We start from the raw sequence: 51,145 nt of genomic DNA on the forward strand, positions 1-51,145 counted from the left end.
GAATTCGAGCGTGCCGTCGCACAGTGCGAACAAGGTGTCGTCCTTGCCGCGGCCGACGTTCTCGCCCGGATGAAAATGCGTGCCGCGCTGACGAACGATGATGTTGCCCGTCTTGACAGTCTGACCAGCGAACATCTTCACGCCCAGTCGCTGCGCACGGGAGTCGCGGCCGTTACGGGTAGACCCGAGACCTTTCTTGTGAGCCATGGTGTTCCCTCCTTGCGCTTACTCGGCGTCGTCCGACGCAGGCTTCTCGGCGGCCTTCTTGGCAGCCGGCTTCTTCTCAGCGGTCTTCTTAGCAGAGCCAACCGACTCGATCTCGACGCGCGTGAGCTGCTGGCGATGACCGCGCAGCTTCTTGTAGTTCTTGCGCTTCTTGAACTTGAAGACCAGCTGCTTCTCGCCCTTGAACTGCTCGAGAACGATAGCGGTGACCTTCGTAGCGGCTGCCTTCGCAGGATCAGCTTCTACCTTCTTGCCATCGACGACGCAGATGGCCTCGAGTTCGACCTTTGCGCCGACCTCGGCGTCAAGCTTTTCGATGTTCAGCTTGTCGCCAGGGGCAACCTTGTACTGCTTGCCGCCCGTTTTTACGATTGCGTACATGAGTGTCTCCTTGATATAAATAAACGCAAGGCGATATCTTAACAGCGTGACCGTAGCAAGTCAATGTGATCTTATGCACAATCTCCGCGTATCATCGCACTCTTCCTACGCTGTGCCTCCACAGAGCACAACGTTTATATGATAGCAGATGTTTGGTAGATACGCACGGCAGCGTGGCGTGTTTTTTCAAATATCACACTTCCCTCAAAAGAAGGGCCGAACCCGAACCGCACGCCGAAAGCGATCGCACCCGAGCAGCCCCTTAATGGGACTCGGCCCAGCTGTCTCCGAAGGACACGTCGGCCACCAGGGGGACGCGCAGTTCGGCCACGCCCTCCATGACCTCCTTGACCATGGCGGACAAACGCTCGATCTCGTCCTGAGGCACGCTGAAATCCAATTCGTCATGCACCTGCAAAAGCAGCCGCGCGCGAAACCCTTCTTCCATGAGACGGCGCTGGACCTCGGTCATCGCAAGCTTGATGATGTCGGCCGCGCTTCCCTGCATAGGGTGGTTCATAGCCGTGCGCTCCCCGAAGCCGCGCTGGTTGGCGTTACCGGCCTTGAGCTCGGGGATATGGCGCTTGCGCCCGAACATGGTTTCCGCGTAGCCCTTCTCCTTGGCCGCGGTGATCGTCTCGTCCAGGTACGTCCGCACTCCAGGGTACGCCTCGAAGTAGCGCTCGATCATTCCCTTCGCCTCGCCGAAGGGAATCCCCAGGCTCTGCGAAAGCCCGAACGCCTGCTGACCGTAGACGATGCCGAAGTTCACCGCCTTGGCGCGGCTGCGCAGCTCCGGTGTGATCTCCTCCACCGGCAAGCCGAACACGCGGCTGGCCGTAGCGGCATGGAAGTCCGCCCCCGAGCAAAACGCCGCCACCAGATGCTCGTCAGCCGAAAGGTGCGCCAGCAAGCGCAGCTCGATCTGGGAATAGTCGGCCGAAAGGAACTTGCTGCCCGGTTCGAGCGGCACGAAGCACTCGCGGATCTTGCGCCCGAACTCGGTGCGAACGGGTATGTTCTGAAGGTTCGGATCGGACGAGGACAGACGTCCGGTAGTGGTGACCGTTTCATTGAAGCTGGTGTGCACGCGCCCGTCTTCCGCGCGCATGCGGGGCAGCGCGTCGATATAGGTCGACTTCACCTTGGCAAGCTCTCGATAACGCAGGACGAGCTCCGGCAACTCGTGCTCCTTCGCCAATTCCTTGAGCACGCCCGCGTCGGTCGAGTACCCGCGCTGGTTCTTCTTGAGGGGCTTGAGCCCCAGAACCTCGAACAGGATGTGCGAAAGCTGCTTGGGGGAATCGAGGTTGAACTCCTCCCCCGCCATCTCCACGATGCGGCCCCGCAGGTCATCGAGCTCCACCTGCGTACGCGCGCCTAGCTCGAACAGGCGATCGTAATCCACCGCCGCGCCCGTGCGCTCCATGATGGCCAGAACCGCAACCAAGGGCAGGTCGATGTCGAAATAGGCGCCGCGGCTTCCATCGCGCTCCAACGCGCTGGACAGCGGCTCGACCAGCGCGCGCGCCGCAGCGGCCTGAGCGGCCGCCAACGACGCTTCGTCCTTCGCATCGGGCAGCACGCCGCCGCAGTACGCGTCCAGCAAAGCGTCGTAGGAGTACTCCGCAACCGAGGAATTCAGCACGTAACCGGCAAGCCCCAGATCGAACGCGCGCATGCTCGAAAGATCGCCGTCGGAAACGAGCGCGCGCTTGGCCGTGTCCGGCGGGTACACCCGATGCACGTCCAGCTTGACGTCGAGCGAAGCGAACGATCCTTCGCGAACGACGCGCGCGAAAGCCTCCAAACCCGCTTCGTCTTCGTACAGCGCGGTTCCCTCGCTTGTGCTGACGGCGCAGTGAAGCCCCGCGCTGAACAGAGACGCCTGCTTGGGTTCCACGAACGACACGCCCAGCGTCTCCCCGCGGCCGAGAGCGGCCGACACCAGCGCATCGGCTTCGTCGCCCGTCACAACGGGGTCCACGCTCAAAGGAGCGGCTTTCTTTTCAGGCTCCTTGCCCACCAGTTTGAGCACGCGGCTCAAATGGGCGTTGAACCGAACCCCTTCGAACGCCTCGGTCACGGCCTGCGGATCGAAATCCGGAAAACGACACGCTTCCAGGTCGAGCGGGAAGTCGAGATCGCGCACGATGGTAGCCACCTCGCGACTGGCGAAGGCGGCGTCCTTGTTCTCGACGATGCGCTCCTTCTGCTTGCCCTTGAGCTCGTCGACATGCTCGTAGAGCCCTTCCAGGCTGCCGTACGCCTGCAAAAGCTTCGCGGCGGTCTTCTCGCCGATACCGGGAACGCCGGGGATGTTGTCGGAAGAATCGCCCTTCAGGCCAAGGTAGTCGGGCACCTGCTCGGGGCTGATGCCGTAGCGCTCCAGCACTTCCGCCGGCCCGTATATGGCCACGTCGGTGATGCCCTTCTTCGTGGTGACGATGCGCGTCTTGTCGGTAGCCAGCTGATAGGCGTCCTTATCGCCGGTCACCAGCAGCGTTTCGTAACCCAGCGCCTCGTCGCGCGCGGCGATGGTCCCCAGCACGTCGTCGCCTTCCCAGCCCTTGATGCGCACCACCGGTACGCCCATGGCCTCCAAAAGCTCCTCGATGATGGGAAACTGAACCTTCAGATCGTCGTCCATAGGAGGGCGCTGCGCCTTGTACTGCTCGAGGGCCTCCATGCGAAACGCCGGGCGACCCGCATCGAACGCGCAGATGAGAGCGTCGGGGGCCGCTATGTCGATAAACTTCAGCAGCATGGACAGGAAGCCGAACACCGCGTTGGTGGGACGCCCGTCAGGCGCGTTCATGGTGGGGGGAACCGCATGGTACGCGCGATGCATGAGCGAGTTGCCGTCGATGACGGCTATCTTCTTCGACATGAATACCTCCGTCGGCGAATGTTTTGAGGGCTTAGTATAGCGCAAGCGCTCGCGCCGCGCAGTCCGCCGGGAAACGACCACGCGCCGTCTACAAGCCGGAGCGCGCGGGTTGCGCGCGAAGCGCGACGATCACGCGCTCCAAAGATAACCGACTCCGCGAACCGTCTCCAAATGCTGCGCAAGGTCGGGCCCCAGCTTCGCGCGAACGCGGCGAACGTGGACGTCCACCGTACGGCTTCCCCCGTAGTAGTCGAAGCCCCACACGCGGCGCAGCAGGGCGTCGCGCGAATACGTGCGCCCGGGATGCGTGACCAAAAACGCAAGGAGCGCGTATTCCAGATACGTCAGATCAAGCGGGTCGCCGCCTATCGTCACCTGGTACGTGGCAAGGTTGATGGTCATGTTGTCAACCGCAAGAACATCGGAGGTGGTTCCCTCGTTTCCCGGCCACAACAGCTGACGAATGCGCGCGGCGCACTCGTCCGGCCCGGCGCCGTGCACCACGAAGTCGCTCTTCACCTGCACGGGAAGGCGAAAATCGGCCAGCTGATCCTCGTTTACGATGACCAGCAGCGAAGCCGTTCCCTCCTCCAGCATAAGCGATTCAACCTGAGACACGTTCGACAAAGAGCCGCTGCGCGCCTCGTAGATAACCAGGTCGCACGAAGCGTGCTGCGAGAGCAGCTTTTTGAACTGCACGGACGAACCGGCCACAACCGCCACGTCCAAGCTTGAAAGGACCTGCTGGAACTTGTGGGCGTTGTCCAGGCTGTCGGCTATGAATATGACGGTCTTTCTCATAGGAAACCCCTCCGATTCCCCGCAGGCCGCACGGCGCCCATGCTACAGCACCGCCAGATACCGATCGCGCTCCCAAGGGGAAACATGGGCCAGGTAGTCGTTCCATTCGGCGCGCTTCGACGCCACCAGGTAGCCGTGAATGTGATCGCCGAGCGTCGCGCGCATAAGATCGGATGCGGCGAACAGCTCGATGGCCTCCCCCAAGCTTTCCGGAAGCGTTCGAACGCCGCGCTGCCGCAGGTCTTGACGCGAAAGCGCAAGAAGGCTCTGATCTTCAGCGGGATCGGGCAGTTCGAGCCCTTCCTCGATGCCCGCCAAGCCGGCGGCCAGCATGACCGCGAACGCCAGGTACGGATTCGCGCCGGGATCGGGGCTGCGCAGCTCCAAGCGGCACGCCATCTCGCGATTCGGACGGTACCCCGGCACGCGGACCAGCGTCGAGCGATTCGCGCGCGCCCAGGAGAGGTAGATGGGAGCTTCCCCGCCCGCCACCAGGCGCTTGTAGGAATTCACATGCTGGTTGGTGATCGCACAGAATTCGGGCGCGTACTTCAAGAGCCCGGCAAGGTAGTGCTTGGCAACCCTCGACAGCCCGTAGCCCTGCGAATCGGAGGGATCGAAAAACGCGTTGTTGCCGTCGAGGTCGAACAGGCTCTGATGCACGTGCATGCCGCTGCCCGGCTGGTCGGCCATGGGCTTGGGCATGAACGACGCGTACACGCCGTGCTTCATGGCGATCTCCTTGACGACCAGCTTATAGGTCATGACGGCGTCGGCCATGGACAGGGCGTCGGTGAAGCGCAGGTCGATCTCGTGCTGGGACGGGCCGTTCTCGTGGTGCGAGTATTCCACGGGGATGCCCATCTTCTCAAGCGTGAGCACGGTGTCGCGGCGCAAATCGGACGCGTAGTCGAGGCTGGTCAGATCGAAGTAGCCCCCTCGATCGAGCACCTCGGTGCCTTCGGCGTCCTTGAAATAGTAGAACTCCAGCTCGGGTCCCACGTTGAACACGTACCCCATATCCTGGGCCTTCGCCACGGTGCGCGCAAGCACGTGACGAGGATCCCCTTCGAAAGGCGTGCCGTCGGGCGTGCGGATATCGCAGAACATGCGCCCCACCGCATTAGCCTCGGGGCGCCAGGGAAGCACCTGGAACGTCGAGGCGTCCGGATAGGCCAGCATGTCCGATTCCTGCGTGCGGCAGAAGCCCTCGATGCAACTGCCGTCGAAACCCATGCCGTCCGCGAACGCATCCTCCAGCTCGCTGGGAATGACGGCGAACGATTTCATGGTGCCCAAAACGTCGGTGAACCAGAACCGGACGAAGTGAACGTCGCGGCCCTTGATGGTCTTCAAGACGAAATCCTGCTGGGGGTTCGCGGTCATACGCACCTTCCTTGCTCGTCGTCCGCCGCTTGACGCGGCGGCTCCCTTTTTGCCGGCTACTTTATTATACTGCCGCTTGTTGCAAGCGCGTTACGCAGAAACGCCCGGATACCTCGCCGAATCTCCATCGAGGCGGCTGCCCTGCTCCGCTCTCGGCAACAGGCGAGCTGGCGCGGCGCCCGCGAACGCGAACGCGAACGCGAACGCGAAAAAGGAGGGTCTCGCGCACGGCGAAGGCAAAAACACGCGAGAGGCCTCGTTCCTGCTGAAGAATTTCGTTTACGAACGATTCCGAGCACCTTTTATATTATAAGTTATTTCATAATTGTACATAATCCCTGCTCACAAAGATGCGACCTTGATTATGTTCGAAAAAGATCATTCGCAAACGCGATTTTTCAGCAGAAACCGAGCCATCGGAGCGATTTTCGCATTCCAGACGGTAGCGCGGTAGCCGTCCCATGCGTTCGGCCTCGCTGACGATCCAAGCGGTCTCCCATCCCGCATCGACGGCATCCGCGCAGCGCGATCCCCCTGTGCGAACCAAGCTCCGGACCAAGTCGAGCGGTCGTTCGCCCAACGACCACCGAACGACACGCCTCGATGACGAATCGCCGGCGGACGGGCCTCCCCGCGCGAAACGTACAGCGTGCATGGTACACTCAAGCCATCGGACAAGCCACCAACCAGGAGGTGCCGCATGAAATTCACCAACATCCTCGTGCCGTTCGACACGTCGGAGCATGCCCTGCGCGCGCTCGAAATCGCAAAGGGCCTTGCCGAGGAAGATCCCGCCATCAAGCTGCATGTCATCGACGTCATGTACGTATCCGAGTTCCCGCCCGCAATGGGCCTTGACGCGAACCCGTACGAAAGCCTTCCCGAGCCCATCATCGACCCCAGCACATACGACAAGCTGGTTGAAAACGCCTGCGCGCGCGAGAAGGCCAACATGGACAAGGCCATCGGCTCTATACTGGACGGCCTGCCCAACGACGTGACCGTTATCGCCGTGAACGAACCGTCCGTGGTCGACGGCATCAACGGCTACGCACGCGACCACGGCTGCGACCTCATCGTGATGGGATCGCGCGGGCTCGGCGTACTGCGCGGCATGCTGGGCAGCGTGAGCTACGGCGTGCTGCGCTCGGCCGAGATCCCCGTGCTGGTGGCAAAAGACGCTGAATAGCTGACCGAATCGCATAGCTGCGCGGTGCCGCTTTCGCATGCGCTATACTTTCAAGCATCGAAAGGAGGGCGCATGGCGAAGCGGCCCGCAAGCATTTGCGTCGTGGTGACGGCGCACAACGTAGAAGAGTGCCTCGGGGAATGCCTGGCTTCTCTTGCCGTGCAGACGTTCCCCGATTTCGAGGCCATCGTGGTGGAGGACGGGTCAAGCGACGAAACCGCGCGCATCGCCGACGAATTCGCCCTGCAAGACGATCGCTTCCGCGTGGTTCATACGTCCAATCTAGGAGCCGCCGGCGCTCGCAACCACGGCCTCGGCCTTGTGGAATCTCCCCATTTCATGCTGCTCGACGGCGACGACGTGTTTCTGCCAACCATGCTGGAAGCCCTGCATGGCCAAGCGATACGTTGCAAGGCCGACGTTGTCGTATGCGACATCGTGCAGTTCGATCACAAGTCGAGGGAACGCACCGCCGCCCCTTGGGCGCTCAAGGAAAGCCAACTTCCCAACCTTGCCGAAACCCCCTCGTTCTCATGGCGAGACGTGCCCGGAAACGTGTTCGCGGCGTTCATGGGCTGGCCGTGGGACAAGCTCTACCGCACGGCTTTCGCGCGCTCCGCAGGTTTGAGCTTTCCCGACGATCTATCCAATAGCGAGGACATGCTGTTCACCTACCAGGCCATAATCCTGGCGCAGCGCATCGCCGTAGTCAACGAAGTGCTCATCGAGCACCGCATAGGGCGCGGCGGGTCGGTATCCAACTCGCGCACGCGAGACCCTTTCGCTTTCTACGAGGGGCTATGCCGCATGAAGCGCTTTTTGCAGGAACTGCCCGATGGCGCATGGCAAAGCCTTCGCCAACCTTACCTCAACTGGGCGCTCGACTGGACGCTTTGGAACATCGAAACCATGACGGATCAAGCCGTTCGCACCAAGCTGGCGCAGCGGCTCGGCGCGAACGGCTTTCCCGAACTGGAGCTGGCCGAGCACAAGCCCGCCTATTTCACCGGCTACCCGCGGAACATGGCGCGCTACGCCTCCGTCCTGAGCGACTGGTCGGACGACAGCCCCGATCAAGGACCGTTTGGCCCTTTGGCCAGCCTTCCCTACGGAAAATTCAAGCCCTGGTGCCAAGCGAGCCCCCTTGAGAAACTCGCCATAAAAAGACGGTTGCGCAGGGCGCGCCCCACGGAATGGTAGAACGAAGCGCTCGCTATCCCTGCTCGCTCTTTTTCGCCTGGGGCAAGATCACACGACTTTTCACCCAGCTGGGAAACGCGAGGAACAGTCGTCCCAGTCGATACGTGCGCGACCCTTCGAGTTCGTCGTACACCCCTTTAAGGGCCTTGTGCAGCTCGAAGATATGCAAATCGAAATCGACGCGGTCCTGCAGGTTCAGCCCCTCACGATAAGCATTCATGTCCGCTTCGGAAATCTCGAACAGGTAGCGGGCGGCAACTTCACACGTGTGGAAAACGCGCGCGGCGTACGCATCGCAGAAATCCGAGGAGCACTCGTTCGCATGATCCAAGATCCATGCGCGCAAGGTCTGCTGCGTACGGAACAACCCGTCGACGTTGCGCATGCTGAAGGCGGAAGTCATGGTAGATCCCTCGCGCATCCTGCGTCGATACAAAGGCTCGTTCAGAAACGCCGCGCGACGAGGCAGCGGCATGAGCTGCATGAGAAAGAGCAGATCCTCGTGAATGATTCCCTCGCGAAAACGCAAACCGGCGCCTTCGACAACCGATCGCCTGACGGCATACAGGCACGACGACGGCCGAAACGCTTCCGTCTTTTCGAATGCCACGTACAAATCGACTCCCGACATGACCCCATGGATGGACGTGCGGCTCTCCTGATCCTCGTAGCGCGTACGCCTGAGCGTACGGTTCTCGTAAAAGGTCTGCGCCGCGAAGTAAAGCTGGTCCAAATCGTCGGCGTCAACTCTATCGGCAACGACTTGCAGCGCATCGTCGCGATAATAGTCGTCGGAATCAAGGAACAGAACGTACTCCCCCGACGCATGAAGCAGGCCCACGTTGCGTGCGGCGGACTGCCCGGCGTTTTCGGGCTGCTTAAAAAACACGAAGCGCGCATCGTCTCCCGCGCAGCGCTTTGCAACCTGCAGCGTTGCATCCGTGGAAGCGTCGTCCACCACGATGGCCTCGAAATCGCAATACGTCTGACGTTTCAGCGACTCGATGCAATCGGCAACGTAAGGTTCCACGTTGTAGGCGGCGACGATGACGGAAAACTTCATAGGAGCAAGCCCTTTCCCTGGGAGCGACTCGACCATTATAGCGAACGCGAAGCCCTGCGATTATAATGGTCGGACACCTCCATCTCAAGCGAACAGGACCCTTCGTGAAGAACACCCGCGTACCCGCCCTGGCCTTCGGCTTCGGCGCCGCTCTCGTGCTGACCACGTTTGCGTTTCTCTATCTAAACCTGGAAAGTATCGAAGCCGATGCGGGGGCGAGCGAGTTCTTCCTCTCCTGCGCGGAAAGACTCGCCCTCGGGCGCAACCTGGCCCTCGTCGGCATAGGCCTAGCCGCAGGAACGGCCGCGGCATCGACGGTCTTCCTGCATAGGAAGCGCTGCCTCGAGCTCCTATACGCGTTTCGCTGGCCTATTGCGATCGGAGCGATTGCAATCGGGACCTGCCTGGGAATATCGGGCTCGTCGCTTGGCATGTGGTACGACGGGGGTGGATGGGACGGGACCCTGTTCGGAACCGCGCGCTCATGCCGTTCGGACGAATTCCTGGTCAACACGCCCATGGCATTCGCACAAGGCTTCAACGACTCGGGAGCATGGCCTTATTTCGGGGAGACGTTTCGAGGCGCAACGAGCGACATGTTCATCGTATACGGGCAGCCCGTTGCCGACCCAGCCGTGATCTTTCGACCCTTCCATTGGGGCTACCTGCTGCTCGGAGCAGAACGAGGTCTTGCCTTTTTCTGGTGCGCACGCGTAGTCATGCTGCTCATGTGCACGTTCGAAGTGGGAATGCTCGTTGCTCGGCAACGCCGAGGCTTAGCGTGCGGGCTCGCACTGCTGGTGACGTTCGCGCCGGTTATCAGCTGGTGGCTGGATGTCAACGGCTACGTAGAGATGATCGTGTCGTGCGAGATCATGCTGCTTATCATCGCCGGATACCTGAAAACGACCTCTTACCGGGTGCGCATCGCATTGGGCCTGCCGTTCGTCATATGCGGAGGATGCTTCGTCCTCACGTTCTACCCGGCTCTTCAGGTGCCTATGGCGTATCTTTTCTTCACGATGGCAGCCGTCTACATCGCCCTGCATTGGCGGGAGGCCCGCCTGAGCCGCAAGGACGCGCTTATCGTTGGAGGGTTCTTCCTTCTGTTCTGCGTCGGCATGGCCTACGTGTTCGGAAAGTCATGGGACACCGTGCAGGCGGTCCTGAACACCGCCTACCCAGGCCATCGAGCCGACTGCGGCGGCGGGGCCCTGCCCTTGCTAGCTCAATACCCCCTAGACGCGCTCACTCCCTTGCGGTCCTTCGCCGACAGTCTGCGCATCGACGCCTTCGCGTCGGTCTACGACTTCTTCCCCCTGGGCATCCTCGTCTCGCTCTGGGTGGTGCTCAAGGAGGGGAGACGCGATGCGTATCTCATCGCGCTGCTGGCGCTGAACGCGTTTCTAGGATGGTATTGTTTCGCGGGCTTTCCCGAACCCCTCGCGAAGCTCACGCTCATGAGCTTGAGCACAGGCGGGCTGTACTCCAAAGCGTTCATCGTGTTCGGCCTGATCAACCTTCTCTTGCTCATACGGGGCCTCGCCTTTTTGAAAGCCCGGCCCACCCGCGCGGCGGCAACGGCCGTAGCAATCGTTGCCGGCGGCGCGATCATGGCGGGATCGGCCGCAGCGTTTCCCTGGTTCTACAACACCGCGGCCTTCGCCGCATGCGCGCTCGTGCTGATCGGAGGAATGTACCTGCTGCTGCGCCGCGCAGATGGAGCGGACGGGGCCCTTGCAGCCTACCTGGCGACGCTCGCGTTGTTCATGGGCGTGATGGTGAACCCTGTGCAAATAGGAGCTGGACCCATTTTGGAGAACGAAACGCGCGAAGCCGTAGCAGCGATCAACCAGGAGCGCCCCGATTCCGTCTGGGCCGTAACCGGCGACGACAGCTCCGCTTATGCCGACCTGGCGGCCACGAGCGGAGCTGCAGTCATCAACACGTGCAACGTCTATCCCAACTTGAGCCTATGGCGATCCTTCGATCCAGCGGGGTCCTACGACGACGTCTACAATCGCTACGCGCATATCTCCATAGAAGTCGTGCATGGCGAAACTCACTTCGGAGATGCCGCATTCGACAGCTTCACGCTGTACGTCAACCCTTCGGATATCCCGCTGCTGGGAGCGGACTACCTGGTATCCACGCAGGAGCTCGGCGCGTTCTCGACCAACGAAGTGTCTTTTGCGTCCTTGGGCGAGGCCGTAAACGGGCGCACCATCTACGAAGTGCATCTGCAGGATCGAAGAAGCACGGGATAGCCCCGACGATTCTCGGCGCTCCTTTGCTATACTTGCGCCCATGGATACCACACAAAAACAAGCGCGCATGCGCAATCGCAAGCGCATCGCCGTCGTCACCATGGGCGTGAAGCTGGGCGACGAGACGCGCGGCTACACGCGATTCCGCTTCCTTTCGGATCTGCTCGTTCGCGAGGGGTTCGAAGTCGACCTCATCACGTCGTCGTTCCAGCATTGGGAGAAAGCGCATCGAGACTGCTCGAAGACGTGCTACCAGGATCTTCCGTACCGCATCGTGTTCATCGACGAGCCCGGGTACACGAAGAACCTGGACTTGGCGCGCATTCGCAGCCACCGCGTCGCCGCAAAGAACCTGCGCGCGCATTTTGATCGCACGGCAGGCGAATACGACCTGATCTACGCCGAAATTCCCCCGAACGACGTCGCGCGCGCATGCGCCGAATGCGCCGACAAGATGGGGATCCCCTTCGTTGCCGACATCAACGACCTTTGGCCCGAGGCCATGCGCATGGTGGTGAACGTTCCGGTGGTGAGCGACATCGCGTTCTACCCGTTCGCGCGCGATGCGCGGATCGTCTACCGCCTGCTGTCGGGAGCTGTGGGCACCTCCGACGAGTATGCCGCCCGCCCCGCCGCAGATCGAGAGCGACCCTACCCCAAAGCCACCGTATACGTGGGAAACGACCTGGCCGCTTTCGACGAAGGCGCACGCGCTCATGCGCACGAGATCGTCAAGCCCGACGGCGAAGTGTGGGCAACCTACGCGGGAACCCTGGGCGCCAGCTACGATTTGGCCACCTTGATCGAGGCATCGGCGCTTCTTGAGAAGGATCGTCTGGAGCACGCCGCCCGACATGCATCCGAGCGCACCACGTACGGCCCGGCTCAAGAGCGGCCCCACCCGCCGGTGCGCGTGAAGATCCTAGGCGACGGGCCGGATCGCGCCAAGCTGGAGGCCCTTGCCAGCCAGCTGGAAGCGCCCGTCGACTTCCTGGGCTACCAGGACTACGCAAGCATGGCTGCATACCTGTGCGCATCCGACATCACGGTGAACTCGTTGGTGAAGTCGGCGGTCCAGAGCATCGTCACCAAGATCGGCGACTACCTGGCAAGCGGAAATCCCCTGATCAACACCGGATCGAGTCCGGAATTCCGCGCAAAGGTAAGCTCCGACGGAATCGGCCTCAACGTCGAAGCGGAAAACGCAGCCGCCCTTGCGCACGCCATAGGAGAATTGGCCGGCAACGCGTCGCTGCGCAAGATCATGGGCGCGCGCGGACGGGCCGTAGCCGAACGCGAATTCGACCAGCCGCAATCCTATCGGGAAATCGTAACCCTGCTGCACAATTTGCTGTGATGTTTAGTTGAGCGCTCTCGCCAAATAGGCAAGGTCGCGTCACAATAGGGTTTCTCGCGCCCAATCGCACCAGCGCGCGAGGGATCGCACGGAACACGAGGAGCACGCTCTTGACCGAAAAGAAGCATATCCCGTTCTCTCCCCCCGACATCACGGATGCGGAGATAGCCGAGGTAACGGACGCCTTGAAAAGCGGCTGGATCACAACGGGACCCAAAACCAAGCAACTCGAACAAGATCTGGCATCGTACGTGGGCGCCCCCCGCACGGCCTGCTTGGCATCGGCCACGGCTGCGCTCGAGTGCGCGCTGCGCGCGCTGGGCATCGGACCGGGCGACGAAGTCATCACCTGCGCCTACACCTACACCGCATCGTGCTCCCCCATCTGCCACGTAGGTGCGACTCCCGTATTGTGCGACACCGCCCCCGGCTCCTACGAGATGGACTACGACGCCCTGCCCGCCTTGATCACGGATCGCACCAAGGCGATCATCCCCGTGGACATAGCCGGGCGCATGTGCGATTACGACCGTTTGCTCCAGGCAATCGAAAGCGCAGGCGCATCGTGGACGCCAGCGAACGATCGGCAAGCCGCCATCGGCCGCATTGCCGTAGTAGCCGATGCGGCTCACGCTCTGGGCGCGCGTTACCACGGCAAAACCTGCGGCTCGGTTGCGGACCTCACCACGTTTTCGTTCCACGCCGTGAAGAACTTCACCACGGCGGAAGGCGGCGCGCTCTCCTGGCGCCCAGGCTTGTTCGATGATGACGATTTCTACCGCGGGCTTATGCTCCAATCGCTTCATGGCCAGACCAAAGACGCCCTCGCGAAAACCAAAGCGGGCGCTTGGGAGTACGATGTTGCTTTTCCAGGCTGGAAATGCAACATGACCGATATTCAGGCCGCCATGGGGCTTGCCCAGCTTCGCCGATACCCCGGAATGCTGGAACGTCGTCGCGAACTGATAGGCTTGTACGAACGGGCTTTCGAGGGAATGGATCTGGATATCCTGCAGCACTACGGGGACGACTTCGCATCGAGCGGACACCTTATGTTGGTGCGTCTGACGGGCAAATCGCAGGAATTCCGCAACGCGCTGATCGAGCGCATGGCCGAAGAGGGCGTGTCCACCAACGTCCACTACAAGCCGCTGCCGCTGCTGACCGCCTACCGCAATCTGGGATTCGACATCGCCGACTTCCCGAACGCGTTCGCGCAATTCGAAAACGAGGTAACGCTGCCGCTGCATACCTCGCTTTCGGACGGCGACGCACGCTACGTTGCGGAAACGTTCCAGCGCTCCTACGAGTCCCTTGAAGCAAAGGGCGCCGTCTGATGTACGCACGATTCGGAAAACGAGCCTGCGACCTGGTCGTAGGCATAATCGCCCTGCCCCTCGTCCTATTGATCATCGCCATCTTGGCGCCGTTCATTCATTTCGAAGACAAAGGGCCCGTGTTCTACAACGCGCCGCGCGTGGGAGTTGGCGGACGGGATTTCAAAATGTACAAGCTACGTTCGATGAAGGTGAATGCGCCCGATCTGGTCATGGAGGACGGATCCACGTACAACGGAGCCGACGACCCGCGCATGACCCGCGTAGGCGCATTCATGAGAAAGACGTCGCTTGACGAAATGCCGCAGTTCCTCAATGTGCTGAAGGGCGACATGAGCGTAGTGGGACCCCGTCCCGACCTGCGCCGCGAGACCGAGCTTTACGTTGGCGACGAGCATTTGAAGCTTACGGTCAAACCGGGCGTGACCGGTTACGCAGCCGTGTACGGCCGCAATTCGCTGCCGTGGCACGATCGCCTGGCGCTTGACGTCGAGTACGTGCGCACCATGAGTTTTCCGTTGGACGTGAAGATCTTCTTCAAAACGTTTTCTGCAGTATTCAAGCAGGAAGGCGTGTTCGTGGAAGACGAGCGCGAGCGGTCATAACTACCCGCTGGTCGCATTCCAGCAACGTTCGCATGACAAATAACGGATAAGATCCCCCTGATCAGCCGCTTAAAGGTATACTTCCTTCCTTGCAAAGCCGAACGCGACGCGATGGAAGGATGACGAGCATGGCACTTGACAACACTGAACTTGCCAAAAGCGGCATCGACTATGTCGAGGCCATGGAGCGCTTCGGCAACAACGAGGACCTGTATCTTCGCCTTGCTGTGAAGTTTCTTGACGATCCTCATTTCTCAGAACTTCAAAAAGCCATGGATCGCGAAGACATCGAAGGATCCCAGCGAGAGGCGCACTCCCTCAAAGGGGTGGCCGGCAACCTCTCGTTCAAGGACCTGTACCGAGCAGCCTGCAAGATGAACGAAGTCCTGAACGCAAGCGATATGGACGGTGCTTGGGAGCTGATGCCCGACACCCAAGACGCCTACGACCGTGTGTGCGATGCGTTGAGGAAGCTGCGGGACTAACGCCCAAGAAGACTGAAATGATATTATGGGACGGTCGCACGCAATCGAGAAGGAGCCGAGCAGTATGCCCGCGAACGACCCATTAGTCAGCGTTATCGTCCCCATCTTCAACGCGGGGCCGTACCTCGAGCAGTGCCTGGACAGCATCCTGGCGCAAACACATCGTAACCTTGAAGTTATCTGCCTGAACGATGGCAGTACGGACGACTCGTTGAAGACCATGCAAGCGTACGCCGCCCAAGACGACCGCGTTCGCGTGATCGACAAGCAAAACGAAGGGTACGGAGCAACGTGCAACCGCGGCCTCAGGGAAGCGACCGGAACGTGGATCTCCATCGTGGAGCCCGATGACTGGATCGAGGCCGGCATGTATGCCGACATGCTCGCATTCGCCAACGGGTTCAACGAGGAACTCGACATCGTGAAAACTCCCTATTGGCGCATTTGGATGCCCGACACGTCTGAACAGCGTAAGCTGAACTGCAGTTACCGCAGCCGCATCAAGCCGGCACGCCAGCCTTTCGCCATACGAGAGGCAGCCCACCTGCTCTCGCACCATCCTTCCATCTGGTCAGCCGTCTATCGCAAAAGCTTCCTGGACGATCGGAGCATACGCTTCCGCGAATATCCAGGAGCTGGCTGGGCCGACAACCCGTTCCTACTGGAAACCCTATGCCAGACCGACCGTATCGGGTACCTGGACACGCCCTACTACTGCTATCGCGAAGAAACGCCGGAGAAATCGAAGGCGTTCGCCCTCAACAACACGATGCTGCCCTTCGCGCGCTGGAACGACATGATGGATGTGCTGGAAAACCTGCATGTTCACGACGAAAGTATCTTGCGCGCGCACAACAGCCGTGGATTCACGTATCTGGGAGGGGTCCTGGAAGAGGTAAGCCTCGACAATCCCGAACTGCGAGCCGAAGCAGCCTCCATGTTCGCACGCATGAATGCCGATCTGGTACTGTCCGATTCGGAAATATCTCCCGGCAGCAAGCGCTTGTTCGCAGAGCTCCGCGGTTTGCCCGACCCCAATCCAAGCAAGCTCCCCTACGCATGGGGTCTCGTGAAGCAGGGCTGCTACAACCTCAAGAACGTCGGACCCGCATTCACTTGGAAGACGACGCGCGAATATCTGGCGAAGAAAAGCGACCGAGAGGGACGGTAACCGCCCTTCTCGGTCGCTTCGGCCGATCTCATAAGCCTTTTCGAACCCGGATGCCTCCAAACGGCTCAGAACGTATCCGGATGGCTGCGAGCGAACTCCTCAGCGCCAATGCTTAAAAGAAGTTCGACTTTCTCCGTATCCTCGGGCTGGAACAATGAGAAGTCGAGTTCCCCTGCGTCGAGCGCTTTCTGGTACTCTTCCTTCATACGCTGGGCGAAGGCTTCATGCATCGACGCGTCGATTCTCTCGTAATTCCAGCGATACTTCCCCCATTTATCGACAAGGAACCAGCCGAGAAACCTTTCGCTTCTCTCCGGACGAGCGCGCAGGAAGCTCTCGCAATCAGCAAGCTCATCGCATACCACGAACACCTTGTCAGCCGTCTTCACCGACGACCCCGGATTGTCCATGCGGTAATGCAGAAGCGGCTTGCGAACAAGCACGCATCGACGAGCGGCAAACCACGACTTCATGACGAAAGCAGTGTCCTGAAACGAGGCACCCGGGGTTTCCCGGAAGCGTATGCCCTCGCGATCAAGCATTTCCCGAAGATACAATCCCGTCCATATCGAAGGAATAGTGCACAAGATGTTCGGACGGTCGGCCGGATCGAAGGGCCTCCTATACGGATGCTCGGCAAGATTTCGATTAGGCACATCGCGATCGTCGAAATGCTCGTAGTAATTGCACTTCGCAAGGTCGCAGCCATGTCGATCAGCCGCGCGAACCAAGCGCGCGAACATCGACCTCTCAGGATAATCGTCAGGCTCGACAATGCCAATGTACTTTCCGCGCGCGCGCTCCAGCCCCCTGTTCATAGAGGCGCCGTATCCCGAATTAGGCTTGTCCAGTATCACGATACGGTCATCTCGAGCGGCCCAGTCTTGCAGGATCGCCAGAGAGCCATCGGTCGAACCGTCGTTGATTGCAATGATCTCAAGTTCGCGCAACGTTTGCCGGCACAACCCCTCAAGGCACTGCGGCAAATAACGTTCCACGTTGTATATGGGAACCAGCACCGAAACACGGGGCTGCTCGGATTTTGGCATGAAACGCTCCGTCCTTCCGCTAGCTTATCCTGGCCTATTATACGCAATCAGCCAACGATGACCGGCTCATTCACTCGAACAGCACCACCTCGCGAACACGGTTGCCATCAACTTGGAAGCCATCCTTCAACCCCTCGGTTCAGAGTGGTTCAGAGTTCGGCCACGACTGCGTGAAAGTGGTGAATACGTCGAATGTCCTGGCTGCCCATGCTATCATTCAGTTCGTCATCAGCGCTTGAACGCATAGAGGAGAACCATGTCGAACCCCGAAGCATCGGTCGTCATTCCGGTCTACAATGCAGAACGGTTTATTGCCCAGTGTATCAAAAGCGTTCTTGATCAGACTATGACCGATTTCGAGCTTATCTGCGTCAACGACGGCTCAACCGACCAATCAATGCAAATCATGTCGAAACTTGCCGAAAGCGACCCTCGCATACGAATCATCAACCAGTCGAACAAAGGCGAAGGAGCCGCCCGCAATGCCGGCCTCGATGCCGCGTGCGGAACCTTCCTTTCCTTTTTCGATGCTGACGACTTCACCGACCCGCATCTTCTAGAGATCGCCTGCGGTACGGCGAAACGAACCGATGCCGATGTCGTCGTTTACCGCGTGGACTCGTACAATGACGAAACCGGGGAAACGCTCCCCATCCCCTGGTCTCTCGACACGCATGCATTTCCCGACGAAGTCTCGTCCCATCGAGATAATCCAGACCAGCTGTTTTCTGCATTTCAGAATTGGACGTGGAACAAACTGTTCAGAGCGGACTTTATTCACGACTGCAAGCTGCGTTTTCACGAAATTCAGCGTAGCGCTGATCTGTATTTCGTTTGCTGCGCGCTCGTCAAAGCACAACGTATCGCAACTGTGGACAAAGTGCTCTATCACTACCGCGTAAACAATCCTTCGAGCAATATAGCAACGAACGAACGAGCTCCGCTCGATTTTTATCAATCGTTCGTCGCCGCCAAGGAGTACCTGCAAAATGAAAAACTCTACGAATCGATCAAGCGAGGGTTCGTGAATTGGGCTGCAGAATCAGTTTTCTTCAATTTCTCCAGTCTGAAGTCACGCGCCGCCTTCGAAGATCTTCGGCGTGAAATGAAAGAACGCGGCTGCGCGCTCCTCGATATCGACACGCTGCCCCAAGAAGACTTCTTTGATCAGTCGGTCTACGACCAGGTCCAGCATCTGCTCAACGACAACTCGGACGAATTCCTGTTTTCGCAGCTTCGCGCGGCAAACCGTAAATCAGAACTGCGATTAAACGACAGCCTTCGGGCAATCGTCGCAACAGAGGAAGTGTACGGATCCAAAACGTACCGCACGGGAGACGCGCTTCTAAAGCCCCTGAAGATGGTACTCGGCCGTTAGGCCATTTCGTCAAGTATACGATACAGCCTCATATCCCCATCCCGTAAGACGACCTCGAACCCCGCTGTCTCGTCGGTAATCGTTTCCAAGCCGATCCAAGCGCCCTCGTCGTACGACAGGGCCACATCTTTCGCTCGCTTCCGATCGATATCGAGCAAAAGCACGTAACGAGCGTCCACGCTGCGCAAAGCTTCCTTTGTTTTTTGACAGCTGGGCCAGCCTGCAAGCCCGTCGCGAATAGAAACGCTTTCCGGAGTCTCCCCCGGGAAACCATATCCGGCAATATAGCGATAATATATATTCAAATCGCTAATGCTATAAGCAAACAAGGATCCGTCGTAAGGATGGTTGACGATCAGTTCGTCATCGGAAACCACTTGCTTCACCTCTTCGACGAATGCCTTTTCACGAGAATCATACAACCCCGTTGCAGCGTTGTCGTTCAAGGAGGCAGCGGTTTCGATAAACCCACGGAAGGCGTCCCACCTTCCCGCAGTCACCGCATTCGGAGCGTATACGAATACGGCAAAAGGAACCACCACCGCAATCGCAGGAACCAGTTTCCAGAACGATCCTTTTCTTTGGTACGCGGATTCAAGAATACGCTCGACAACCTTCATGGCAAAGTAAAGGCCCATAGCCGCAAGAGGTATAGCGAAAATAGAAGCAAACGCGCCGATCCGATAAGGATCCGTATACCAAAAACCCGACATCACATGCTTGATCCACGTATCGCCGAACGTCGATGCAACATAGTAGATACAACACGATAGCGCATACGAGCAGGCTATCCACAAGTACCTTCTCTGTATGCAGGCATACGCAATGCCAAGAAACACGAAAACCGCCAGCACCGGCTGAGAAACGGATCCGGCAAACAAGAGTTTCAGCACATCGAAAGCGCCCTGCACGCCGGACGTGATCGGCGGCCAATAGTAGCCGACGACCGCCTGCAAGAAAGGCGCTGCGGTCAAAAGCAGCCAAATGACGAATATGGCAAGCAGGGTCGCCGCGCCAACGACAAACGCTCGAACCGCCCTCTTGCCGTCACGAGGGCAGCGTTGATACGCAATGAACGAAGCCCTGTAGATGCAAAAGGGAATAAGGAACACCGCCATCGAGAAAATCGAGTTCGGTTGCGAAAACGTCAAGCACAACAAGCCAACGACAAATCCCGAGCCATACAACACGCGTCTCCCGCATGTCACGTTGTCAGAACATACGCGAATAAAGCAAGCGATCACCGAAGGCATCATCGTTAAGGAGAGCGTATTCGGATACAGAGGCCATACATCGACGAGCACCCAAGGAAACGCCCCGAAAGCAGCGACGCACACGGCACCAAGAACGACGATGCGCGCATTGTCGGGAAACAGGGTTTTTACGAGCATGAACACAGCGGAAGGGAACGCGATCGCAACCAGGATGAAGTTGACCGAATTCACAACCACCGGAAGATCAACGCTCGAAGCACCGATAACCATAGCGCACAGCACATGCCAAGCCGCGGGATAATACCCAGCGCCCGGCAACGGGTTGACCGCCCTGCCCGCTTCGTCAAGGTACAGCGACGTATGCAGAAGCGACCAATCCCCCGAATCGACGAAGCTTCGCACCAATCCGAAGTGATGGACGTTATCGTATGTTTGCACGAGCGAAGCCGGGCCGTCCAAAGGCAGCACAAAGAGAAGCGACGCAGCCACCACGCCCACGCCAATATAAAGCGAGCACCTCGCCATGCTCCCAAGATCGCCATCGCAAGCAGGACGCCACAAGCTCTTCACCGATCGCCTAATCCCTAAAGCGACGGCATAAGCTCCTACTACAACGCCAAGGGCAAGGACACCGACCGAAACGACGCTAGAATGAATTCCGAGCGAATAGTTGAACGCGCCCATCGCGCAGTACATCGTCAAAGACACCACGGGAGCATAGACGAAAGACGTCACGTTCGAAGATGCAACCAGCCGCACGAACAAGAAGCCCGGCAGGTAAAGAAGCGCGACCCCCACCAAAACAGCAAGTACGAAATCAGACCACATGCGCTGCCTTCGACTTTCTACGACTTGACGCTAAACCTCGATCACGTTCGGCGCGAAACCGCCCTGGGATCATTGCTCCAACTCCTGATTTTGCGGCAAGGCAAAGTACAGACTATCCCTATCGAGGCATGGGTTCATGAAAGGATCGCCCTTCTCGAAATAGTCCGGCCACTTGCTCATCATACGAGCGCGCTCGCGCCTCCAACGCTCCGTCTTCACCGGGTCGCCCTCTTCGCGACCACGCGATACGAATTCGTTATGATACAGCTTGGCATAGGGGGTAAACACCACGCTATAGCCAGCCTTTCGAACCTTGCAGCAGAAATCGGCGTCGTTGTACCCTACCGCGAACTCTTCAGAATAGCCGCCGACCTCTTCGAATACCGCTCGACGCACCATCTGGCACGCGCCGGTCACGCTCGAGAAATTACCAGGACGCACCGCACGGCCCAAATACGCCCCCCATGAGTCGGGAACGTTCTGGTTCACGTGAACGACCGTATCATGAGGGCCTATCAGCATGCCCGCATGCTGAACGAGTCCGTCGTAGTAGAACAGCTTCGCGCCCACCACCCCCACATCGGAGCGCTGCAAATAACCAGCCATCTCCTCGATGAAGTCGGGGGCGATCACCTCGGTGTCGTTGTTAAGCAAAAGCAGCAGGTCGGCATCGGTGCTTGCCGCACCGAAATTCATGATTTTCGAATAATTGAACTCACCGGGCCATTCAATCACTCGAACACGAGAGCTTCGCTGCTCAAGCTCACGATAATAGGCGAACGTCGCCTCGTCGATGCTATTGTTCTCGATAATCGTTATGCGATAAGCAGAGTACGTCGACTTCTCCAAGATGGAAGCCACGCAGCGATCGAGAACGTCCACGTGATCTTTGCTGGGGATGAGCACCTCTACCGAGGGCGGCGGCGACGGCAATTCGTAGCGCACGCGGTAAACAAACGGGCCATCGCCATCTTCAACGACAGCCGAAATGCCAAGCCGCTCAAAATGACCGCTCAGAGCAGCCTTCCCGGCAATATGAGCATACGGCTTGCTCTCCAGGTTGTCCCCAGCCGTCGAACCTGCATGACGCCGCCAGTGGTACAAGAGCTTCGGAACATGCACGATCTCGCGACCAGTCTCCAACACCCGCAGTACCATATCGTAATCCTGCGCCCCGTTCATCTCCGGAGCGGACAGGCCAATCTCGTCGAGCACCGCCTTCTTCACCATAAGCCAATGCGTCACGCAGTTGTGCGCATAGAGCAAATCCCTGTTGAAGTCGGTCTTGAATACCGGATCGCAATAAACGCCCAGCGTTTCGAACGCATCCTCGTCACAATACAATGCGCCGGCATCCGGATGCCCGTTGATAGCGCGCACGTATTCGTACAGCGCATCGGGCTCCAGAACATCATCATAGTCCAAAAAGGCCACATAGTCGCCCGCGGCATGCTCGACGCCAAGATTCGTATTGCCCACGATGCCCCCGTTGTCGACAACGGGCACCACGACTATGCGACCATCGGCGAACTCCTCGGCAACGCAAGACACGCGGGATGATTCGCACTCCGAATCAACAAGCACCAACTCCCATTTCGCATAGGTTTGCCCCATGACGGAATTCATCATGTCTTTGAGGTATCGCTCATTGCAGCGATAACAGGGAACCACAATGCTCACGAGCGGCTCGATATCGAACGTGCCGGCACGCCATGCTTGAGCGCCCTGCATCGAAGCCAGGTGAGCCTTGCACCAATGCTCGTAATCTTGGGCGTCTGCCGCCGTGCGCACGCGATAGAGCGCCCCCTGCAACTCGCCTTGAAAGGCGTCCGGATCGAAGCCGATCATGCCGGGCAGCGACCCGCCCGACGCGTCCCGCGCGAGCACGCAGAAGCCATCCACGCCTGCAGGAATGCGAAGCGAAACGACTACGCGAGCTTTAATGCCGCCTTCCATTCCCTCGGGAACACGCTGATCCTCGAAAAGCATTGGGGTGATGTCGAGACGCCTTCCGTCAGACCCCGTTACGGAAAACGCAATATCCGCATCGAGCATTGGCGATTCGGCAGCGATGCGCCAAACCGACTCATCGCCATCAGGCATGCACCTGAACAAGGAGAGCTTCAAACGACCGCCATCGCGCTCGTCAACGCCTCGCATGGAAGCACACAGCGAAGGGCGCATGCGATAGTTCAATCGAGACAGCCACTTCAGCTTGCAAGGCGCAATGCGAATCGAGAAGGCTTCGCAACCTCCTCGCTTGCGCGCAACAATATCGAAAGCCGCATTGTGGAGCAACGGAAAAACGAGCGTCCCTTCGTGCGGGGACGCCCCATCAGGCATCCACAAAGACGGAACCTCAACGCCATCACCAAGCAAAGCGCACATATCCACGTCGTCGAGCGATGCGCCTTCGACGCGAATCCTGGCGTACCCCTTGCCGTCTCCGCGGCATAACCCCAAGCACTTTATGCGCATGGCAGGCTACGCAAGGTCGCGCAAGGCGGCATTCACCTTGTCTTTGTCGCTCAGCACCACTTTGGACGGATCGAAGACCTCGTCACCCCGGAGCGCCGGCCAGTCGATCCCAACCTCCGGATCGTCCCACATAAGGCCGCCCTCGTCTCCCGGACGGTAGATATCGTCGCACTTGTAGCAGAACTCCGCCGTCTCGCTCAGCACCAGGAACCCGTGCGCGAAGCCGCGGGGGACGAAGAACTGGCGCCGGTTCTCGGCCGACAGGACCACGCCCTCCCACTTGCCCCAGGTGGGGCTGCCCGGGCGCAGGTCGACCGCGACGTCGAACACTTCGCCGGACACCACGCGCACGAGCTTCGACTGCGGATGCTCGATCTGGAAATGAAGGCCCCGGAGCACGCCCTTGGTCGACGAGGACTGGTTATCCTGCACGAATTCCACGTCGATGCCGCCCGCCACGAAATCGGGGCGCTTGTACGTCTCCATGAAGTAGCCGCGAGCGTCGCCGTACGACTTGACGTCGACGACCTTCACGCCTTCGATGGACGTGTCGGCAAAGGTGAAGTTGCCGGATTCCACGATATTCCCTGTTGCCATGCCGTCCCCCTACTGCCCCTGCTTCGCGTACTTCGCCTCGGTGGCCTCCTTGGCGGGGCGCCACCATGCCTCGTTGTCGCGGTACCACCGGATGGTGTCGGCCAAGCCCTCGGCGAAGTCCGTGTGCTTGGGCTCCCAGCCCAGCTCGCGGCGCAGCTTCGAGGAGTCGATGGCGTAGCGGCGGTCGTGGCCGGGGCGGTCGCGCACCCAGTCGAACTCGTCGGCGGGGCGGCCCATGCCCTCCAGGATGGCGCGCAGCACGTCGATGTTGTTCTTCTCGCCGTCGGCGCCGATCAGGTAGGTCTCGCCCATGCGGCCCTTCTCGAGGATCGTCCACACCGCGCTCGAGTGGTCCTCGGTGTGTATCCAGTCGCGCACGTTCAGGCCGTCGCCGTAGAGCTTCGGCTTGACGCCGCAGATGACGTTCGTGATCTGGCGCGGGATGAACTTCTCCACGTGCTGGTAGGGCCCGTAGTTGTTGGAGCAGTTGGATATGGTGGCGCGCACGCCGTAGGTGCGGTGCCACGCCCGCACCAGCATGTCCGACGACGCCTTGGTGGAGCTGTACGGGGAGCTGGGGCGGTACGGGGTGTCCTCAGTGAAGCGCGCCGGGTCGTCCAGGGCGAGGTCGCCGTACACCTCGTCGGTCGAGATGTGGTGGAAGCGCACGTCGTGCTTGCGCGCGGCCTCCAGAAGCGTGTAGGTGCCCTGCACGTTCGTGCGGACGAAGGGGGCCGGGTCGGCGATGGAGTTGTCGTTGTGGCTCTCGGCCGCGAAGTGCACGCACGCGTCGGCGCGTGCGAACAGGCCGTCCACCAGGTCGGCGTCGCAGACGTCGCCGTGGACGAACTCCATGCGGTCGGCGGGAATGCCCGCGAGGTTCTCGCGGTTGCCGGCGTAGGTGAGCGCGTCCAGGACGATCACGCGCGCCTCGGGCCGGTTCTCCACCACCCAGTGGACGAAGTTGCTGCCGATGAAGCCGGCTCCGCCGGTCACGAGATAGGTTTTCATAGCCATCCTTATATACGACTGTACGTGCAATTGCCTCAAATGCATAAGATTATAAGCGCATAGCCCGCCAGCGTCACCGTTTCCATGCAAAGTGCTTTTATACAGGGTACTCGCCGAACGCCGGCTGTCGGGCGCGATGAGGCCAAGCAAATCAAGGCCACGCAGCCTCCGATGCGTTGCGCGAAAGTAATGAAAACGTCAGAGACTTCTCCCCTGCGTGATATCATGCAGGGATTGCGATTAATTGGACGCAATTCTGAAGTGAAGAAGAGAGGGCTCGAATCCGAATGAGTTTTTCCAAAGATTCGCTGCAGCGCAACATGTTCATATTGAAGTCCCTCGTTTCGAAAGACTTCAAACTCAAATACCGCCGCAGCGTGCTGGGCGTCGCCTGGTCAGTACTCAATCCCTTGCTCATGATGATAGTGCTGGCGGCAGTCTTCTCCGTCGTGTTTCGCGGAGGAGTCGAGCCTTTCCCCGTGTACTTGATCCTCGGCATGACGTTGTTTACCTTCATGTCGGATGCCACTTCAGGGGCAATGAGCTCAATTATCGACTCCGCGCCCCTCATCAAGAAGATTCGCATCAACAAGATGCTCTTCCCGCTTGAGAAGGTCGTCTTCGCGCTTCTGAACTTTGCCATATCGCTTGTTGCCGTAGCCATCGTCATGGTGTTTTTCCGCGTAGTGCCCACGTTCAACATCCTGCTCCTGCCTGTGCTTCTCGCTTACTTGTTCATGTTCAGCTTGGGGCTCGGCCTTCTGCTTGCCGCTCTTTCGGTGTTCTTCCGCGACATCATGCATCTATGGGGCGTCATCCTGACAGCATGGACCTACGCCACGCCGCTGTTCTACTCCATCGACATCCTTCCCGAGTGGATGGTTCCCGTCATGCAGCTCAACCCCATGTACTACTACGTTAGCTATTTCCGTGACATAGCTATGTGGGGCGTCACGCCGGGCCTTATGGACAACCTCATTTGCTTCGGCTGCGGAGCAATCGCTCTTTTGCTGGGAGTCCTCGTATTCCGCAAGCAGCAAAAGAAGTTCATCCTGTACGTTTAGAGACGAAGGTGCACCATGCCCGAAAACGTTAACACCTCTGCCCTGTCGATCGGCGACTCCGAAAGCATCGAGGCAGACGACAATCGCCAAACCATGATCAAGGTTGATCACGTATCGATGATCTTCAATATGGCATCCGAACAGCTGAACAGCTTGAAGGAATACGCCATCAAGATTGCTCGCCGCGAATTGTTCTTCGAAGGGTTCACGGCACTCGACGATATATCGTTCGAGGTGAAGAAAGGCGATGTATTCGGCATCATAGGAACGAACGGTTCGGGCAAATCGACGCTCCTTAAAATCATTGCGGGCGTTCTAGAGCCCACCGAAGGTGCGTGCGAGATCAATGGCAACATTGCCCCGTTGATCGAACTGGGAGCAGGTTTCGATACGGAGCTTTCCGCACGGGAGAACATTTACCTTAACGGAGCGCTTTTGGGCTACTCAAAAAAGTTCATCGACGACCACTTCGACGAGATTGTCGAATTCGCCGAAATCGAAAAGTTCCTGGACATGCCGCTCAAGAATTATTCATCCGGCATGGTTGCACGCATCGCATTTGCCATCGCCACCGTTATCGTGCCGGAGATTCTGGTCGTAGACGAAGTCCTTTCTGTAGGCGACTTCATGTTCCAGAAAAAGTGCGAGGATCGCATCAACGAGCTGATCGAAAAATATGGCGTAACCGTCCTCATCGTATCGCACAGCAATGCGCAGATCGAGCGCATGTGCAACAAGGCGATATGGATTGAAAAGGGCCACGTTCGCATGAGCGGAGACGCCACCATGCTCTGCCACATGTACGGAGGTCTTGGAGGACGAACGGGCACCAAGGAAGCGGAGCAACGTGTTTTCGACGCCCTTCGCGAAACATTGAAGTCAAGCAGCCCCGCACCGCAGTTTCACAGAGTCTATGGGGAAAACTCCGACAGCACCAACGTCAAACTTGCGCTCAAAGGATACCGCGACCACCACGCCGACACCGTAATCATCACATCCGGTACGTCCCACATAAATGCAATTATGGGAAATTCTCTTGGCGGAGCTCTTGAAGCGCCAGTGGTGTCAACTAAACCGGATGCACTATCCGAGGCCGTCGAGAGACTTCTTTTTGACTACAAACCAAACAAGATATTCACCATCGACTGCGGAAAATGCGCCACAAGAGCACTCGAAGCACTCGACGATCTACCATGGGATCCCGCTATTCATCACTTTGCAAACGAAGGCGATGTCTGGAGCATGTCGAATGAAATATTCCAATACGGATTCGATAAGGGCTACTGGAGCAACCAAGCAGCGTTTGTGCGATTCGACAACAATCCAGAGTCCCTCGTCGCTTCTCCTTACCTCTACCGCAAAGCTTGTCCGATTTTTGCGGCCTTCAACGATCAGAATATCGACCCTGCAAGATTTGCTGGTTTTTTGCAAAAAAGTAACGTCAATGAAGTCCTCTGCTTCGGAAACGTGCCAGCTGATGCAAAGTGCCTCGACTCGGTTTTGATGAGCAACAATATAAATGTAAGGCGTTTCGCCGCGGAAACGCCTTTCGAAACATGCTTGGCTATTGCATCCTGGATCATCGAATCACCCGAAGATGAACTTGAACCATATAACCTATGCATAGCGTCGCTTTCCCTCGCGCAGTGGCCCGAACTCCTTGCCTGCGGATGCTACTCGGCGCATCATCCAAGCGCCTTGCTCCTCCAAGACAGCACAAGCCTCGACAGCATCGCCGCTTGTCTCGACTTCATCGAGGAGCATAAAGAACGTATCTCATCAGTACTAGCCATCGGAAACCATCTGGGTCCAAACGATGGGGAAATGCGAATACTCTGCAACCAGCTCACGTAGCAGCCGTCGCAAGAAAGCAGCGGTCAGAATCGCTTGCTTTCACCAAGGAGGAACCCGCGTGAAAGTATACATAGCATCCCATAAGCACATAGACCTTATGGTCCCTAGCGATTATCAACCAATTTATGCCGGAGCTGTAAAGTATACCGGTGAGCGACATGCCGACTGGGCCTACGACGACTCGACAGAAAGCAACATTTCACTTAAGAATCCATTTTTTTGCGAGCTCACCGCACTCCACTGGATTTGGAAAAACGACAAGAGCGATATTTCCGGCCTCGTCCATTACAGACGCTATGCAAAAAGTGAGGAAACCGGGTTGCCGCTATCCAAAAGCGAAGTCGAGTACATTCTTGCCACTCATGATTGCATAGTCGCCCGTAGATCTTATTTATTTAGCAAATTCGATAATCGATTATGTTCCGTAGCGGAGCAATACCGCACTATCCACTCCTCGACCGACCTTGCTTTGATGGAGCGCGTCATCAAACGACACTTTAATGCATACTACCCCGCCTTCAAGCGATGCGTTATACGAAACTATTTGTTCCCCTGTAATATAATCATCTGCAAAAGGGAAATCCTCGATAAATACTGTCATTGGCTATTTAACGTAGAGAGCATCTTGGAGCAGTATATCGACCCTATCAAAGGCCGCGATTCGTACCAAAAACGTGTTTTCGGATTTCTCGCCGAAAGGCTTTTGAACGTATTCATAGAGGCCCATCAACTGAACATATTCGAAGCGTCCGTCTACGACCCCGCACATCCAATCGAAGAACCATCGTACTCATTTAAAACCGAAGACCTCCGGCCCAAGCTCACCATACGGCAGTCAAACAAGCGGCCCATTGTAGGCAACAGAAACTATTCTCGCGTTTTTGACTACCGTTTCTACCTGGAGCATTATGCTGATCTTACTTACGATTCAATACCCGACGAAGACACCGCTCTTTGGCACTTTCTAGAATACGGAATTCCCGAACGCCGAATGGCTCATCCCAGTTTCTCTATTGCCTCCTACATGTCAGGGCATCCAGAGTTGAAAGACTCCTGCGGAGAGGATCCTCGTCTTTATCTCGAGCACTACCTCAATCACCCCAAAGACAATGCACACCGCGTCGGTTTTGAAAACCTCTCGCTGTCAGATGCAGAGCAAACTACCGCAGAAGCGATTGAATGCGCCGCCTGCGAAAAGACTTGCTTAGGCAACAAAATCAAGTCGAGGCGACTTGATTCGGGGTTCAAGAAAGCTGAACTGTTGCCTGTGATCGACTAAACAAGATCACACGCGCAAAACGTCTATACAGCCTCAGACCCCTTATGCTCCCAAATTGGACAAATAGTCATCAAGAGCTTCTCTCCAAGGTCTCATTTCATTCCCGATAGTCTCCTCTAGATGCTTATTGCGCAAACTCGAGTATGCAGGACGACTAGCAGCCTGAGGGAAACGTTTCTTGTACTCGTCGGACGTCAGGCTCTCTTTTTCACATGGTATATTCGCACTGTCTACAATGGCGCTTGCAAAATCAAACCACGAGCAAGTTCCTTCATTGGTGCAGTGATAGGTCCCGTAATTCGAAGTCTCTGCAATCCTTAAAACTTCATAAGCAAGATCATTCGCAGAAGTCGGATTACCAAACTGATCAGCCACTACGCTAATTTTGCCGCATTCCCGTGCTAGCTGCATCATAGTTTTCACAAAGTTTTTCCCAGAATAACCATAGAGCCACGCGGTTCGTATCACAAACGCCCGGCTGCAAACATCCGAAACCAAGACTTCACCCGCCCACTTAGTCCGACCATAGGCGCTAATAGGGCGAGCTTGGTCACCTTCCTCACGAGGCTCGGGATCATCGCCTGGAAACACGTAGTCGGTAGATATATGCACAAACTTCGCCTTACAAGACTCGCATGCACGAGCAAGGTACTCAGCTCCATGAGCATTCACACGATAAGCGCCAGCCTCATTGCGTTCGCAACCGTCCACATTCGTGATTGCCGCACAATTTACCACCAAATTATAAGGCCCTCGTTTGTCGAACCATGCGTTGACTGATCGAATATCGGAAATATCAAGTGTTTGATAGTCCGCATAGTCAACCCGAGCATTGCTGTAGCACGCACCGATCGGACCGATTTCAGCCTCCATTGTCTCCAAACAACGGCGCAACTCACTTCCAAGCTGACCTTCACTTCCCGTAACCAAAATCTTCATTCCACTCAACCTCTCTTTACGGGATGATTTTTCCCTCGGCTACGCGCTTCAAATGCTGACCGTAGGCAGATTTACCGTAGCTTCTAGCAGCCTCGAGCAGTCGTTCTTTTGCGATCCATCCATTATTGAAAGCAATTTCCTCGAGTACCGACACGGAAAGCCCTTGGGACCTCTCAACAGCCCGAACAAATTCTGACGCTTCAAAAAGCGATTCCATCGTCCCTGTATCGAGCCAAGCATAGCCGCGCCCAAGTGTGACTACATTGAGGGACCCGTCTTCCAGGTACATTTGATTGAGAGTCGTGATCTCAAGCTCCCCACGCTCGGAGGGCTCGACCTTCTTCGCGAACTCGCAAACGCGGTTGTCATAGAAATACAAACCGGTAACCGCGTAATTCGACTTAGGACGAGCGGGTTTTTCCTCAATTGAAACGGCATTGTAGTCTTCATCAAATTCAACAACACCGAAACGCTCCGGGTCGTCCACATGATACCCGAACACGGTCGCACCGCCCTGCCGCTCGGAAACCTCTACTGCATGACGCAGATGATCGCTCAACCCGTTGCCGTAGAAGATATTGTCGCCGAGCACAAGAGCGCAGCTCTCGCCGGCAACGAATTCCTCGCCGATAATGAAAGCCTGCGCAAGACCATCGGGAGAAGGCTGCTCTGCATAGGATAGGCTTACCCCGTAATCAGAACCGTCTTTAAGCAGACGCTCGAAATTGGGCAGATCCTGAGGGGTAGATATAATCAGGATATCGCGAATCCCCGCCATCATGAGCACGCTCAGAGGGTAGTAGATCATAGGCTTGTCGTAGACCGGAAGCAACTGCTTGCTCGTCACGGTCGTCAGTGGATAGAGGCGCGTGCCCGAGCCTCCCGCTAGAATAATACCCTTCATTCGATATTCTCTTTCTCTTCACTCCTGATGGACTCACCCACAAGAAACACGTCATCGGTACAGGTCGAGCACTTGCTCCTTTATCGATGTCCAATCCCTTGCCCGCGCCGTCGCGATCCCCCCTTCATATAGAGAATCCCTTAGTTCACGGTCGTCGTAAATACGATGGATAGCAGCGATCGCATCGTCGATCTTGCCCGCGGAATACAGCAGGCAGTTCTCTTCATGAACAAGATACTCGCTATTGCCGCCATTCGGAACGGCTACCACATAACCTCCTGTCGCCATCATCTCCAGAGGAGGATACGAAAAACTCTCCAGGATGCTCGTCTTAAGCAAGATGTCGCATTGACGATACACATCCCCCACCTCCTCATGGGCTACCGCACCAAGGTTACGATCGATCCTGTAAAATGGCTTCGTGGTCCCCGTATACGACATGTACCATATTTCGAACTTCTCAGAGTCGAGCCGATTGGTGATCTCGAAGCTTTCGTCAACGTTCTTGTATTCGGAACCGCAATCGCCTTCGATAAGGATTCGGCAGCGTCTATCCTGAAAATCGCGCTTCTGAGAATAGAATCGTTCCACATCGATGCCGTTCGGGGCAAATCGAGGAACCACTCCGTATTCCTGCTTAAGCCACTCGGAGCACCACGGCGAGATCGTCAGATAAACGACGTCGTCGTATCGTGCAGCATAAGTTGCATTAGCGTGCTGCCGAAGGGGGTCACCAGGCTCGTAGAAATCCGTTTCGAAGTTCTGAACGATATAAGACTTCTTGCCGACGTTGGGATAGCGACGCAAGAAGTCCAGCGTATCCCAAAGCGTGGCCACTCCGTTGTCGATCCGACCGGAAAACGGGCACCTGTCCAGCATTCCGGAAGGGACGCACCTGTTCAGCACAGGGAATCGGCGCCCTTCGAAATCCGCCCATTCAAGGGTGTCGTCCGTATTCACGAACAGCACATCGTAACCGGCCTCTTGCAGCATCGCCCCATGTTTGAGGACGACGAGAACCCCGCCGCTCGTATTCAAACTCGGCATGACCATCGCAATGTTTGGCATTTGATGGGCTCGAATGAAGTCCGCGACGCGATGGCCGGTGTTGATTGTCGTGCAATAGCGCACGCAGTACGCGTGCGCGTTCGCCGCAATCCGCTCCCGATCGTCGACGGAATCGACCAAGCGAAGCAACTCTCTTTCCCAATCCTCCTCGGAACCGCAGAGGACTCCGGTTTCATCGTGCTCGATCATGCGGGAAAACGCACCGACGTTGCTTGCAACCGTTACAACTTTCACAAGAGAAGCCTCGACCCATTTGTTCTCCGATTTGGCCCGATTGAACAGGGTGTCTTGCAAAGGAGCAAGATTGATGTCAACACCAGCTATCAAATAAGGCAGGCGCTTCCAATCGCAGAACGGAACGAACTCTATCCGATCACGCAGCGATTCAAGTTCGCTCGGCACGTCGAGCTCGCCGACCAGAACCAGCTTCACGTTGTCTCGGGCTTTCATTACTGCCGCAACCGTGCGCATGATGATCTCGAAATCCGCATTATGCGTGATGCTGCCGCTAAAATACCCCATCTTGACGACACCCTGCCGCTCGCACCGTCTCCTTACCGCAAGAGAGTGCTTTTTTCTATCCCCCTTGCATAGCTTCGATTCTTCGAAAAGCGGCAACTCGTCGCGACGGAACACAGCATCGTTAGACAGCATGAGCATATCGTCCGAAGCCGTATTCCTGTTCACGAACACAAGCGGAACGTACCTAGCAAGCTCTTCAGCCAACGCCTCGGTCGTCGTTATGGCACCCTCGCACAGGCTCAGCGTCTTGCCCATACGAACCACGCCCTCGTCGTACAACGCCCGATCATCTCCGGTCAGCGACTGCACATAGGGGATCGTGTCTGTATAACACGTATCGAAGACCAGATCGTCGATATCGTAAAGAACCCGCTTGTTAAGGCGCTTGGCTTCCCCGATGAAACGTTCCACCTCGTCAGTAACCGGACATCGAAAGAAAATGAATGTACGGGCATGTCGCAGGTGATCGTCCCTTAAATTCCAAGCGTCAACGACGCCGCAGGACAACCCTGCCGCGCGAAGCTGCTCAACCTGATGCCCCACGCGGTACCGAACCGGATGAGGAACGGAGTAGTCGCACCCGTTGACGAACATGACGTCGAAAAACGAGTTGTCCGGAGCATCGCTGCCCCTTCTTAACGCGATCACCTCGCGCAAGTTATTCCTGGTCTTCTCTACGACCGAACGCCACCCGTCCTCACGATACGTATATCGTGCGGCATCGAGAAAGTACTGCATCTTCGACATACAATTCCCGCAATCAATTGGATATCCGAGCTGCGAATCGAATCACAGCCGACTGGTTTTTGACTTGTATTATACGTGAAGCGAAGCGACCGAGCTGGCTTACCAAAAGTATCGCACAACTGAAGCCAACCCACTCGCTATGATCACCGACATGGCAACCGAATAACCGTACAGGCAGTTGGGACGTGTGATAGTGGATTTCGGACCCACGAAGCACAGCAACGGAAGCAGGAACAGAGGAATAAAGTAGCGGCCCTGAACGCCCATTATGATATCGAAGCGCTTATCAACGTTGATAGTCCATTCCCTGAACGCAAGGATGATCAGCACCACCGTTCCCGCTATCAACAAGCCGATGAAGATCTTTTGGCCCCGCTTGAACGAGTGCTTCTCCCCTAAGCTATACAGCACAGCAACAGCCAAAAGGACGAAGTACGCCCACAAGCAGGGAGTCCAAACGCTGATCGTCAGAGGACCGAGATTGGCCCCTCCGAACGAAGAAAGCCAAAACGGACCCATGACGGATAGAGAACGCGACAATACCGAAACGAACTCACCAGGAGACCTAACAAGGTCGAGCGCGTCTTTGAAAGCGGCCCCGTTATAGATGAAGAGGGCAAAGAGCACAGCAGCCAAGGATACCGCGGCAACTGCAGCGTAAATCGCAACTATAGCCTTCTTTTTGCGCACGACCTTCGGTACCAGGAGCAGCAGCATCAACGCAAGCGGAGCATAAGCATATTTCGATATGCAGGTGAAGAGCAGCAGGCAGGCCAGCACCGCCCACTCCTTCTTGTTGATATCCTCCTGAAACAAGAGCTTAAGGAAGTAGGCTACGAACAGAAGGGACACTGCGTTGAGAAAGGCGTCGGCAGAACACGATGCCTCTTGCTGCAGCAAGATCGGGTTGAGAAGGTATACGAACGTCACCGTCTTCCCAAGCGGAATTATCCGCAGTACCCAGAAAGCGGCGACGAGGAACAGGGCGATGTTCGCCATTCGAGCCATGTAGACCACGACAAACGGGTTGAGGTTCATGAGCTTTCCAAGCGCGGCGACCACTCCAGGTGCGGCATACAGATGGCTGAGATACGACGACATGTCCCTGTCAACCATATGGGTGCTTCCCCAGTCAGGCGAGGCTGCAAGGGCATAGAACATCGCTTCGTAGCTGCGCGGAGTCTGCATGTACGCCAGGGAGTCAGGCGAGATCATGCCTCCGTTGCCAGATCCTGTGAAATTCAAGACTCGGTATATGTGCCAGATCTCATCCGGCACCTGATCGGGGAGGACGAACAAGCCGAAGCCGAGCAGAGCGGGAGTGCCGACAAGAAGGAATACGAAGCCCGCGTCCTCCTTATTTCTTCTCAGCAGTACGCAAAAGAGGGCGAGCAAGCCTGCGAATAGCAGCAACGAAAGCAAGATCTCGTAAGAGGACAGCACTTCGGCCCGCTGTCGCAGCACCGCGCTGAACAACGAAACAACCGCTCCAAGCGCCACGCAGGCATACGCAAAAAAGAAGGCCCATTTCGACCCCGCAACACGATCCGTTATCCGCTGCACCGATTTAGCCCTCTCTCCCATGCTGCTCTTCACCTTCGATCCGCTTCTCCAGCAAAGCTTGCCTCTGCACAAGGTTCTTCATGCGCATAGCTTGCTTGCTCACCACGACGCTCAACGACAAGCAAATCGCCAAAAGAAAGAACAGCGCGGCAAAGAACACGAAATTCGAAGGGGTGTCGAATCCGAAGAATCGCGAAATCCAATAGACGGGTTCCGGAAAGACAGAAGCCAAAATCGTAACGAAAGCAAGAGTCAACCACAACAACGAGTATTTGAGAAGCAGGCGTCCGGCAGACACTTGCTTGCAGACAAGAAGCATGAACGCGACACACGCAACGACAACCATAATTCTCAGTATTATCATTGTTTTTCCTTGCTGAAATAGCCGAACACTCCCATGATCGCAATCGCAAGCGTTACCTTGATCATATAGTACGCGCTCGACGAAGCGCCGATTGAAGACGCCCCGCCTTGCCGTTCATGCATGACGACCGGTCGCTCTTCAACAGACAAACCAGCCCCAATGGCCACCACAATGGATTCCGGTTCAGGATAGTCAATGGGATATTCACGGCAAAACAGCTGCAGCGCCTTACGGCTGCAGGCTCGAAAGCCCGAAGTAGGATCAGCTACGCGCCCGCCGAAAAGGCGAATCACGCGAGACAGCCATTGTATACCTACTCGCCTCATGAACGTGGACTTAAACTGATTATCGCCACCAAGGAAGCGAGAGCCAATCACTAAGTCTCCGCCGTCTACAATACCGTCAACCAATTGCTCGATGCACGCGGCATCATGCTGTCCATCGCCGTCGAACTGGACGGCTACATCGTACCCTGCTTCCAAGGCATACTTGTATCCGGCCTGAACAGCTCCGCCTATCCCCAGGTTCTCGCTCAGGTTCAACACATTGAAGCCACTCGACCGACAGATGTCCAAGGTCGCGTCGCGAGACCCGTCGTTCACGACCAGGTAATCATACCCTGTCCCAACTACGCTTGAAACAGCGGCCACTATGCTCTCTTGCTCGTTGTAAGCAGGTATTATGACAAGTACTTTCATTCAGTTGCCCCTTGTATAAAATGCATCGGTACTACCCTTGATGCAAAAGTACGGAAACCCACAGCCGATGCGACCGCTTGCATCCGCAGCAATAACCGTACCTATAATATCCTTTGCTCGCAAATATTTCTCTCGGTCACTCTACCAGCACCGATCACCGCTTCCAACAGCGTACCCAAGAAATGCACGCTTGCTAGCCTTTCGTTTCAAAAAAGACAGACGAAGCACCCCTGTGTTACTTATTGCTCTTCTGACTAAACGCATAAGCTTTTCCGAGAAGCTGAGCTATGGGCTTAGGCCAGAAGTGCTCTAGCATATACAGATCTTCCCTCGTTCTTGTATCATCTCGAATCGAAGCGGTCGTCTCCGAATCTTCGTGTATACGATGGCGCATCATAATAGCGGAGTCGTACAGAAAATCCCCCTCCAACCGCGACAATCGCTCCCATGCTTGCCAATCGAGATCGCACTTCAGCTCATCAGAGAATATCGGCGCCGGCAAATTTTGGGTGGCCATAGTTACCGAAGGACAACAAATTGCCGACCCAAGTGACAAAACCCTTCGCCGTACAAAACGCGAACCACGGAACATCTTGCTCCTAAGAGGAAACAGCATGACGCGCTTTACCTTCAAAATGACATTGCTATCCACTTGGACCCCATTGCGCAACTCCCCATAGTTTGTAAAATACAAAAGGGGCTTCTTTGACGAATTAACCGCATCCAACATGCGCCTCGAATACTGCGGCTCATATACGTCATCCTGATGAGCAATAGTAACCAACGAGGTTTTCGCGCATGACATAGCGAAATTCCAATCGGACGATATACCCGGCTCAGAAGGATTAATGAATAGAGGAACTGCATACGCTTCGCACAAACTCTTAATATGATCATTAGGGGTAGCCGTTGCGACCAGAACACGACTAGCGACTTCCTGGCTCGTCAAAGACTGAAGGCACTCCTCAAGAAAGAGGCTCTCTTTGTATGCACAAAGGGCGAATGTATGATTGTCGGCTGAGTACATGGCTTCTTCCTAGATCAACGTATTTGGCAACCGTATTGTACCAGCATCTTAAGACCTGAAACGACATCTCATGTTTCAAACAAAACAGCATTGCCGCGCTTAAACGCCGGTTGAATACCTGAATTTCTATATTTCGCCGATACGGGGGCTACTAGCCCCCGTATCGGCGACTAGTAGCCCCGTTTGACGCTGGAGGTCAGCTCTTTTGGTGCCACGAATCAGTACGGTTGGTACCACTCCTCGCCATGCATAGAGCCCTCACACGCACCTGATCAGGGATGCCCGACACGGAGAGGGCGATGCCCATGTCGAAGTTCAAGAAGATCGCTGGCCCTTGCGAAGGGAGGACCAAGCCAGGCGGACGTCGCCAGGGCGCTGTACGCCAGCAAGCGCGACGCGTCCGCAGCGGCGAAAGCGCTGAAAGAGCATCGACCACCTACGACGACGCCTTCGCCATGGATGCGCAGGCGGTCGAAGAGCTGATCTTCCCCGGTCGGCGGGTGGATCCCGAGAGCCACTGCTTGCAGCTCGACCATCCCGCGCTGATCGAGTGCAAAAAGAGGCCCAGGGAGATCCTGGTGAAGCCGTCCTGGATGGAGCACCGCAGGATTCAGAAAAACACTTCGTCCGACGCGATCACGCAGATCGCCTCGATCATCTTCCCGATCACCGCCTTCAGCACCTCGCCGTGGCACATGCCGTGTCGCGGCAGCGGAGGCAGTAGTCGCCGAAGCGCTTCTTGCCCCAGCCAGGGGATTACATAAGAAGACGAACAGATTCTTGAGCCTTTTGCCGCCGCGCCTAGACAGCCGACCGACGATAAAGAGGCGTCCGCCTAGCGGCCTCTCGGAGCCACGCCTCAACAGGATGCCGGGTGGCAACGGTTCGGGAAGCCGTCGATGTCCACACTGATGACGACGAGTTCGAATGCAGTCCGCAGGCCGACGCCCAGGACGTTAGGCGAGCCCCCGCACACATCGTCGTCCACGAGCGCTAGTTATGCGCACGTCGAGGGACTCGGCTTCCGTCGCAGCCTCTCTGATGCGCTTGCAGGCATCATGACCCGGGGCTCTCCGCCCCGACCACGCACTCGGACAACCTGGTCGAGCCCGCTATCGCCTTCCACACACTATCAATCCCCCCCTGTCGACTCCCCCGGTCGCGGTCCATGGCGGCTTCCCCTGCGTCGACGATCTCCCATAGGTCACCGAACCACTCGAGCATGTTGACACAACGCGGACTCAAGAGGCCGGCAAGAGCCTCGAAGGGCAGGCGCGTTTCGAGCAAGATGCCCCACAACCTGCTTTCGTCACCGATTTTCGTTTTAGCCTCAATAAGCGCAAATGGCAATAGGCACTATGCATTCGATGGTCTTAGCCCGAAAAACAAGGTGACTCGTTGAGTGCCAATTTGAGTGCAAAACACTTTGCGCTAAGTCTGACAGGCCGTAAGGTCGCGGCAAACCCGAGGGCCATCCGGCCCGAGGGTTTGCCGCAAAGAACCCGACGAACTATCATTCTCTTTCCTTTTCGCATGCGCCTCGCCAAGAACGACAGGCGGAGACATGGCTACAAGCACTTGGAACTAAGCGACAGGACCGCCATCGAGAACTCGGTTGTGGAAGGAAGACCGACTTGCGAGACGACTGGAAAACTCGACGTGTCCGCCACGACGGTGTCGCGCGAGCTCAACCGCAACAGGCGCGACGACAGCCACCGCGGCGGAAAGGCGAACCACAACAGGTGCATCCACTGAAAGACGTGCTCGAGAAAGAAGCTCTGCGACCCGGACCGCAAGAAGAGGCGTTCGATCCGCGCTAAGGTGCGCTGCAACAACTTGCGCGAAGACTACGAGAGGAACGGGTGCAGGCACACTTCCAAGACCCCTTGGGTGTGCAGCGGCTGCCACGAGCGCTACGCCTGCCCGCTTCGGCATTGCACGTAATCAGCGAAGGCGGCGCAAGCCAAGGCCGACGCCCGGCTCGTCGAGTCCGGGGAGGGCCTCGACATGACCGGGCACGAGATCGAACGCTCGGGAAAGACGATGAAGAAATGCCTGGCGAAGAGGCAGCTCGTCCACCATATCTTCGTCACCCATCCAGAGCATCCCTGTTCGGAAAGATCGTTTTACCGTGATGTCGAAGCCGAGGCGATAGCGGCGCGCAAGATAGATCCGAGAAAGAAGGTCAAGTACAAGGAGAGAAACAAGAAGCACCCCCATGAAGAGGGCTTCTACGAGGGAAGGATCTACAGCGACTACCCTGCCCTCGATGAGGGGATTCGGGCGACGGTCGTGCAGATAGACTGCGTGGAAGGGGGGCGGAGGGGGATGTACAAGTGCTTTTGACGCTGCATTTCGTCGCCTTGTGCTTTCAGACATACGTTCTGCTCGGGCACAAGGAAGGCACACGTCATCGCAGCCCCGAACTGGATCGACGACCTTTGCGAGAGCCGCTTCCGAGAGTTGTTCGGGGTGGTGCTCACCGACAGGGGGTGCGAGATCGACGACATCCTCAGCATCGAGCGCTTCCTGGACGGCAGGAAAAGGCGCAATATCCACTACACCAATCCCCAGCGCCTCGATCAGAAGGGGGCTGCTGAGAAAAACCACGTCGAGCTACACAAGATCATGCCCAAGGGCACGTCCATCGACGGACTTTGCCTTGACCAGCGAATCATGTCGGACATCTGCTCTCACGCCAACTCGAGCATATGGCTTTCGATAGGCAACACGAGCCCGGCGGCGCTTGCCAAGCTAAGCCCGTCCGAAAGCCTGCTTGAAGGGCTGGGGATCGACGTCGTCGGCCCCCGCCGACGTCGATAGGACAAGCGGCGTGAGCGAAAAGCTAAAAGACAAACAGGCCCGAAACCAAAACTAAACCGAGCACGCGAGCGAGACAAGCGAGAAGGAAGAAAAGGACCCCGGAAACCTTGCACTAAGTCTGACGCAGGCCAGAGCAGGGGCGCCTCTTCATGTCTAAAACCACGCTCCCGAAACCGAGAAAATGCACCTGCCCTGCCAAAAGAATCAGAAACCCACGATCATTCCGACAAATCAGTTGCACTAAATCAGACTGTGCACTTACCTTGCCGAAATTACACTAAAGTTGGCAATCGACCAGATAAGGAGACTGACAGAAGGGGTACTAGACACACCTGGTTCTTAGCCTGATTATCGTCTCATTAATAGATTCTTGGCATAATCCGAAATGCCTGACTGCGTCGATGTGGGTCTCTATAGCGCATTTACCGACTCCTTTTTCATAATGCGGCAGACCGAGACACCAAACGAAAAACTCTTCTTCCGTCAATTCAGAGAAATCCCTTTTAAACAGTTGTTGGAAGGTTGAATTTCCTGTCTCAGGATAGCGAACGATATCGTCGATTTTGATCGAGACGAGGTTCAGGTAACAGCGCAGAATCCATTTCTTGATGTTCTTTCTTGCTTGCGAGTTTTTGCTCAGGTGATTGATATAGCTATTAAACACGGCTTGGGTGAATATCAGCTCGAACAGTTTTCTCCTTGCCGTCAGGCGATAAGAACCGAAATCTAGCCCCACATTCCTGATGATTTGCATCTCAATGGTGCCATAGCCGCGGATATGGCGGCGAAGAGCGTCGAAGCTGCTTAAACTGTTTCCGACTAGCGCAAGCCTATCTCTTTTCTGACGGAGAAAAACCCTCGAAGCCAAGTATCTTGCTGTAACTATATGGGTCTTTTCATTTCTATTAAGAAAATTTTCGTCTTCCATATAGATAAGAATCTGCAATTTCCGATCATCTTCGCCGTCAAATGAGCAACTTGCGGGATCTCCTCCCAATGCTTCAAGCTCCTCGATAATGCGCGATATCGGTTTAGTTGAAAAGTGCCGCCTGGAGGTGATCGCTGCCAAGGCAACGACGAATATCAGGAAGACAATCTGGGCAAAAACAGATTCCTTTACAAGCGGGGTTGCTGAGAAAAGAAGAATGAGGTAGAAAAATGCTCCGTAGAATTCTAACAATAATCGGTATAAAAAATCGAGGCACTTATATTTGAATGAAAATAGATGCACCAGCATCTCGTCGCTGCTGAACACTTCAAAAATCAAGAAGAGCACGATCAAGGATCCAAAAACGATTGAACAAAAACCAATGTAATTAAAATATGAGACAATCAAGCAGTACAAATACACCAGCGCGACTCTTTGTCCGGGCTCCATTTTCTGACCACTACTCGCGGAAAAAAACAAAGCGACCGCAAAGACCAATAACTCGTTTCCGTTGACTGATTGCTGCAGCAGTTCCGGCATGATCCTCCTTCAAATATCGGGTATTTTAAATAACAAGAGCTTGATAGCAACTTACAGTGCTTACTAATGGGTCGCTCCATTTTGAACAGCTTAATCTCTTTAGGTGCTCAGACTCCTGTCAAAGAGCTTTGAGCCGAGCGCCGATGGTAACCTCTTCGCGCCTCCGCCACCCTCTCCTTAGCGCTGCGGCCTTCCGGCATAGAGCGAACCGTTTCTCGCTCCTCCTCAATCAGAAGCTTCGTCATGAGCTGCATCCCTCTTCATTCGCTCGAGACTCATCTTGGCCTTGCCCCAATCGAAATGACTGCTGGCTTCCCCGCCGGCGCTCCGCTTGCTCGCGCCTGCGGACTCGCAGGACGCCCTCCAGCGAAGGCGATCCTCTTTATTGACCTTCTCGAAACGCCAGTCGCACTCGCGCTCAACCCATTCCTGGACGCCATCCTCCGGATTCGCCTAAACCGGAATCACGTAGATTACGCAGTCTATTAGGGCAGACCCAGAAAGTCCATGCCCTCCACCTCCATGAGGAAGTAGACAACCTCGCTCTCGCGGCACCCGTCGCGCTTCCGCAGGTAGTTCGCGGACACGCCCAGCACCCTGGCAATCACCTCGTAGTGCGCGTCCTTGAGGCTGCAATCACCAGCTCGGGTACGAATCGTGGAATCTGAAAACCCCGTCTTTTCCGCCAGGTCAAACCGTTGTTCCCAACTCCCGACGTCTTCGTCTGACCCTCGCGCCACAGGCAGTGCTCCCGCTTGTCCGCAGCTGCGCTCGGTGGCAATTATCGCCCCTCGAGCTAAAAAGATTAACGAAATGACCTTATGTTTTTGCATAGGCTTGTTTGACAGTGCAGATACGTCAGGTTAGTTCGAGGACAATGGCACGGAAAAGTGCTGATTGCCGATCAAACGCGAAGAGAAAACGACAGGCAGCAAGCTGCTCAACGCGGGCGAGATTACCGAACCGATTGCCGTATCGCGATCATATGCACACTGCACCATTCGTGGGCTAAACGAAGGGCTGACGGCAGCAAGGCACTACACCGCTCCCGACAGGGTGAACCGAGTATATCTAAAGCAGGCTTCGGTATGCCTGAAGGCCGCTCCAACGGCAAAAAAGGAAACCCTATCCCACTTCTCAACGTTGCTCCCACCTCGAGAAATGCAGAATTTCTGCGTCTATTGCAACTGCTTTGCAAAGTGACCACAGTCAGATCATTCCCACAATCAATCATGCGACCTACGAAGCGTATCGAGGCACCAAAAACTCAACTCTTGGCTTTACGCCAATATAGTCATATCCTTGGCCCATGATGGAGCTAATAGTCCTTGCCCAGTTGGGATCAGTGGCATACTGATGTCCAATACCGCCGTATTTATCAGAATAGGCGGGATTCCACCTCATGTCATACAACGTGCTTTGCCCGCTGTATATGTAGTTTCGCGCCAGCTGTTGAGCTGCTCCATTCAGAGCGTTTTCAATACTATTCCAACCGTAATAGCGAGCGAAATCATAAGCAGTATCAGGCCTACCGTCGTAGGCTCCCCACCCAATGAAGTTATAATAACGTCCCGCAGGAGCCTCTTTGCTGAAATAGAGGCCATTAAGTTTAATCGTAGCAGTGCCCGCCTCAAAGTACTTCCCCTGAGCCATAAGAGACGTACCCCAACCCGTCTCCGTTACCATATGACTAAGAAGGTACATCTCGTTGATGTCAGCACTTTTCGCAGCAGCCAAAATAGCAGCTCCCTTCCCCGCAAACACTCCACTACGTCCAGAAGATGTGCTGGAAATAAAGCGATTCATCTGCTCGACAGTAATATCTCCCTGATACTTTCGCAGATCAGCAAACTGATAATACGCCCGCGTCCCGTACGCATGCGAATTTGGATTGATGGTTTCAGGTGAAACTCCGTTCAAAGCGGCCATCTTTGCGAGCGTTATTCCATAAGACTGATGATGAACATTTGTCGCAGACTGCTTCAGAATCCACTTTTGCGAGATCGAACCCGTAGCAACGGCGTCACCCACTGCACCCGTACTAGCCGCAACGCCTGCCAGCACCGTCATAGCCCTCTTTGTCGCCCGGTTTAGCAACATATACGAGCCATCCGCATTCGAACGTATTACGAACCTACTTGCATCGCTTTCTGGCTTACTCGATTGCTGTAGTTCCCCAGAACTTACCACACCCAGCTTCTTGCCCGAATTCACATTGGTGACAGTATAATATCCGGCCGTCCACTCGAGCTGAAACAGCTGAGCCAGAGTATCGTTTCCGCTGTAGAGCCATGCTTTCGCCCCATCCTCAAGAGACGCCCCGTGCATATCAAGCTGATAGAGAGGATTCAAAGCGGCATGAATCGTGTAATATCCTGAAGGAACAATTTCCTGACAACCCGGTATATCAAAAATCCAGGTCTGGGCAGGAGTGCCGTTTGCGGAGTGGAGCCAGATGTTATTCTGGTTAGTCGCATTGCCCCCGTACAGATCAAGCACGAGCGAATCGTTGAGAGCGGAGACAAGCTTGTAGCCTGAACCTTGCTTGACCGCCACCCACTTCTGGGCCCACGATCCGTTCGGTGCGTATTGCACGACGTTCGTACCGGCAACGCCGCTCCCGCCGTACACGTCAAGCGCCTTGCCCGATCCCTCATTGACGATCGTCAGATACCCAGCCTCGTCGTGGCTTACCCGCCAGGTCTGAGCAGGCGTGCCGTTAGCGGAAAAGAGCCACACGTTCGCAAGGTCCTCCTTGCTCCCCCCGTACACATCGAGGGCAAACCCGCCGTTGACTCCTGAAGACATCTGATACGTCCCGTCCGCGATCATGCCGGCGTTGTCCTTAGCCAGCGCGTCAAGCCTGTCCCTCATGTCCTGAGCGCGATTGAAGCACCAGGTCTGGGCAGGAGTGCCGTTTGCGGAGTGGAGCCAGATGTTATTCTGGTTAGTCGCATTGCCCCCGTACAGATCAAGCACGAGCGAATCGTTGAGAGCGGAGACAAGCTTGTAGCCTGAACCTTGCTTGACCGCCACCCACTTCTGGGCCCACGATCCGTTCGGTGCGTATTGCACGACGTTCGTACCGGCAACGCCGCTCCCGCCGTACACGTCAAGCGCCTTGCCCGATCCCTCATTGACGATCGTCAGATACCCAGCCTCGTCGTGGCTTACCCGCCAGGTCTGAGCAGGCGTGCCGTTAGCGGAAAAGAGCCACACGTTCGCAAGGTCCTCCTTGCTCCCCCCGTACACATCGAGGGCAAACCCGCCGTTGACTCCTGAAGACATCTGATACGTCCCGTCCGCGATCATGCCGGCGTTGTCCTTAGCCAGCGCGTCAAGCTTATCCCTCATGTCCTGAGCGCGATTAAAGCACCAGGTCTGGGCAGGAGTGCCGTTTGCGTCCCACAATCTCACAGGTGCTCCGTTGGCATCGGAGCCACCCTCCACATCAAACACAAGCGAAGAGTCTGCCGCAGATGCGATAGCAAAGCCACCCCCGTTCGCTTTAATCACCCACTCCTGTGATTTAGCCCCAGACTGGTAGGGCCGTTGCACAATCTCCGTTCCTGCCCGAAGATTCCCTCCCGTGTTCGACACTGTAAGGTATTGCCCCGACTTGGAATTCATAATTGTATAGTAACCATTTTGCTGCCTCGCAATACGAAACAACTGGGCTTCGGTTTGGTTGGCATCGTACAACTGAATCCCTGCGCCCGAGGCAACGGAGCCTCCGACCACGTCGACCACGCGTCCGGACGGAAGTCGCGAGCCAATCTCATACACTCCATCCGTCACCGCTCCAGGAACAAAGATGTCAAACGACCGCGTAAGAGCCTGTCCCGCATAGATCCCCATCCCCGTTACAGTCACCTGAGCCCGCCCTACCTGAACATTATTTGCATAGCTCAGCGTGTAATCCGTTCCTTCGTTCAGAACGGAACCAGCCACAATCACAGCTGGACGAGGAGTAAGAGCCGCGCCCGTATAAGGCTGATCAGCTATCTGCACCTTCGCCAACGTAAAATCAAGAACCGTATTTTGGAGTGTAACCAAGCGACCATAAAGGCGTTTGGCCTCTTGACCTTGAACATTTTTGACCGAAGAAACCGGATCATAACCAATAGGATCACCTGCGTTGATCATAATCCCATTGCCGCAGTATATTCCCACGTGAGATATGTAATTAAGATCACTGCCATACGTACCCGTAAAGAACACGATGTCACCCGGTCGCGCTTCGCTCTCGGATATAGGAGTGCACCAGTTGTAGTACAGCGACGCTGCATTAGTGTAATCCGAATTGATTCCTAGGCCGCAAACCTGATTATAAACCCAGTTCACGTATCCCGAACAATCGAATCCGCCATCGCGACTCGGATTTTTACCGCCCCATACATAGGGCAACCCAAGATACTGCTCAGCAAACAGAAGAACATCCGCAAAGGTTCTGCTTGAATAATCTTGAGCACTCCGCAGCATAGCTCGCCCGTACGCAGCATCGATCTCTTCTTTCGTCAGAAGATCTTCCATAGAGATGTCAAGATGGGTTGATGCATCAGTAGGAGAAACGGGCCCATCTGCACCCGGTACAGGAAGTGCCTCCTTGGAAGCCGAAGGACTCTGCTCTAAATTCCGAGAAAGATCCCCATTATCTGGATTCGAAGAAGCACCTTGCCGATCGTCCTCTTTAGCCTTCGGAAAAACATCATGGACGGAAGTGGAAGGATCGGATTGGGGAAACACCTCTGATCCCTGAGACTCAGAGATCGCGAACGCAGGCAGGGCGGATGCAACGAAAAGCTGCGCGCTAAGCAAAACAGCTAGAGTTATCGAGCACATTTTTGCGAATCGGGTATTTCTTTGCATTGGTACGCTCCTGCGTCGCAATCGCCTTAGTTTTAACCTTGTCAAATTATTCCATAACATATAGCGGCATTCCACCTTCCGCCCCCACAACGCCCATCATTTTGAGTCCACCACACCACGCGGCTGCACTCTCAAACAGGCTCAGCCGAGGACAACACTCGCCCTCGATAATCCCTCCATAAAATCCCAGCGCTGCCCATGATAAAAAAGATCAACGCAGCGATGAACACGAAGCTAGCCCCATTCATTCCGCACAACTGGATAAGCGGCACGCTGCCAGTTAATACAATGGCGAACGAAAGTACGCTCACCGCTAGCAAAGCGCCAAGCTTCCGGACGACTACCAACACCGTCGAAAGAAACCATGCAAGGGCAACGAGGATCGAGCACACCACCAACGGCATAAGCAAGAATTGATAACCGTCGATAGAATCTCCAAACAAAAGTGCGAGAAGCCAATCGCCCCAAAGCATGAATCCCACAATTGAGACAACCGACAAAGACCCCAGAACAAGAAGCACTTTTCCTATTAGTTTGTGAAACCTCCCAATATCACCCGCCTGCAAATGCTCAGCCAGAGGTGTCGTCAAGGGCGCAAATATAAAACTAGCAGAAACCTGAACGATCACAACAGGCATAGCAACTGAAGCGTATACCCCCAAAGCTGTAGTCCCTATCTGAGCCTCGAGGAAATACCTCGGAGCCTGACCCATCGTGTTGAAAAGCAAGCCGAACATAGCCAATGGCAAGCACGTCTTGAGCAATGACTTTACGCACGCAAAGGAAGACCAAGACGAAGCGTCTAATGTCACCGAAGACGCCAGACGGCGATCATAGAAAGCAACAATCAAAAACGAAGTCACGCAGAGCCCAAGAACCGCAAAGAGCAGCGTGTCGGTAGTCACTAAGAGCACAAAGAAAACTATCGGCTCGACAATTCCCTTTACTATAAAAGATCGACCGACGTAGTCCAGTCTCATGTTCTTTTGCAGCATCCCCTGATAAACATCCGACCACGCTTCTGATATCTTGAACAGCATATACGTAACCACGCACAAAGCCGTCATAGGCTCATAGCCATTAGCCAGAACAAATACCGCGCACACAAGCAGCGCAAGCGCAGATGTCAGCACGCGCGTCACAAGGTAGGTACCGCTAGAGAATCGCCCTTCAATATCAGATACCTGGTAATTTCTTATCGAATACAAAGCAATGGAAACTAGGGAGCCTCCGACAGTAATCGCCAGAGAAAAAACGCCCGCCTCTTCGTATCCCAGCACGCGCACAACGAAATAGGTGAGTAGCCACTGGGAGAATAGGTATACGATATTTCCTATCGAATTCCAAAGCACGTTGGCCTTAATGCTTAAGGGATGCCTGCTCACGAAGTCGCCTTCCAAACTCCCGCAACCTCATCGAAGCGCTTAATCACCCGCGCTGGAGATCCCACGGCTATCGAATGCGCTGGGATGCTTTTTGTTACAACTGAGTTCGCACCAACAATACAACCGTCACCGATGGAGACGCCTTTCAGAATGCAGACATTCTCGCCCAACCACACATTCTCCCCGATGCTCACGGGAGATGTTACTAAATCACGTGTATTCGGATCGGAAGTCGGTAAAGAGGGAGAGGATCCCGTATAGATACCATGGTCAAGATCGCTGATGAATATCTTGGACGCGAACAAGCAGTTATCCCCAATACTCACTCGCTCCGCCGCAGCAATGTGCACGTTATCACCAATGTGCACATTTTCCCCAATAAAAAGCTTCCTGCTTCGATCCCCTTTGTCTCCGAACACTTCAATGCGGCAGTTATAACCCGTAGTGAAACCTTTCCCATACTTCATACGCACTCCGCCGCGCACATAAAACGGACGTCGAATCAACGTAGCGTCCCGATACCACAGGCGCGTCATCACGAACGAATAACCAAGTTTGACAAATTCTGAGAGCGAATAGTAATTGTCATAAAAGTACATACAGAACCTTTCCTTCGACGCCTGCGCAACCACCGACAAGACTGTCTCTACGCATCAGGCAGACAACGGCGGAGAAAATCGTTTGGACTCACAGAGACATCATCGCATTGCTGGCGCGCATAGGATTCCACTAATCTTTTGCGGAAAAATGAGTACCATGGTGTACTAAGAGCGATAAATTTTTTAATACCGAATAGTGCCTTGGGGAAAACAAGGGACAGCCCGAGGGGCTTTTCGCGAGCCAAGGCTTTATACAGGCAATCATGATCTCGATACAATCGCTCGCGCGACTTCTTGCTGTCGCCCGTGGAAATGCCCACCCCCCATTCGTACCATTCAACCGGCGCGGGGTAAAACGCCACATCCGATAATTCCAAAGCAAGCGTGGCGGCAAAATCCTCGCAATAGCGCACCCCGTAAGCGCTCAACCGCTCAAGAAGCATTACAAAAAGCTCCTTTTCGAAGAACTGCGCACCTGCCGGAATCCAATCTCCGCGCACCAATTGTCGCTTCAGAAGCGTTCGTCCATCTCGCTGCCGGTCAAACGCGTAGTCTCCTGCGTTAAGCGGCGCGTTGTATTCAGAGACTTGACAGCAGTCGTCCCGGTGCTCGAATCTCAGAATTTTTCCAAACCCCGCTTTTACCTCATGCTGGTGACTCCATGCAAGCAGACTCTCTAGCGTTGTCTTATCGTAGAGCAAATCTCCAGCGCCGATAACCTTGACGTACGCACCCTCCGCTTGCCGCAACGCTCTGAGAATATTGCGCACGGTCTGCACATTCTCATTGGCCTGGATTATCCGATAGTTCTTATAGCCGTTACACGCAAAAAAGTCTCTAATATCTTGCTCAAAGAAATCATCCGAGCAATCGTCTGCTACAAGTATTTCCGGTTCAACATTTTGCTGATAGATAATGGATCTCAACGTAGCCAGAACCGCCTCGAGTGGCTGATTGTAAACCGTCACAATGACCGACATACTTTGCAAGGCCAAATCCCTTCCTTCGCCGTACAATCATCAAAGCAAGATAGCTTACGCAGGCACTCGCCCGCATAAGCTATCACATGCAAAACCGTACGGCTTCTCAATACGATGCGCTCGGTATCCTAATTGCAGAGTACCGATCCACACCGCCATCGTATCATTTCCAAGCGAGCTCTATCCAGCACCGACGTCAAATTCGACATGTGTCCATTATTATAATGGCTTTTGGTTGAATTACTGATTGAACCGACACCAGAACGGATTCGAGCTTCTCGGGTGTTGTTCGGGGTTGCTCGGGTTTCTCGTGAGGGGTAGAAGCGAGTTCCAATAAAAACCTGCTGAGTACGTTCAGCTGAGTAAGAAAAACCTGACGAGGCATCAATATGGGGATGCGGCACAGATCACGGTCGCTCGCATAGAGGCCGCGGAGAAGGGTCAGGCATCCTGGCTCAAAGCAGTCTACGCTTGAGGAAGCCGAAGCTGGTGTGGGAGAACGAGCAACACCCTGCGCCAGAGCTCGTCGGCCAGAGGGCGTGAATCAGCGACCATCAACTTCGCCTTTACACAAAACGCAAACTGCACGGCAGTCGCAAGCAGTGGACCCCGTTGAAGATCACGAAGATGAAGGCGATCAAGGTTTCAGGGACTCCGGACAGCAACAGGCTCAGCGCCCGATAAACCCGGAAGCGAAAGCTCTAGCTTATCGCCCTATAGCGCTGGTTTCTGCTCGAAGGCTTGTCGGGTAAGGTCATCTCGACCAGTCCGGAGTCCAAAGCCGGCTTCAAGTAGGCTTCCCTGAAGTTCTTACGGTCCGTCAGACCCATCCTGCTCATCAGCTCCGCGAGGCTCATTTCACTGTTCCCAAGCGCTTCCCGCACGGCTGCAACTTGGGGGGGTATCTTGGGGGGTATCTTGGGGGGTATCAGGTGCTGAGTCGCGATTCATGTTCCAAAGCACCACCTTGAAGAACCTGCCGTTGTCGATGAACTGCGGAATAAACCGTTCTTCGTAGTTCGGGGCGAGCGCAGTGCGCTCCCGAATGAGCTTGAGGCCGCTCCCCTTGCGCTCCATGAAACGCATCCGTTGAAACAAGTCGGCTATCACGGGATTCCTGCGAATGCTCTCGACGGCACCGAGATCGGCGTCTTCTGGCAGGGCCCCGTCAACCTTACTGCCGGGCGACGTGATCTCCAAGCGGTCATCGTAGACGAACGCCGTGACCTCGGCACCGCCGATCTCGTATTGGCGGTGGATCAGCGCGTTGACGATCGCTTCTTCCACCGCGCGCATAACATAGCTCGGCGTCTCGATGCGATCGTCGTCCGTCTTCGCCCAAGCAACGCGGTTATGCCGGCCAACGAAGTCCATGGCCTCACGCAGCAGCCTGACGAGACATCCAGAGTACTCATGGTCGTCGAGGACCTCGCCGTCGGCTTTCGCCTTATCCAGCCCGTTCCAACGCGTGCAGAACACGCGATTCTGACGCAAGACAGGCTGATCAGCAAGCAAGACGCCGGCGTTGGTGAGAAATCCGTCAGATTTGGCAAGGCCAAACGACACGAAGTCCGTATCCTCCCAACGTTCCCCTGTGCGCTCGGAATACGTGGCCCTCAAGACCTCAAAACTGCAGTCGTCTTTGCGAAAGGCTGTCTCTATTTCGTCGAAGTGGGTGTGCGACCCCCGCATGGACAGGCTTCTGAGCTGAGCCGATGACGCAGGCAGCGATTGGTTCCCAGAGCGCACGTACACAATCTCGTAAAACGAGCCTCACGGCAACAGCGCCCAATTGGAAGCGACGGAAATCAGCCAAGCGCGCTAACAGCGTAAGCTCGCGCATGACGAATCCCACCGTACCCAGAGCATCGCAGGGAAGATCGAAGCCTCTGCCGCCCCCCGAACGCGAAGAGGGCCCCGGAGCCTCTCCCGGCTCCGGGGCCCTCCCGCCCTCGGCGGAAACGCCGAGCGCCCTGCGCGAGCGCGACGTCCTATCCTCCCACAGCCTTGCGCTGCAGTACTTTCGGCGATGGCGGTCTTAACTTCCGGGTTCGGAATGGGACCGGGTGATCCCCGCCTC

Annotated in this window: 42 protein-coding genes and 1 rRNA gene (1 of these 43 running past the window's edge); 16 read left to right on the forward strand and 27 right to left on the reverse strand. The window is 56.0% G+C overall.

Translation table 11 applies throughout. From position 1 onward, the window contains the following. The 5 genes from rpmA to LQE90_RS10460 all read right to left on the reverse strand — a co-directional run. On the reverse strand, nt 1-207 hold the 5' portion of the coding sequence (rpmA, locus tag LQE90_RS10440; protein WP_123192102.1) for a 50S ribosomal protein L27. The gene continues 45 nt to the left of window position 1, outside the view; the window shows 207 of its 252 coding nt (coding positions 1-207); the start codon lies at nt 205-207; its stop codon lies beyond the left edge, outside the window. 18 nt (nt 208-225) lie between these two features. After that, on the reverse strand, nt 226-606 hold the full coding sequence (gene rplU, locus LQE90_RS10445) for a 50S ribosomal protein L21 (RefSeq protein ID WP_123192103.1): 381 nt from the start codon (nt 604-606) through the stop codon (nt 226-228). Nucleotides 607-868: 262 nt separating this feature from the next. Then, the gene (polA, locus tag LQE90_RS10450) at nt 869-3,496 is read right to left on the reverse strand and encodes a DNA polymerase I (protein WP_216529675.1); all 2,628 of its coding nucleotides are present in this window, start codon (nt 3,494-3,496) and stop codon (nt 869-871) included. 129 nt (nt 3,497-3,625) lie between these two features. Beyond that, nucleotides 3,626-4,297, reverse strand: a complete 672-nt coding sequence (locus tag LQE90_RS10455; protein ID WP_114567599.1) for a winged helix family transcriptional regulator — start codon at nt 4,295-4,297, stop codon at nt 3,626-3,628. A 42-nt stretch (nt 4,298-4,339) separates the two neighbouring features. Then, nucleotides 4,340-5,683, reverse strand: coding sequence for a glutamine synthetase family protein (locus LQE90_RS10460; protein WP_216529676.1), 1,344 nt, complete (start codon nt 5,681-5,683; stop codon nt 4,340-4,342). A 700-nt stretch (nt 5,684-6,383) separates the two neighbouring features. Between LQE90_RS10460 and LQE90_RS10465 the strand changes: the two genes are divergently transcribed. Further along, nucleotides 6,384-6,872: a universal stress protein gene (locus LQE90_RS10465; RefSeq protein ID WP_216529677.1), complete on the forward strand. Its 489-nt coding sequence runs from the start codon at nt 6,384-6,386 to the stop codon at nt 6,870-6,872. Between the two features lie 72 nt (nt 6,873-6,944). Further along, complete coding sequence (locus LQE90_RS10470; RefSeq protein WP_216529678.1) at nt 6,945-8,072, forward strand: glycosyltransferase family 2 protein; 1,128 nt, start codon at nt 6,945-6,947, stop codon at nt 8,070-8,072. A gap of 13 nt (nt 8,073-8,085) precedes the next feature. Here the strand turns inward: LQE90_RS10470 and LQE90_RS10475 are convergent, their stop codons facing one another. Then, nucleotides 8,086-9,135 carry a glycosyltransferase family 2 protein gene (locus LQE90_RS10475; protein ID WP_216529679.1) on the reverse strand — a complete coding sequence of 350 codons (1,050 nt, stop codon included), beginning with the start codon at nt 9,133-9,135 and terminating at the stop codon, nt 8,086-8,088. Between the two features lie 104 nt (nt 9,136-9,239). Here LQE90_RS10475 and LQE90_RS10480 point away from each other — a divergent pair, with 104 nt between their 5' ends. From LQE90_RS10480 to LQE90_RS10505, 6 genes are all read left to right on the forward strand, one after another. Further along, complete coding sequence (locus LQE90_RS10480; RefSeq protein WP_216529680.1) at nt 9,240-11,402, forward strand: DUF7657 domain-containing protein; 2,163 nt, start codon at nt 9,240-9,242, stop codon at nt 11,400-11,402. A gap of 67 nt (nt 11,403-11,469) precedes the next feature. After that, entirely contained in the window at nt 11,470-12,759 is a 1,290-nt protein-coding gene (locus LQE90_RS10485; RefSeq protein ID WP_231088293.1) for a glycosyltransferase, read from the forward strand. 110 nt (nt 12,760-12,869) lie between these two features. Then, entirely contained in the window at nt 12,870-14,096 is a 1,227-nt protein-coding gene (locus LQE90_RS10490; RefSeq protein WP_216529681.1) for a DegT/DnrJ/EryC1/StrS family aminotransferase, read from the forward strand. Beyond that, complete coding sequence (locus LQE90_RS10495; protein WP_216529682.1) at nt 14,096-14,701, forward strand: sugar transferase; 606 nt, start codon at nt 14,096-14,098, stop codon at nt 14,699-14,701. The genes LQE90_RS10490 and LQE90_RS10495 overlap by 1 nt, the downstream gene beginning before the upstream one ends. A 128-nt stretch (nt 14,702-14,829) precedes the next feature. After that, nucleotides 14,830-15,186, forward strand: coding sequence for an Hpt domain-containing protein (locus LQE90_RS10500; protein ID WP_216529683.1), 357 nt, complete (start codon nt 14,830-14,832; stop codon nt 15,184-15,186). Between the two features lie 64 nt (nt 15,187-15,250). After that, the gene (locus LQE90_RS10505) at nt 15,251-16,357 is read left to right on the forward strand and encodes a glycosyltransferase family 2 protein (protein ID WP_216529684.1); all 1,107 of its coding nucleotides are present in this window, start codon (nt 15,251-15,253) and stop codon (nt 16,355-16,357) included. A gap of 65 nt (nt 16,358-16,422) precedes the next feature. Here LQE90_RS10505 and LQE90_RS10510 read toward each other — a convergent pair whose 3' ends face one another. After that, nucleotides 16,423-17,406, reverse strand: a complete 984-nt coding sequence (locus LQE90_RS10510; protein WP_216529685.1) for a glycosyltransferase family 2 protein — start codon at nt 17,404-17,406, stop codon at nt 16,423-16,425. 256 nt (nt 17,407-17,662) lie between these two features. Between LQE90_RS10510 and LQE90_RS10515 the strand changes: the two genes are divergently transcribed. Beyond that, nucleotides 17,663-18,784, forward strand: a complete 1,122-nt coding sequence (locus LQE90_RS10515; RefSeq protein ID WP_216529686.1) for a glycosyltransferase — start codon at nt 17,663-17,665, stop codon at nt 18,782-18,784. On the opposite strand, the gene LQE90_RS10520 is transcribed toward LQE90_RS10515, so the two are convergent. The 4 genes from LQE90_RS10520 to rfbB form a co-directional block, all read right to left on the reverse strand. Next, nucleotides 18,781-20,826 carry a DUF6541 family protein gene (locus LQE90_RS10520; RefSeq protein WP_216529687.1) on the reverse strand — a complete coding sequence of 682 codons (2,046 nt, stop codon included), beginning with the start codon at nt 20,824-20,826 and terminating at the stop codon, nt 18,781-18,783. The two genes, LQE90_RS10515 and LQE90_RS10520, sit on opposite strands and share 4 nt — an antisense overlap. Before the next feature lie 69 nt (nt 20,827-20,895). Next, the gene (locus LQE90_RS10525) at nt 20,896-22,929 is read right to left on the reverse strand and encodes a glycosyltransferase family 2 protein (protein WP_231088294.1); all 2,034 of its coding nucleotides are present in this window, start codon (nt 22,927-22,929) and stop codon (nt 20,896-20,898) included. Between the two features lie 381 nt (nt 22,930-23,310). Beyond that, nucleotides 23,311-23,901 carry a dTDP-4-dehydrorhamnose 3,5-epimerase gene (rfbC, locus tag LQE90_RS10530; protein ID WP_216529689.1) on the reverse strand — a complete coding sequence of 197 codons (591 nt, stop codon included), beginning with the start codon at nt 23,899-23,901 and terminating at the stop codon, nt 23,311-23,313. 9 nt (nt 23,902-23,910) lie between these two features. Then, nucleotides 23,911-24,912, reverse strand: coding sequence for a dTDP-glucose 4,6-dehydratase (rfbB, locus tag LQE90_RS10535; RefSeq protein WP_216529690.1), 1,002 nt, complete (start codon nt 24,910-24,912; stop codon nt 23,911-23,913). Between the two features lie 287 nt (nt 24,913-25,199). On the opposite strand from rfbB, the gene LQE90_RS10540 reads away from it, so the two are divergent. The 3 genes from LQE90_RS10540 to LQE90_RS10550 are packed head-to-tail and all read left to right on the forward strand — an operon-like array spanning nt 25,200 to nt 29,109. Then, the gene (locus LQE90_RS10540) at nt 25,200-25,976 is read left to right on the forward strand and encodes an ABC transporter permease (RefSeq protein ID WP_216529691.1); all 777 of its coding nucleotides are present in this window, start codon (nt 25,200-25,202) and stop codon (nt 25,974-25,976) included. A 15-nt stretch (nt 25,977-25,991) separates the two neighbouring features. After that, the gene (locus LQE90_RS10545) at nt 25,992-27,830 is read left to right on the forward strand and encodes an ABC transporter ATP-binding protein (protein WP_216529692.1); all 1,839 of its coding nucleotides are present in this window, start codon (nt 25,992-25,994) and stop codon (nt 27,828-27,830) included. A gap of 58 nt (nt 27,831-27,888) precedes the next feature. After that, on the forward strand, nt 27,889-29,109 hold the full coding sequence (locus tag LQE90_RS10550) for a DUF4422 domain-containing protein (protein WP_216529693.1): 1,221 nt from the start codon (nt 27,889-27,891) through the stop codon (nt 29,107-29,109). A gap of 42 nt (nt 29,110-29,151) precedes the next feature. Here LQE90_RS10550 and rfbD read toward each other — a convergent pair whose 3' ends face one another. The 7 genes from rfbD to LQE90_RS10585 form a co-directional block, all read right to left on the reverse strand. Next, nucleotides 29,152-30,048 carry a dTDP-4-dehydrorhamnose reductase gene (gene rfbD / locus LQE90_RS10555; RefSeq protein ID WP_216529694.1) on the reverse strand — a complete coding sequence of 299 codons (897 nt, stop codon included), beginning with the start codon at nt 30,046-30,048 and terminating at the stop codon, nt 29,152-29,154. Nucleotides 30,049-30,064: 16 nt separating this feature from the next. Continuing rightward, nucleotides 30,065-30,952, reverse strand: coding sequence for a glucose-1-phosphate thymidylyltransferase RfbA (gene rfbA / locus LQE90_RS10560; RefSeq protein ID WP_216529695.1), 888 nt, complete (start codon nt 30,950-30,952; stop codon nt 30,065-30,067). 51 nt (nt 30,953-31,003) lie between these two features. After that, nucleotides 31,004-33,049, reverse strand: a complete 2,046-nt coding sequence (locus tag LQE90_RS10565) for a glycosyltransferase (protein ID WP_216529696.1) — start codon at nt 33,047-33,049, stop codon at nt 31,004-31,006. A gap of 339 nt (nt 33,050-33,388) precedes the next feature. Continuing rightward, the gene (locus tag LQE90_RS10570) at nt 33,389-34,873 is read right to left on the reverse strand and encodes a DUF2142 domain-containing protein (RefSeq protein ID WP_216529697.1); all 1,485 of its coding nucleotides are present in this window, start codon (nt 34,871-34,873) and stop codon (nt 33,389-33,391) included. Further along, the gene (locus LQE90_RS10575; protein WP_231088295.1) at nt 34,857-35,198 is read right to left on the reverse strand and encodes a DUF2304 domain-containing protein; all 342 of its coding nucleotides are present in this window, start codon (nt 35,196-35,198) and stop codon (nt 34,857-34,859) included. Before LQE90_RS10575 ends, LQE90_RS10570 begins: the two co-directional genes overlap by 17 nt. 14 nt (nt 35,199-35,212) lie before the next feature. Continuing rightward, entirely contained in the window at nt 35,213-35,914 is a 702-nt protein-coding gene (locus tag LQE90_RS10580; RefSeq protein WP_216529699.1) for a glycosyltransferase family 2 protein, read from the reverse strand. A 235-nt stretch (nt 35,915-36,149) separates the two neighbouring features. Then, nucleotides 36,150-36,941: a glycosyltransferase family 2 protein gene (locus tag LQE90_RS10585; RefSeq protein ID WP_216529700.1), complete on the reverse strand. Its 792-nt coding sequence runs from the start codon at nt 36,939-36,941 to the stop codon at nt 36,150-36,152. A gap of 299 nt (nt 36,942-37,240) precedes the next feature. Here LQE90_RS10585 and LQE90_RS10590 point away from each other — a divergent pair, with 299 nt between their 5' ends. From LQE90_RS10590 to LQE90_RS10605, 4 genes are all read left to right on the forward strand, one after another. Continuing rightward, on the forward strand, nt 37,241-37,705 hold the full coding sequence (locus LQE90_RS10590) for a hypothetical protein (protein ID WP_216529701.1): 465 nt from the start codon (nt 37,241-37,243) through the stop codon (nt 37,703-37,705). 814 nt (nt 37,706-38,519) lie between these two features. Then, complete coding sequence (locus LQE90_RS10595; RefSeq protein WP_216529702.1) at nt 38,520-38,696, forward strand: helix-turn-helix domain-containing protein; 177 nt, start codon at nt 38,520-38,522, stop codon at nt 38,694-38,696. Nucleotides 38,697-38,948: 252 nt separating this feature from the next. Beyond that, nucleotides 38,949-39,287, forward strand: a complete 339-nt coding sequence (locus LQE90_RS10600) for a hypothetical protein (RefSeq protein WP_216529703.1) — start codon at nt 38,949-38,951, stop codon at nt 39,285-39,287. A 117-nt stretch (nt 39,288-39,404) separates the two neighbouring features. Continuing rightward, nucleotides 39,405-39,764 (forward strand): hypothetical protein, encoded by a 360-nt coding sequence (locus tag LQE90_RS10605; protein WP_231088296.1) that lies wholly within the window; start codon nt 39,405-39,407, stop codon nt 39,762-39,764. A gap of 322 nt (nt 39,765-40,086) precedes the next feature. Here LQE90_RS10605 and LQE90_RS10610 read toward each other — a convergent pair whose 3' ends face one another. From LQE90_RS10610 to rrf, 9 genes are all read right to left on the reverse strand, one after another. After that, complete coding sequence (locus LQE90_RS10610; RefSeq protein WP_216529705.1) at nt 40,087-41,232, reverse strand: transglycosylase domain-containing protein; 1,146 nt, start codon at nt 41,230-41,232, stop codon at nt 40,087-40,089. 485 nt (nt 41,233-41,717) lie between these two features. Further along, on the reverse strand, nt 41,718-41,840 hold the full coding sequence (locus tag LQE90_RS12440; protein WP_255713276.1) for a hypothetical protein: 123 nt from the start codon (nt 41,838-41,840) through the stop codon (nt 41,718-41,720). Nucleotides 41,841-42,471: 631 nt separating this feature from the next. Continuing rightward, the gene (locus tag LQE90_RS10615; protein WP_216529706.1) at nt 42,472-46,101 is read right to left on the reverse strand and encodes an RICIN domain-containing protein; all 3,630 of its coding nucleotides are present in this window, start codon (nt 46,099-46,101) and stop codon (nt 42,472-42,474) included. Between the two features lie 131 nt (nt 46,102-46,232). After that, nucleotides 46,233-47,486 carry a lipopolysaccharide biosynthesis protein gene (locus tag LQE90_RS10620; RefSeq protein WP_216529707.1) on the reverse strand — a complete coding sequence of 418 codons (1,254 nt, stop codon included), beginning with the start codon at nt 47,484-47,486 and terminating at the stop codon, nt 46,233-46,235. Next, the gene (locus LQE90_RS10625; RefSeq protein WP_216529708.1) at nt 47,483-48,085 is read right to left on the reverse strand and encodes a DapH/DapD/GlmU-related protein; all 603 of its coding nucleotides are present in this window, start codon (nt 48,083-48,085) and stop codon (nt 47,483-47,485) included. Before LQE90_RS10625 ends, LQE90_RS10620 begins: the two co-directional genes overlap by 4 nt. A gap of 47 nt (nt 48,086-48,132) precedes the next feature. Continuing rightward, on the reverse strand, nt 48,133-49,080 hold the full coding sequence (locus LQE90_RS10630; RefSeq protein ID WP_216529709.1) for a glycosyltransferase: 948 nt from the start codon (nt 49,078-49,080) through the stop codon (nt 48,133-48,135). A gap of 686 nt (nt 49,081-49,766) precedes the next feature. Then, on the reverse strand, nt 49,767-49,922 hold the full coding sequence (locus tag LQE90_RS12530) for a Fic family protein (RefSeq protein ID WP_369412411.1): 156 nt from the start codon (nt 49,920-49,922) through the stop codon (nt 49,767-49,769). 1 nt (nt 49,923) lies between these two features. Next, nucleotides 49,924-50,631, reverse strand: a complete 708-nt coding sequence (locus LQE90_RS12535) for an ATP-binding protein (RefSeq protein WP_216529710.1) — start codon at nt 50,629-50,631, stop codon at nt 49,924-49,926. 412 nt (nt 50,632-51,043) lie between these two features. Beyond that, nucleotides 51,044-51,145 (reverse strand): 5S ribosomal RNA (gene rrf, locus LQE90_RS10640); the annotation flags it as partial.

The sequence above is a fragment of the Paraeggerthella hominis genome, from assembly GCF_021044775.1.
Taxonomy (GTDB): domain Bacteria; phylum Actinomycetota; class Coriobacteriia; order Coriobacteriales; family Eggerthellaceae; genus Paraeggerthella; species Paraeggerthella hominis.

What these genes read in the sequence shown, in the direction of transcription:
- rplU (WP_123192103.1), bottom strand. Translation starts at nt 606, where the DNA reads ATGTACGCAATCGTAAAAACGGGCGGCAAGCAGTACAAGGTTGCCCCT.
- polA (WP_216529675.1), bottom strand. Translation starts at nt 3,496, where the DNA reads ATGTCGAAGAAGATAGCCGTCATCGACGGCAACTCGCTCATGCATCGC.
- LQE90_RS10455 (WP_114567599.1), bottom strand. Translation starts at nt 4,297, where the DNA reads ATGAGAAAGACCGTCATATTCATAGCCGACAGCCTGGACAACGCCCAC.
- LQE90_RS10460 (WP_216529676.1), bottom strand. Translation starts at nt 5,683, where the DNA reads ATGACCGCGAACCCCCAGCAGGATTTCGTCTTGAAGACCATCAAGGGC.
- LQE90_RS10465 (WP_216529677.1), top strand. Translation starts at nt 6,384, where the DNA reads ATGAAATTCACCAACATCCTCGTGCCGTTCGACACGTCGGAGCATGCC.
- LQE90_RS10470 (WP_216529678.1), top strand. Translation starts at nt 6,945, where the DNA reads ATGGCGAAGCGGCCCGCAAGCATTTGCGTCGTGGTGACGGCGCACAAC.
- LQE90_RS10475 (WP_216529679.1), bottom strand. Translation starts at nt 9,135, where the DNA reads ATGAAGTTTTCCGTCATCGTCGCCGCCTACAACGTGGAACCTTACGTT.
- LQE90_RS10485 (WP_231088293.1), top strand. Translation starts at nt 11,470, where the DNA reads ATGCGCAATCGCAAGCGCATCGCCGTCGTCACCATGGGCGTGAAGCTG.
- LQE90_RS10495 (WP_216529682.1), top strand. Translation starts at nt 14,096, where the DNA reads ATGTACGCACGATTCGGAAAACGAGCCTGCGACCTGGTCGTAGGCATA.
- LQE90_RS10500 (WP_216529683.1), top strand. Translation starts at nt 14,830, where the DNA reads ATGGCACTTGACAACACTGAACTTGCCAAAAGCGGCATCGACTATGTC.
- LQE90_RS10505 (WP_216529684.1), top strand. Translation starts at nt 15,251, where the DNA reads ATGCCCGCGAACGACCCATTAGTCAGCGTTATCGTCCCCATCTTCAAC.
- LQE90_RS10510 (WP_216529685.1), bottom strand. Translation starts at nt 17,406, where the DNA reads ATGCCAAAATCCGAGCAGCCCCGTGTTTCGGTGCTGGTTCCCATATAC.
- LQE90_RS10515 (WP_216529686.1), top strand. Translation starts at nt 17,663, where the DNA reads ATGTCGAACCCCGAAGCATCGGTCGTCATTCCGGTCTACAATGCAGAA.
- LQE90_RS10520 (WP_216529687.1), bottom strand. Translation starts at nt 20,826, where the DNA reads ATGTGGTCTGATTTCGTACTTGCTGTTTTGGTGGGGGTCGCGCTTCTT.
- LQE90_RS10525 (WP_231088294.1), bottom strand. Translation starts at nt 22,929, where the DNA reads ATGCCTGATGGCGATGAGTCGGTTTGGCGCATCGCTGCCGAATCGCCA.
- rfbC (WP_216529689.1), bottom strand. Translation starts at nt 23,901, where the DNA reads ATGGCAACAGGGAATATCGTGGAATCCGGCAACTTCACCTTTGCCGAC.
- rfbB (WP_216529690.1), bottom strand. Translation starts at nt 24,912, where the DNA reads ATGAAAACCTATCTCGTGACCGGCGGAGCCGGCTTCATCGGCAGCAAC.
- LQE90_RS10540 (WP_216529691.1), top strand. Translation starts at nt 25,200, where the DNA reads ATGAGTTTTTCCAAAGATTCGCTGCAGCGCAACATGTTCATATTGAAG.
- LQE90_RS10545 (WP_216529692.1), top strand. Translation starts at nt 25,992, where the DNA reads ATGCCCGAAAACGTTAACACCTCTGCCCTGTCGATCGGCGACTCCGAA.
- rfbD (WP_216529694.1), bottom strand. Translation starts at nt 30,048, where the DNA reads ATGAAGATTTTGGTTACGGGAAGTGAAGGTCAGCTTGGAAGTGAGTTG.
- rfbA (WP_216529695.1), bottom strand. Translation starts at nt 30,952, where the DNA reads ATGAAGGGTATTATTCTAGCGGGAGGCTCGGGCACGCGCCTCTATCCA.
- LQE90_RS10570 (WP_216529697.1), bottom strand. Translation starts at nt 34,873, where the DNA reads ATGGGAGAGAGGGCTAAATCGGTGCAGCGGATAACGGATCGTGTTGCG.
- LQE90_RS10575 (WP_231088295.1), bottom strand. Translation starts at nt 35,198, where the DNA reads ATGGTTGTCGTTGCGTGTGTCGCGTTCATGCTTCTTGTCTGCAAGCAA.
- LQE90_RS10580 (WP_216529699.1), bottom strand. Translation starts at nt 35,914, where the DNA reads ATGAAAGTACTTGTCATAATACCTGCTTACAACGAGCAAGAGAGCATA.
- LQE90_RS10585 (WP_216529700.1), bottom strand. Translation starts at nt 36,941, where the DNA reads ATGTACTCAGCCGACAATCATACATTCGCCCTTTGTGCATACAAAGAG.
- LQE90_RS10590 (WP_216529701.1), top strand. Translation starts at nt 37,241, where the DNA reads ATGCCCATGTCGAAGTTCAAGAAGATCGCTGGCCCTTGCGAAGGGAGG.
- LQE90_RS10600 (WP_216529703.1), top strand. Translation starts at nt 38,949, where the DNA reads ATGACCGGGCACGAGATCGAACGCTCGGGAAAGACGATGAAGAAATGC.
- LQE90_RS10610 (WP_216529705.1), bottom strand. Translation starts at nt 41,232, where the DNA reads ATGCCGGAACTGCTGCAGCAATCAGTCAACGGAAACGAGTTATTGGTC.
- LQE90_RS10615 (WP_216529706.1), bottom strand. Translation starts at nt 46,101, where the DNA reads ATGCAAAGAAATACCCGATTCGCAAAAATGTGCTCGATAACTCTAGCT.
- LQE90_RS10625 (WP_216529708.1), bottom strand. Translation starts at nt 48,085, where the DNA reads ATGTACTTTTATGACAATTACTATTCGCTCTCAGAATTTGTCAAACTT.
- LQE90_RS12530 (WP_369412411.1), bottom strand. Translation starts at nt 49,922, where the DNA reads ATGAGCCTCGCGGAGCTGATGAGCAGGATGGGTCTGACGGACCGTAAG.